Source organism: uncultured Ruegeria sp., from assembly GCF_947489545.1.
GTDB lineage: Bacteria > Pseudomonadota > Alphaproteobacteria > Rhodobacterales > Rhodobacteraceae > Ruegeria.
Genome location: NZ_CANLDZ010000017.1, coordinates 1 through 57,671 on the forward strand (window position 1 = coordinate 1; position 57,671 = coordinate 57,671).

Below are 57,671 nucleotides of genomic sequence, written 5' to 3' on the forward strand. Positions count from 1 at the left end.
CTCTCACGATCTGCCCGGAAGACAACACGTCCCTCGCCTCCACCAGACACGTCTCGCAAGACAAACGTAATTGAGGGTTCGGTCATGGAGAGCCGCTTAACAACATCTGAAATCGCTTGTGCCTCTGCGCGATCAGTGCGCATGAACTTCAGGCGTGCCGGGGTTGCGAAGAACAGGTCACGGAGTTCCACAACTGTACCAGTGCGTAGGGCCGCAGGCTTTACAGCTTCCATGTTTCCGCCAGAAATGTGAATTGAGGCTGCTTCTCCATCTGCCACACGACTTGTGATTGTCAGACGCCCCACAGCTCCAAGAGAAGGCAGAGCCTCTCCACGAAATCCAAAGGGTTAATGTTCAGTAAGTCGGATCCGTCAATCTTGGACGTTGCATGACGAGCCAGGGCTAACGGCAGATCCTCGGCAGGTATCCCGTACCCATCGTCAGTGACACGGATCAGTGTTTTGCCGCCGTCAGCAATATCGATTGTAACCCGGGTCGCCATTGCATCAATCGCGTTCTCGACCAGTTCCTTCACAGCCGACGCAGGGCGCTCGACCACTTCGCCGGCAGCAATGCGGTTAATCGCTGCATCATCGAGTTGGTGGATACGCGGAGCAATTTTGGATTCTACACTTTCACTGATCATCTCGAAGGTTCCTGCAAAATCTCAAATCATGAAGTCCCAAACCTGGAACGTCGCGAAACAAAGTAGAACAAAAGAAGAACTATGACAATCGGCTGTCCAATAAAGGGGTGGATTCCGGCAGGAGTTTGGATCCTAGCGTAAGAAAATCCAGAAGCGGCGCACCAACTGAACTCTGCGAGCAATTACGAAAGGCAATCACGCAGCGTTCTCAAGAGCTGGCTTGTGCCTGGCAAGTTCTTGAGTGAAGCCCCTTATTTCGGGGCGGGCAGTATGGTAGAGATATCGAAGCGCAACCACTTGACGCTCAAAGTCGGCATCCTCAATGGTCAGTGAGGTAAATTCCTTGCTTCTTGGGATTGCCGTCTCAGGCAGGATCACAAACCCCCTCTCCAACCGCACCAACTCCAAAATCCACTCAACCCTGTTGGAACGATGGGTGAAACTCATTGTATTTCCGCGATCTGCGCAGAAACTAAACAAAACTTCACGCATATCACTCTCAACTCTGGCCAGCGCCTCGCTGCCCACCAACACGTGCAAGTTCACGCTTTCCCTTTGACTCAGCGGGTGTGTGGCGGAGACAACAACTCGGTAAGTTTCACGATATAGTGGCTCCGCCCGATAAAGATCAGATGCAGCGTCGGCACTTGTTATAGCTATATCAAAACGGCCTTCCCGAAGGCCGTCTAGAAGCGCATTTTGTTTGTCGACAATGATCTCGAAATCAATTTCCGGTGCACGCGCCTGATGCCGCGTTACCGCGTCTGCTATTCTGACCAGCCCGATACCTTCACTAACTCCAACATTGATGGGAATGCCTTCGTGATGAACGTAACGTTTGGCATCTACCATCGCTTTTTGAGTTTGCTGCAACACCTCCTTTAAGTACGGGAGAATGACTGCGCCTAGTGGCGTCAAACTATTTCCGGCACGATCGCGCAGAAACAGTCTACCACCCAACCTGTCCTCCAGCTTCCTGATGGATGTCGTGAGTGAAGGTTGAGAAACATTCATAGCTTGCGCTGCGTGAGTGAAGTTTCGATATTCAACAACTGCCAAAAAATATCGAATTTGATGCATTTCCATGAATTCTGTGCGACCTCTCCTTGGCGATGCCAGTGAATCATTCGCACAAGAGATAGCTACATTTCCGATAGTTATTGGCTATACTTTCATAGAGTATCAATATCGGACTTCGAGCCCGACATAGCGAGTGACGTGATGTGGACGCGGCCTGCCATCAGAAAAGTTGGCCGAGATCGCGCGCCCTGAACCGGGCAAATTCTTGAAAATGCTGTAGCCTGAATTCGTTCCTGCTGTATTGGGTACGTCAATCACCATGGCATTAGCGTTCGAACCTGAAGGCCCTGTAATCGTTTTTCGCCCATCTGAGCCAATAACTACATGGAGTAGTATCCTGTCCAGCTAAGTTGTTAGCTTGCAGAGTCTCACCGGTGCACCCGGTTCGGCCAAAACCGCGAATAGGGTCACCCCTTCCAGCGCCGCCCCTACCACGTGATTAATCTTCGCTGCCTCCGCCAGAGTTCCATTTGTCGTGATGTCGTACACAACGAGTTGGTTGTAGGGCTGGTCTTCGGGCGCTGAGCGCACCAGAACCGAAAGTCGGTCTTCAGATAGGGCCAGCGGCCCTCCCCCTACGATCTCGTAAGGTGAATGTCCCGGAACCATCAGGAGGGTCCGACCGTCAGCTGCAGCGAAACCACCGCCGGCGGAGACCGCGACGGTCGAACCTTCCGCAGTAAGGTTCCCAGCCGGCATTCTATTGAGCGTGGACAGTATGGAAGCATGCTGGATCGCTGTTCCCGCTCGCGGCATCAGCATCCAGATGTTCAGGGTATCCGCACTGGCAGCAATAGTGAACAAGGATGCGCTGCCCGAAAGCTCTGCACCGAACCCGCGCATGTCCGACGGTCCGTCAATGAGACCAAGGGGTTCACCCTCTCTTGACCACATTTCGATGGCGCCGCGGGCTACGTGATGCAACCGAAGCATTCTACCATCAAGCTCGGGCGCTTCGAAGATACCAAAGGAGACGCCGTCAGCGTTAATGAAGACTGAATGACCGAAAGCTTTTTCTTTGTCTGACTGAGCATGCCAAAGCAACGCGCCGCTCGAGACATCAAAGACATAAACTGCGCCGGTATGAAAAAACCCTGCTGGCTGCTCGACACCTGCACCCTGGCCGCCGATACGAACAGCACCAATTGCAACAATGTCGCCATCAAGCGCCACAGAACGACCGAAACCAGGCCCACCGGCAAACACGTCGCCGCGTGGAAGATGCAGTTCAATAGCCTCTGAAAGATCGACCGAGACAATGAAGGCGCGTCCTATATCAGGAAATCCTACAGCCAGATGCCCTTTGTCCACGACGATCTCGGCTGTCTGGACTTTGGAAGCATTGAACGGGAAAGGAAAATTCCAGCAGTCTGCTGATGCGTCAGTAGCGAAGAAGGCGAAGGCCACAGCAACAATTCTGCACAAGTCGCATCCCTCTCTCACCTTATTGGCGATTTTTTAGCGATCACTTCGAAGGTCAATCACTTCGTTCATTGCATGATACTAGAACCAGGTTGCTGTATTCGGAAATACTCCAATCCTATAATTACATATACATCAGCTATGATTGGACCTGCGCCTGGTAGGCTTCCGTTTTGTCAACGCGGCCTATGCTTAACGGCAAATTTCATTTGGATAAACTAAAGAAGTTCTCCAATTGTTCCGCATGACCTCCTGGCCCAACCGAATCCCCTTCGACCTTCACAAACAACTTGAGTCCCACCGTGACGACGACTGGCAAGCAGCTGTGCCTGCCTGGTCGAATATCCACGGGCTGAAGATCAAACTACAATGATGGCGTCGCCTGGAACGTCGGATCGCAGAGCTGCACGAGCGTCGCTATACAGCCAAGTCACAGGATCACTGGGCGGAAATCAAAGAGTGGTTAAAGCGCCATGACCTGCCTGCCCCAAACAGGTTACCTAGCTGGCCCGAACCGGACGCAGTCACGCACCACAAGGCGCAGAAATTACTCTGAACAACATTACGGACATTCAAAGGCTACAATTAATAAGGGATATTTATCTGGCCTTAGGATACAGAATACCGACAACAACGGTTGTGTGCAAAAAGGTCAATAAATGCGCAAATTATTTGTACGCACATGAATTTTCAGTAACCTCTCAAATATCTGTGGCTCTATTGCCGAGTATTGAGAACAGACCGATACACCGAGATTAAGAGGTGAGTTCTGCGAATTGACGAAGCGGACAGATTCCAGGCAAGAACAGACCCTTGCAGGTCATACGCGACGTACTAAACAGTCTTAAGTTCGTCCCGCCTACCCTACCCTGCTTTCAGAGGCCTCAACAGCGCCATAGGTTCCATAGCTCCCTGCTCAATTTTGCTCATTAGCGATGTCAGATACGCTCGATGGCTTTGGATGTTTTCGACACGTTGTAAGATGTAACCTAAGACCATGAAGCGTACCGCTGGGCCATGTGATGATTTCATTGCATACCAAGTTTCACCAAGCAGCATATGGTCTGCAAGTTGGTCCATCAGCCGATCACAATGTACTTGGTCTCGCGCAAACCGTAGTTCCGAACATAGTCGCGGGAATGCATGCTCCATTTGATCTTGGGTCACCTGAAATTGAGAAAGATCTTCTTTCTTACTATTCTGAATCAGTGAATGTTCTTTGTGCCCCTCAATATCGTTGTTGCCAGCCCTCAAATTGATGGGCTGGCGGGTTTCTGATGGGTAGTTGTCCACCGAGACAATTGCATTGATCTCGTCCAGCAGCCCCTGAAGAACGTCCTGTTGCGGTCGACGGCGTAGAATGCGGCGTGCCCGATCCAGTAGATCGTAAACATCATCTGTGATGATGTCATGAATTTTTGCCAGAGCCAGTGTGCATTGATCCCGTAGAACCTGAAGAGTCTCTTGTGCGCGGCGATACTCACCAGCAAGGGCTGTGAACTCTGCATGACGCCTTGCCAGTGGCAGAAGCGACAGGCCGCTAACCAGTGTGACTTCCCCTGCCCCATCGCGCCTGACCCAGCGTTTTCCATTTGCAGCCGTGAAGCGTTGGATCACACCAATGCCAACTAATTTTGTGATATGACGCTCAACCGTTTGAATACTGACGTGAGCCCGCTCTGCTATTGCGGCATTGCTGGCATAAACGATGTGGTGGTCCTCTGCCAATTCACTGATCCGCTCAGCTGACATGAATGAAATCATGGCCCTCAGGATAGAGATGCTGGTTGCCCTCAGTCCAAGCGGTTCACGTGCCTCCTCGATAGCGCGGAGCTGCATCCATTTGGGCGCACCGCTCCTTTGCCCGGTCGGTAACCTGGCTGCTCCTGTTGGAGCGCAATTTGTTACTGTCCTCATGATTTTTATCAGCAGATACAAAAAACCCGTTCGCCCAAGGGCGTTTTTTCTTGTGAAGTGATTCGTGGGCTGCTAAAAATTAGGTGCTAAGACTAATTCCACAGAGATGTGGTTCAGCCCTCGGAGCCTCAGGTTTCGAGGGTTTTCTTTTCCGCTATCTCCTTTCTGCTCGTTGCTCTATTGGCACTTCACAATTGTGAAGTCAGTTTTTCCCGGGACTCTCGGCACGGAACCTTTCAAGGGAATCTCCCATTATGCTTTCAAGGTTCGTGTCTAGCCATTCGGCAAAACCCTTTGTGGTTTTTGTTTCGGTTACGATCAGCTTCAGACCACCTGGTCTCTTTTGAACCGTTGCCACACCATTAAGTTGACGAGTTGCCCGCTGGGGCCGACCTTTAGGTCCTCTCTTGATCTCTGCAAGGAGGGCATCGAGACGATCATCGGACGAACACGTTGGATCCATACTCTCCAGCAGTCTAGTGGCCTCATCTACATTCACTGTCTGCGCTTCTAGTGCAGATGCCAGCGCTTCCCACTTAGGGCGGCCGCTTCCTGGCGCTGCACCAATCATGTCACCGAGGCTATTCGGTACAAGTCGTGTGATCCTCATTAGGTTTGACAGATTGGTCGCTGACATGTTCATCATGCGAGCTACCTCTTGTTTTTCGATCCCGGTGGAATGGACTATGGTTGCAAACCTGGCCTTCTCATAAGCTGATAAGTTCTTGCGGGAGGCGTTTTCGAGAGCTTGGGTCACTAGCGCTTGATTATCGAAATCTTCATCTGTTTGGCCGTCGACCTTAGTTTCGATGTTTGCTTTGATCTTAAGTTCTCTGTCAGCGCCCTCAAAGTCAGATCTTGGGTTGCTTCGTATATGACGAACGGCAGCTAGTCTGCGACGCCCAAAGATGACCTCATACCGCCCGTTCACTTTGATTGAATTTCTAACGAGGATAGGAACTTTTTGGCCGTGGGTCAGAATGCTATCGACCAACTGATCTAAAGATCCGTCTTGGTGGTCAATGTCCTCATCAGCCGAAGCGCGTTCCGAAGACTTCACAATTGTGAATAGCTCAAGGCGGTCAGCAAAAGCTGAGTCGTCAATTAGATCAGGATCGATCTCACGAACAGCGTTGTAAGTCTTTTCGATGAGTTGGATCCCAGGTGTAGCTTTGGATCGTTTTGCGGGTTTCTTTACTTCATCGCGTGCGAGATCCTCTGCCTGAGGGCGTACAACACCCATTAAACTTTCTCCGGGGTTTCGTCTCCGTCTGGAAGTCATTGCTCACGCCCCCATGAAGCTGTGATCATTTTTTCCACTTCACAACCGACTGCGTCCATGCTGGCCTTTGCCCGATCGTATGTGGAACGTGTGATATCACTACGGTTTAATTCATAGATGCTTTGTTGAAGCATCACTGCGTCCGCAATTGCCGTGGATTTGAGGCTGGTTGCCAACATTACTCGCTCCTGAAACAGAGCGCGCAGGAATGACACAATCGTCTGGGACGGATTGTCGGTTGGTTCATCCCTCGTTATGAGAAGCTTAAAATCGTCGTAACTCAGTTTGGCGCCAATGTCTTGAATGACTTCCATATAGCTGCTGGCCATTTGGAGAAATTGAGCTGTACTTGCTACGTCCAACATGCTCGGAGTAAGTGGCACGACGACGGAGGTCGCTGCGGCCATACCTGACATTGTGATGAAGCCCAAAGAAGGTGGGCTATCGATAATCACAACGTCATAGTCATCCTCAACACTCATGATGGCATCGTGAAGCCGCATAAAGAAAGGGGCGTCGAGACTATTCTGTTTCGCGGCCTCCGTTTCAAATTCCGAAAGCATGAGGCCACCAGGCGCTATCGCGAGATTGGGAAAATAGGTCTGCCTTACAACTTCCGCCATTGGGATTGGGTTGTCATAGGTTATCGCATCAAAGACCGTCTCAATATCCTGGTCGAGCTCGGTTTGTAGACCACACATTGACGTAAGCGATGCCTGAGGATCGAGGTCAATGGCAAGCACACGGTAACCCTTGAGTGCCAGGTAATGTGCCAGATGAATGCAAGTGGTACTTTTACTTGAGCCACCCTTAAAGTTCATTATCTGAATTCGTTGTAGATGTTCAGCACCCCGCCGACACGGCACATACCTACCATTCTTTTTAGCGTGGGTGTCCAAGTCGCGCCGTAGCTGAATGATTTCGTCACCGGAATAATAGCGGCGTCCACCTCGTATTTCTGACGCTTCTAACACTTTTCCTTCCGCTGTGGCCTTTCTTAGGTACTGATGGCTAATGTCGAGGAGATCGCAAACTTCAGTCGCTGGAAAGAGTCTGAGTTGCTTGTTAGAGTCTGGTGCATAGGCGGCAAGGAGGTGCTCCTTGATTGCCATGTTCAAACGAGTGCTTATCTCAGCAGCAATATCTACAGGTGAGTCTGAAGCAATAGGGTTTGTTGGTATCATAGTAGCCTCAAATTTGCTCGTTTGGCATTTTATGCTCTACTAGAAGAAAGACCTTATGGAGCGATTCATGTCAACAACTTTTCATATGTTGGGATTATGGCCACAAGCCACACTACATGTTGAATCCTCGGACTTCACAATTGTGAAGTGCCTGTGAAGGCCAAATCGGGCACCGGGTGGCCCCAATTACCAGGCCTCAATACTTGAACTCGGATAATAAAAGACGAGCATGCGTTCATCATTAGTTGAGTTGTGAACCGTGCCTTCAAGGCCGGTTTAAATACAAACTTTATCTAAAAACGGGAGGTGGCATACAGCCATGCCTTGAAGGCGGGATAGGGGGTAAGTAAATGAGTTTGACGCCAGACGGCGGCTTATTGTCTTCTATTTTTTAGAGTGAACTTGATGCTCAGAAGTCGCTGGTAAAAACACGGACCCGGCCTTGTTCATCTGTAAGGCCTGCATCGTACTTGTCAGATGCTTTCTGCTCAATTGCTGGTATGCCTTGGTCGTCAATTGCTTCTTGTGATGTGACCACCACGACCCTTTTGGTACCGGAATACGCCTCAAGCAAATGTTGAAATTCCGGGGTTGCTCCAGATTTTCCAGTAAAAACTAGCGGCATTGATTTCTCCTATTTGTCGATTTCAGACTTAAGTCGCTTCTCGCGATTTCCTGTAAATCTGCTAGGCATGTGCTGTAGGCATGGTGTGAATCTGTGAGGTACTTTGCCCAATCCATGCTTTCGCCGGGACCTGGGCTTGCCGCTTTAAGTTCTTTGTCAAGTCTTTGCATTCTGACCAAGAACCCCTCAGACAGTTTCAGGGAACCTAAGGTCCTTGCTTCCGCGATTTCATCGTGGGCATTTTTTGCCAGCTCTTCGAGTTCGGTTTGCAAGTCTTTTGATATCATTTTACCGGTTTTCTCGGCGTGCAAAACTTCATCAACGTTCCGAAAGGCATGATATGTGGCTCTGATGACTGCCTCGTACGCCTCTGCTTGGCGTTCCCACCATTTTTCGGTGACAAATTTTCTCAAAGCAAACCGAATTGATAACCAAACACCCAGACAAATTGACAAAACCGACGTGGCCAGGTCAGCTAAGAAGCCGTCTAAACCATTAATCCAAATCAGAACTTCAGGAATCTCGGTCAAACAAAATTAATCCTTATTGTGAACCTTCAGGAAGACCATTGCCCCATGTCTCATACCAAAGTGCTTCTTCTCGAAGTTGGTCGATGGTGTGCTGAGGAATGCCAAAGCCTTCCGACTTCAATCGCTCCAGATTGTCTGCGCACTCACTTGGAGTAGAATGTTTGAATTTCGCTCCAGCGTCCTTATGGGCAATGGGGATCTTTGGGTTTTCTTTTTCCCATGCCTCGCAGGCAGTACGGGCCTCAATTGACTTTTCCAAAGCTTTTCTCGGATCTCCGCGATGTTTTTTGATGGTATTAAGATCATCCAATGGCCGCCCTTCAGGGTGCCGCTTAGTGGCGACACGAGTAGTCCATCCGCGCTTCAAATCGCCATTTACATAGACATCGCAATAGCCGTTGTTGTCTGACCATCTGCAATAAGCCATCTGTTTCCCCTTACTGTGCGTCTCTACCGAAAAGCGACAGCTGCTCCTAAACATTCAAAACCAATATACATCTCTCGCACCCGCACCGGTATTACAACACCAGACCGCATCGCTCTGGCTCATCGACTTTATTGGAATCTTCTCTTGGCAAGGGCGATGAGGCTGGCGTTAATCCGTAGATCACCAATGGCGTAGCGCCTGGTCATTGCTCTGAGAACACCGCCAGGGTTCTTGATCGGCGTCTGGGGATGCGCTCTGTTTCGATCGATGATGATCAGGCACATCGTTGTTGTCTCGACGCCCATTTGCAGCACGGCTTCGTGGTACGCATCATGGTTGATCTCCAACGGTACCAGCCTGTCGATCGCCGCGTTGATGAAGTCCTGGGAGCTTGGTTTCATTCGGTCACCTTGAGAAACCATAACGCTGGTTTGCATTTCATCCGTACAAAGTTCCAAAAGCCGATCCGGTGTCAGCCAGTCCAGGTTTTCGGACTTGCGCGCATCGGAATCCGCTTTATGATTGCTTTCTAAGCAATTTTTACCGCCGTTAGGCGGTGTTGTAATTTGAGTGTCTGCCTGCTTGCAGGCAGGCGATGTATTAACGAGATCGTTACAGGATACATATAGATCATGAGTTATATCTTGTATTAATGGTAGGACACCAGAGTCCGGGTGGAAGGACTCATCTTGCTTCTCTTCAACGAACAGTTCGATCTAATCCACCAGGGCCATGACATCTTCCAGATGATGCTTCAACTCAGCGGAATCGACAGATGCGGGGAACCTGCGCGGCCAGTCCAGAAACATCTGGGCGAAGTCTTCAACTCTTGAGCTGCTGGGCCATCTTTGCTGTGCAGACATGATTGCGTTCTTGACGCGCTTGTGGCCGGCACTGATTTTCAGTTTGAGTTCGCGGGCGCCAAAATCGGGACATTATAGCGCTAGGTCAGGTATGGGCGGCTGCCTGCGCCTCTTGGCAGACATGCCTGGTGGGACAACGGCTGATATCCCGATGAAGCGGGGCAAGCCGGTCAAATCATGGGTGAGGGCGGGCCAACAGTCTCATTCCCAGGCAGCTACCACTGACTGGATCGCACTTAAGTCCGGGATTCCATCAATGGACTGCAGATATCGCTGTGCATCGCCGATCGCCGAGCATCGTTGTCTGAAACTTGCACCGCGCGAAATATGCCTCGAGTTTTGTGTCGTGGCGCTTGATCGTTTGGGGGGACGTTACGATCCAGTAGAGGACATGGACCAAAGCCTGAGTGTGCCGCTTCTCGATCCTTAGGATATTGGCGAAATCTTCGCTCACCGAGCCGTCCATCCGCATCACCTGTTCGGCGTCGAAACCTTGTGCTTGCGCGTGTTTCAGGTAGTGCTCTTTCTGTTCATGAAACAAGCCCCAGGCCTTGTCATGTTCGCCTGCTTTCACAGCTGCTTTTGCGGCATGTTTCGCGTCCGCGGCTTTGCCCAGATAGTCGGACTTGCCGAGTTGATCCGACCAATCGAGCGACGGTTGCGCCTGTGATTGCTCGGAGGGTTTGGTTGGCGCCGGCGCGAGTGGCGTTTCGCGCTTTCCAGAGATCTTAGAAAATAGATTGCGTTTCATAGGCCGGCAGCTTTCGTCAGGTTTACACGGAAGCGATCTCGTCGTCGCTGATACCGGCGCGTCATTTGAGGGGAGGCGTGCCCCAACTGCTTTTGAACATGCCGCTCATCGACCTCGGCGTAGGACGCAAGTCCTGTGCGCAATGAGTGACCGGAGAAGAGCTTGAGCCGCTCGGCATCAGGCAATTCGGGCCGGATGCCAGCCTCCAGCATCGTCTTCTTGATCAGGCGGGCAACATGTTTGTCGGAAAGACGACTTGCCTGAACACCGGAGTTGTCCCGCAGCACCCGGCGGAAGATCGGTCCGTGGTCGATCCTGGCAAAGTGCAGCCACTGCTCAAGCGCGTGGACGGGGCAGGACTGATCGGATGAGCCACGGGCAACCTCGGCCTCCTTCCAGCCGGTCTTGGTCTTCTGAATGATGATCGCACCGCCATCTTCGAGTTCCACCCAGCCTTTGCCGTCCTCTGTGTCGTCGCGATTGACATCGAGCCCGACGATTTCCGACCGCCTGAGACCTGCAGCATAACCTAGAAGCAGAATGGAACGATCCCTCATGTCCCGAAGTCCAAAGGAGAGCAGGGCAACCATTTCCAGCAACTCCTCCGGAGAGATCGGTTCTTTTTGTTCCGGTGGCCGACCGTGTTTGCGACGGATGCCTGCCAAAACCGTTGCGATATGGCGATCCTTGCGATCGAGGCTTTGCCCGCGTTGCCGGTAGTTCCAGGAGAGGCCCGACAGGCGGCGCTCAATCGTCGAGACGGAGAGGGCAGGGGAGCCGTTCTGCGGCGCCGCCATCTCTGTGATGTAAAGCCCAATCAGCTGAGGATCCGGTGTAAGCTGATCCGCGCCACGACGCCGGCACCAGCTGGAATAGTGGGCCCAGTCCTGTTTGTAAGCCGCATTGGTGTTCTCGGCCGTCGCTTGTTCGGCATAGTCGCGCGCCGTCTCGACCAAGCGCTCCAGCGAGCTCGAGGAAACCACAGAGTCCGGAACAGTGGTGGTGCTCCCGGAGGAACGATCTCTCTCATCAAGCGGAGCAGGATTTGTCGGAGCAGGGGCCTCTGAGCTCGAAATCTCGACCGCTTTGCGTTGTTTTGTTACCATTTCCAGAGAGTAATTCTTAACGTCCGATAATGCAACATTATTGGACATAGAAAAGAACCGCAGGGTGGGGCGGTTTATACAGTATATTGTAGCGGAAAGCGCCGCCGTGGGATAGTCTTGTAGCATGACATATGCCGCTGACAGCTTCGACACGCTACCCCGAACGCCCTCCTGGGTCACCTCCGCGCGGCCGGAAACCCCTGAAGATGTGGCGTTTTTGTCAGGCGCGGCGCTAAGCCATCTGCATCTTGTGTTGAGCCGGAATGACGTCCCCCAGACCTTGCTTCGGGCGCGGCTGGCACTGCGCGCGGCAGAGGCCTGCGTGACGCACCAGGGACGACCGGAACGGACCTCAGAGCTGCGCGATGTCGTGGCGTTCCTGCAGCCCGGCGATAACTCGGGTCCTGCCGGGGAGGTTTATATGTCCTGGTTGCGCGCAGTCGAGCGTCCAGTCATCTTGAAGGCGCTGCCGCGGGCTTTACCGAGGATAGACGCGGACCAGATCGCAACGTGGCTCGACGGGTGCGACCCGCGCGGCGCAGGGCAGGGGACGCCGGTCCCACGCGCCGCGACCGTGTTGCAAGCCGTGACTGAGGAGCGTCCGCGGGACCACACCGCGTCACTGCTGCTCGCGGATGCGGCATTGGCACATGCGCTCGGGTTGAGCCATGTCCTGCCGCTCCTCGCGCTCGGTCTCAAGCGGGCCGATCTGCGGAAGTCCGATACGGGCCTACGACTGGCCTGCCATCGGGCGATCTCGGCGGCCGCGGCCGAAGTAGTGCGTGAGGCAGCAAACCTGTCTCGCCGAGCGGCGCGCCTGAAAGAGGTTGCCCCCAATCTCCGGGCGAAGGGCGCTGACGAGGCAGTGGCGTTGTTCCTGAAACGGGAAGCGGTTGCCCCGACGTCTTTGACGTCGCTGCGATCAGATCGCGCCGCGCGACGGTTCTGTGACCGTCTGGTGGACCTTGGCGCTGTGCGCGAGTTGACCGGGCGCGACACCTTCCGGCTCTACGGGATCTGATCGATGGCCAAGGACCATGCCGACATCGATCTGGACCGCGAGCTAGAGGACCTTCCGACCGACCTGCGCTGGCGGGAATGGATACGCCGTATCGAGGCGGTGCTCTTTGCCAGCGCCTCGCCGGTGCCGCGCGAAGGTCTCGCCCGCGTGGTGGGGCAGGGGGTCTCGGTCGATCTGTTGATCGATGGCCTGATGGCTGATCTTGAAGGACGGTCCTTCGAAGTCGCGTCGGTCGTCGGCGGGTGGATGCTGCGCACGCGGTCGGCCTATGCCCCGGCCATCAAAGCTGCGGCGGATGTGGACGACCAATACCTTGATTTGCGCGAATTCGATGTCGCGGTGCTGGCGGCCATCGCCTACCATCAGCCGATCACCCGGGACGGACTCAAGGATATCTTCGGCAAGGAGATCAGCCGCGATTTGATTGGGCGGCTGCATGCCCGCGGCCTGATCGGCACGGGCCCACGATCCCCGCGGCGCGGGGCGCCCTATACTTATGTGACGACGGAACAGTTCCTCGTTGCCTTCGATCTGGAGACGCTCCAGGACTTGCCGGACCGGGAGCAGTTGGAGGATGCGGGGGTTGCAGGTGAAGGACCACAAGTCGTTTTCGGCTAGTCTGTTGCCGGTGTTGTTGGGTGCAAAGGCTCTGTGCGAGCACTGTTTTCCTCATATGCTTTCGAGTCTTTCCGGTTTCCGTTGCCGTTGCCTGACGCAAATTCGATCGTTCTGCTTATCGTTTCATTCGCCGTGCAACGATTCATGCGGCGTGACAGAAATAGTCGCAATTTCAATGCGATAATCGTTTCGGCCATTTCACCAAGTCGGCTTTTGCTTCCTGACCCAAGAATCGTTTCAAAATCTGTGAAACGAAAACTTGCGTCGAGGAAAAATGTAAGTGTATCAATATTCTAATCGTTTCAAACTTACGGAATATCGTTTCATGGCCTTGTCGGATCAAGACGTTCTCGAATTTGTCGGCGAGAACCCGGGTGCCGGACGCGATGCCATCCGGAAGGGCGTTGCAAGGGATGTGAGCGAAACCACTGTATGGCGCCTCTTGAAGCGCATGGTGGAAGAAGGTCGCCTCGAAGTATCTGGCAAGGGCAGGGCGACGGGATACAGGATCGCCGGGGGTGCGGTCGTGCGGGCGCATTTGTCGACGCCGTACAACAGGCGAGCGCCGGTGTCCTATCGACCGGAGTTTCTCGACGCATACGTCCCGGAAAAGACCTGGTACCTGTCTGCGCCAGACCGCGAAAGGCTGTTGGAGGCCGGCCGCCCGCAGGGAGGCGCAATTCCAGCCGGAACATACGCACGTCGGATCCTTGAACAGCTTCTGGTCGATCTCAGTTGGGCGTCGTCCAGGATGGAGGGGAACACCTACGACATTCTGCAGACTGAGCGACTGATCAGGTTTGGCGAAGAAGTTGCGGGAAAGGATCGAAAAGAAGCCCTGATGATCCTCAACCATAAGGAAGCCATCCAGTATGTCGTCGACAATCTCGATGAGATCGGGCTTCGGCGTCCGGATATGTTCGCGATCCATGCGCTGCTCTCAGACGGTCTTTTGGCGGACCCGGCGATGTCGGGCCGGTTGCGTGCGATGCCGGTCGGGGTCTCGCACTCGAGCTATCGACCGCTCGACGATGCGGTCACGATCGCAGAGGAGTTCGACATCCTGCTGCACAAGGCTGCGCAGATCACCGATCCGTTCGAGCAGTCCTTCTTCCTCCTGGTGCACATCCCGTATCTCCAGGCTTTTGCCGACGTCAACAAGCGGACTTCACGCGTGGCCTCGAACATCCCACTTCTGAAATCGGATCTTGCGCCGATGTCGTTCACGACGATGGAGGACAGCGATTACATCGACGGGCTCATCGGGATCTATGAACTGAACAACGTCGCGTTGCTGCGCGATGTCTACATAGACGCGTATCTGGCTTCTGCGGAAAAGTACCGAGTTCTCCGCGCTGAGGTAGAGAGCCCGGAAAAAGCGGCTTTGGCCTATCGGGACTTTGTTCGCGCAGCCGTCCGGCGTTGCGTTCTCGAGTTCAAGGAGTTCCGAAACGATGCTGTTGATGAGATGGCTTTGGCTGCTGGCGTGCCCGAGGCTGATCGAGCGGACGTTGTCACTTATGTCCGTGAGCAGATCGCAGGGCTCCATGAAGGCAACGTAATCCGCTATCGGCTGAAACCAGATGATCTGGAAGGAGTGAACCTACGCTAGATCGTCGATCAAGCCGGACCGAGGAACTTCAACGCATCAATAGCGCATTCAATCATTGCGATAGTCGTTGCAATGATGGGCATCCAAAATAGTGTAGTGCGGAGAGGGTTCTGTTAATGTCTTCAATATTCAAGTTTTTCCGAATTACATTCTTTCTTGTCCTGTATTCCTTTTTGTGCGTGGTCGTGGTGACCACAATGCTTCAGGATTGGCCGGACGGCGGCCAGATGCTGTTTGCGTTCGGTGTTCCTGTCATTCTCGTGTGGTGGCAGGAAAAACGGAGATCGCGGAAAGTCGCTGCGCAAGCGCAAGCCAAGGGAAGTTCCGAACGTCGAACATCCCGATCTGAGCCGAAAGCGCGACCAAGTGCCTACGACAAACGTGTCGAGCGTGAGCGGGCACGAACTCGCGAAGCCAATGTTTCCAAAGCATCGGCTGCGACTCAAGCCTATTCCCCACCGAAGCAGGACTACGCCGAGATCGTTCGCGCTGGAAAGTCTGCTGCGCCCGCTCTTGCGGCAGCCGCTGAAAGAAAAAAATCTGGACGAGTTGCATCGAGCAGGTCGTCCCGAACAAAGAAGAGTGGATGGGTCCCGTCTACCGAAACTGCCAGCGTGGCCGGCCGCAACATCGGCGGGATGGTCTATGTCGGTACGCCTCCCTTGCTGAACTCCTACGGGTATCGCGACAAATGCCGAGCCTATATCGATCCGTCCCTTTCGGTCGCACGATCAGGCACGGACAAGGCTGGCGATGGCATGCCGTATTGGCCTGGATACTCGAATATTTCACCTCAGTGCCGGGCGACCTACCTCGACTGGTTGGCCAGCGGGCGAAACGATGCCTCCTATAACCCCGGCTACATGTTCCTGTATTTCTATGGGTTGGAGCGTCGCTTCTTCGTCGATCAGTCAAATGAAGATGCCAAGGATATCGTCCAAGAAGTTCGGCGGCTCCAGTCGCTTTACTCTGACAACCACTCCGTCAGGCGCTATTTGGGTGAGTTCCTCGACATTGCGATGCTTGCTGAAACCGACCTCGACGCCATTGAGCCTATTTTCGAGAAGCAGGGCTGGGAACTTCCGTTCTCACTCAAATACGCAATCGGAGCTCGGATCGACAAAGGTGAGCACCTGACAGCGGACTGGTTGCTGAGTTGGTTCATTTGCCATCCCGAAAGCAATTTGAGAACCCCCGCGTCGCGGTGTCGCGACGAATTCATCGCTCTTTTCCGCATGCGATTTGATCAGCGCTTTCCGGACGCCCTTAAAGTTACAAAGCCTAGGAAAAAGCTTACGGCGTCCTATCGCGCCGCTTCTAGTGAGTTTGAGGGATCGGCCAATCCAACAGTGGATGGAAAACCGGTGCCGGATATTTCTGGCTTGCGCAAACCGGTCGAGATTGCCCAGGAACTGGCTGATGAAGTGATGATCGATCTCGACAAGCTTAGTCGTTACTTGGGCCGAAATCCTGACGGTCGCGGAAGCGTTGAAGCCCATGCATTGCTGCCCTCGGAACTTTGGGAGGCCTTCCCATCTGAGAAAATGGAACGCTTGAAATCCTGGGCTGCCGATATCGTAGATCGGGGCGGATTGGTGCCGCTTAAGGAGGTTATCGGATACCTCGAGGGAGAAACGAACGAGAAGATCGGAAAACGGCAGATGACAGGAGTGGCCGACGCGCTCGCGCGCCTCGGTTTCGGTCTGGCGCCCGACCCTCGGTTTGCGCTCCGGTCGCCCAAAGCGGAGGAACCCGTTGTGTTGTTTAACCTAGGCGAACCCATCGAAAGACTGGAGGAAGTTTCCGACAGCTATCGAAGAGCCTTGATCGAATTGGCACTTGGGTCGTTCGTCGCCCATGCGGATGGTCGCATCGCGGAGCCTGAACGCAGGGCGCTGGAAGATCAAGTTTCTGCCGCGGCCCTTAGCGATCAAGAACGCCGCAGGTTGCATGCAAACCTTGAATGGTTCCGGGCCGTGCCACCGGACATGACGCTTCTGCGGCGCAAACTGAAGGAGGTGGGCCAAGACAGTCAGGCCGCTATTCGGGCAGCGCTTGTTGGTGCAGCACATGCCGATGGCATTATTCACTCCGATGAAGTCGCGAGCATCGAGAAAATTTACAAGGCTTTGGGTCTTGATCCTGCGCTGGCCTACTCGGATTTGCATGCTGGCGAAGTTTCGGATGGTCCTCGCACTGTTCGTGCATCGCAACCGGGTCGCCCGGGCGAAGCGATACCCGAACTTGAAAAAGCCAGCGGACCCAAGCTCGACGCGTCGCGGATCGCAGCAATCCGTTCAGACACCGAGCGCGTGTCATCTGTCCTGGGCCAGATCTTCGATATCGAAGAGGACGAAAACGTTGCCTCCGGGCCTGCCAACCAAAGTCATTTGGCAGGGCTGGACCCGAAACACGGCGCCCTTGTCCTCGAACTGGTAACTCGGGAGCATTGGTCTGAAACCGAGTTCGAGACGATCTGCGCTTCGCACGGCTTGATGGCGTCTGGGGCTTTGGAAGTCGTGAATGAATGGGCTTTTGAGATCTACGATGAAGCGCTTCTCGACGAGTATGATGGATATGACGTGTCTCCGGAGATTGCGGAGGCGGTAAAAGAAAAAATGAGTGCGGGGGACAGGGATGTCGAAGTTGAAACCACGTGAACGCGATGCAATCGTACAGGCGCTCCGGGCTGGGGTCGTGCCCAAGCTCGGTTTGCGCCATATTCAGGTTGGCCGCGTCCGAGAGATTGAAGAGCTCGTCAAAGACATGGACCGGATATCCGATGGCGGATCGGCGATCCGGTTCATCATCGGGGAATACGGATCGGGCAAGACGTTCTTCATGAACCTGATCCGCCTCGTGGCTCTGGAGAAAGGCCTGGTCGTGATGTTCGCGGATCTGGCGCCGGATCGGCGCATTCACGCGACCGGCGGACAAGCTCGAGGGCTTTATGCCGAAATGGCCCGCAACCTCTCGACGCGAACAAAGCCCGATGGTGGGGCATTGGCCAGCGTGGTGGAGCGGTTTGTCAGCCAGGCTCACCGAGACGCTGAAGAACGGGATTTGCCAACAGGGTCTGTCATCCGTGAACGCCTTGGCCACTTCGAAGAACTTACCGGGGGGTTTGAGTTCGCTGAAGTCATCCGTCGATATTGGGAAGGCCATGAGACCGGCGACGACCAGTTGAAATCCGCGGCCCTGAGGTGGCTGCGCGGTGAATTCGCGACACGCACCGACGCGCGCAAGGCGCTTGGAGTGCGAACGATCATCGATGATGCCAGTGTCTATGACCATCTGAAGCTGATGTCGGCATTCGTGTGTGAAGCCGGTTACAAAGGTTTGCTCGTCGGCCTCGACGAGATGGTGAACCTCTACAAGCTGACCTCGTCGCAGGCTCGCAATGCAAACTACGAACAGATCCTCCGGATCCTGAATGATGTGCTGCAAGGCAGTGCCGAGAACCTCGGATTTCTCATGGGCGGGACTCCGGAGTTTCTGATGAACACCCGTCGAGGGCTCTACAGTTATGAAGCCCTCCAATCGCGTTTGGCCGAAAACACTTTCGCGCGAGACGGATTGGTCGACCTTTCAGGACCAGTTGTCCGGCTGGCCAGCCTGACCCCTGAAGACCTCTTCGTTCTTCTGGCCAATGTCCGGCGGATCATGCAGGACGGCGCCGGTGCTCTGCCGGACAATGCGCTTGAGGCCTTCATGGCGCATTGCTCGGACCGGATCGGTGAAGCTTACTTCCGCACCCCGCGCAATACGGTGACCGCATTTGTGAACTTGCTTTCCGTGCTTGAGCAAAACCCCGGTGTCGAATGGAGCAATCTGATCGAAAAGATCGAGGTCTCCGAGGACCTCGGCGAAGACATGACCGAAGTAGACGAGTCGACTGGCGCCCAAGACCCCGGTGACGATGATCTGATCAGCTTCAAGCTCTGACGCCGATGAGCAATGCGTTCGACAAACTGGCGAGGCCTGTGCAGAAATGGATACGCCAGCAAGGATGGCGCGAACTTCGGGACATCCAGGCGCGTTCCATCCGGACAATCTGCGAGACCAATGCCGATTTGATCGTTGCGGCCTCCACGGCGGGCGGAAAGACCGAGGCGGCGTTCCTGCCGTTGATTTCACAGGTGCTTGACGCGCCGTGCGACGGCATCGGCTTCGACCTGCTCTACATCGGTCCGCTGAAAGCCTTGATCACGGATCAGGCCATGCGGCTGGAGGGCATCTGCCAGGAAGCAGAGCTTCCGGTTGTTCCCTGGCACGGGGATGTCTCGCAATCTATCAAGACGCGCGCGTTGAAATCTCCAAAAGGGATCCTGCTGATAACCCCAGAGTCCCTAGAGGCACTTTTCATTCGTCGTGGTTTAGAAATCGCTCGCCTGTTTGGGGCCACGCGGGCGGTAGTAATCGACGAATTGCACACGGTTTTAGATAGCGAACGCGGTGTCCAGCTTCGTTCACTGCTCACACGGCTTGAGCTCGCTATAAAGCGCCCGATCCGACGTGTAGGTCTGTCAGCTACTCTGGGCGACATGGACCTCGCCAAGGCTTATCTTCGTCCTGATGCCGCAAACGCTGTCGAGCTGATTGAAGCAGATGGCGGCGAAGCTGAACTCAAGCTCCAGCTTCGCGGCTACCTCTCAGGCGGTGAAGATGAAAACAGCCCATCAGCAACGGACGCCATCGCAGCCCATCTGTTCAAACACCTTCGAGGCAGCGACAATCTGGTCTTCGCCGGAGCGCGCCAACGGGTCGAGATTTACGCAGATCGGTTGCGGGAGCTTTGCGAACGCGAAGGCCTGCCGCAGGAGTTTTATCCCCATCACGCGAGCCTCTCCCGCGAACACCGTGACTTCGTGGAGCGCCGTCTAAAGGACGCCGCAAAACCGACAACTGCCGTATGTACGTCGACACTAGAGCTTGGTATCGACATCGGCGACGTAACCTGCGTGGCACAAATCGGCGCGCCGTTCAGCGTCGCAGCGCTGCGGCAGCGGCTCGGGCGTTCAGGCCGGCGTGAAGCGCAACCGGCCATTCTCAGGCAGTATGTTGTCGAAGCCAAGTTGACGCCTGAGAGCAGTTTCGTGGATCGCCTTCGCCTCGGCCTGATCAGGTCCATCGCGATGATAGACCTGCTGCTGGAAGGCTGGTGCGAACCGCCAAAACCGCAGGCGCTACATCTTTCGACACTCATCCATCAGATACTGTCGGTCATTGCGCAGCGCGGCGGTGCGTCTGCAAGCGTAGTCTACAACGTGCTGTGCCGCGAAGGCCCCTTTAGGAAAGTCACAACCGATGTCTTCGCCGATGTGTTGCGGGCGGTCGGTCATCCTGAATCCGGTTTGATCGAACAGTCCGGTAGCGGGCTGTTACTCTTGGGCCCGAAGGGCGAGAAACTGGTCGAGCACTACAGCTTCTACGCGGTTTTCCAGACGCCTGAGGAATTCCGTTTGGTTGCAGACGGGCGGGAGCTCGGCACTCTGCCGATCGACAATGTCCTTGCCCCGGGGCTGCTGCTTATCTTCTCCGGGCGGCGTTGGGTTGTTCAAGAAATCCATGACAGCGAAAAGGTGATTGTAGTCAAACCAGCGAAAGCCGGTGTGCCACCTGTCTTTGGCGGTGATCCGGGTGATATTCATGACAAAGTAATTGATCGAATGTTCGCGGTACTCGAGGGTAGTGCCCTGCCGGCTTACATGGACCCGGCTTCTCTGAAGATGTTGGAAGAAGCGCGCACACATTATGACCAACTCGGGTTCCGGACCGAGAACATCCACGCTCTTGGCGAGCACGCATCGATTGTCGCAACGAGGGTTGGGACAGTGAAGACGTCAACTCTCATGCTCGCACTCAGGAGCGTAGGGTTCTCGGTTGAGCAGCATGACGGGTTTCTGATGGTGGAGGCCGGTGACGAAACACCCTATCTTCGAGCGGTGCTGGCAGAAATGGCATCTGGCGAACCTCTTGACCTGTTCGGCGATGCCGGAAACCTAGCGACGGAAAAGTTTCACATTTATCTTTCGATGTCACTTATACAATTGGATGCCGTTTCTTCAAAACTAGCACCTGATCATCTGCCTAGCATGATCGATCGGATTGCTAAGCCATAAGGGCGTATTTTGTTGAAAAACTCTTCCTTGATCGACGCATGAACTGCTGATTCAATTCTTCCAATGGGCGTGAGGATTGGCGATGATGGGACCGAGGCAGGAAGCGCAATCGTCGCTGTTCTATGAGTTCTCATTGGAGAACCACATTCCCCAAGATCACTTGCTTCGGTCGATTGATCGCTTTGTTGATTTGAGCAGCATTCGAGCGCATCTCGCGGATTTTTACAGCCACACCGGTCGTCCATCGGTCGATCCTGAACTGCTGATCCGGATGCTGCTGGTCGGCTATTGCTTCGGCATCCGATCCGAACGGCGGCTTTGTGAAGAGGTGCATTTGAACCTGGCCTATCGCTGGTTCTGTCGTCTCGATCTGACTGACCGCGTGCCTGATCATTCGACGTTCTCCAAAAATCGGCATGGCCGGTTCCGTGAGAGCGAGCTGCTGCGTCATCTGTTCGAGACGACTGTTGCGCGTTGCATCGCGGAAGGTTTGGTTAGCGGTCAGCGCCTGGCAATTGATGCCAGCCTGATCGAGGCGGATGCCAACAAGCAGAATTCGACACCCAAAGAAGAATGGTGCGCCTCTGACATCGACCCGACCAATGCCCCTCGCGCCGTTCGCGAGTATCTCGACACGCTGGATGAGGCGGCTTTCGGGGCTGCGAGCGAGGTCCAGCCTAAGTTCACCTCCCATTCCGATCCGGCGAGCCAATGGACGGCCGCCAGAAAAGGCCCCGCATTCTTTAGCTATTCTGACAATTATCTGATCGACACGGATCATGGCGTCATCGTCGATGTGGAAGCCACACGGTCCATCCGACAAGCTGAGGTCGGATCAACTAAGACCATGCTGGATCGGGTAGAGGACAAGTTCGATCTGCATCCCGAACGCCTGATCGCGGACACCGCCTATGGCACCGGACCGCTTCTGGGCTGGTTGGTCGATCGCAAGATCGCACCGCACATCCCGGTCTTCCACTGCCCGGCAGGCGATTGCAAAGCAATCTGCCGAGAGGGGACAAGTCCGGTCGCAACGATGGAACATGGACCCGCGCCGACTTCGAATGGGACGCCGAAAACGATCTATATGTCTGTCCCGAAGGTCACGCCCTGAAGCAGTTCCGCCGTAACTACTCAGACCCGAACAGGGGGCCGACTGGCAAGGGCACGGCGCGCTATCGCGCCTTGAAAGAAGTCTGTCAGATCTGCCCATCCAAAGCCAAATGCTGTCCGAACGCCGATGCGCGGAAGATCACCCGTGAGGAGCACGAAGACGCTCGTCAGGTCGCACGCGACATCGCCAAGACCACGCAATACGACATCTCGATGAAACTCAGAAAGAAGGTCGAGATGCTCTTCGCTCATCTCAAACGCATTCTTGGTCTTGGCCGCCTCCGATTACGCGGACCATGCGGTGCAAATGACGAATTCCTCCTCGCCGCCACCGCCCAGAACCTCCGCAAGCTGGCAAAGATCTTTCCCGCACCGCAGCAAACGCGCAAAGCCTGACCCGAAAGGCGCTCGCGTCGCATTCACACGCCCACTTTCTGCGCCAGCAACACGTTGTTTTTCCACAGAATCGGCGGGAAGCGGAAGTTCGCTGCGTATGCAAAATTGTGCCAACTATGTTTCATAGCGGACGCTCGGGCGCGGTCTGTGAGCCCAAGCTTCCAAGTACACTTTTTGACTCTAGGAGTCTTAAATCATGTGGTTGGGCACCTTATTAACTGGGTTGCAACAAGTCCCCTCTGCATCAGTGCCGAACTTCCACACTTAACTTTCTAAATTGTCTCAGTTTCGATGAACGCCCTCGTCCCACCTAGATCAGAGAAAGCCCTGGTACGGCAGCTGAGTACGATAATTTGCTGATCTTTCGCCGCATGCGACAGCATGTTGAACATCATTGAAATCCGCTCGTCATCTGTGTGTACGAGTGCGTCATCAAGGATCAAGGGCACGAGTCTGCCCTGTTTTGCGAACAGCTTTGCAAAAGCCAAGCGAGTCAGGATCGCGATTTGCTCATAAGCACCGCCGGACAGCACGTTAACGTCGTCCTCGACACCGTCACGGATGATCTTACCAACAAGCATCTTTTCAGGATCAAGTTCAAAATCTGCCCCGGCATGTAACTGCGCCAACAGTGGGCCCAGTTCGTTGCGGATCGGTTCGAAGTACGTTTCTTGAGCATCGTTGCGCGCTTCATCAAGATGCGCGATGAGCATGTTTAAGGCCTTCGCTTGTAGCTCATATCGTTTTGTGCGCTCTGAAGCCTTTGCAAGTTGGTCGGTTACTTCTGCGAGCTTCTCTTCGACGGCGCCTTCAGACTGCGTTTCAATAGCTCCGTCCACGCGTGCAAGTTCGCGCTCTAGTTTGTTGATTTCATCGCGGTCTGCTTTCTCAGCGCTAAGCAAGCGCTCATGGGTTGACCGCGCCATGTCAAGATCAGGTGCGTTTGCCTTTAGGTCCACGAGCGTCTGCGCCGCCTTCTCTTCCTTCTCAATCTCTTCGTCACGGGATGTTTGAAGTGCAGCAAGGGCGGCATCTTCACCCTGAGGCTTTGTCAGCAACATCTTTTCTTCCAAGAGATGGTTCAGCACACCGGTGGCTTCGGCAACATCATTTGCAGCCTGCAGGGCGGCTGTCTGAAGCGGTTGAATGCTGGACCTGAGATCCTCTAGATCATCATCGAGGACGGATATCTGCTCTTCGATCTGCACAGCAGAAAGGTCGATAGTCTCAGAACTAGCAGGGCCCGGGGGTTGATCAGCTGGCGAATGGCCAAGCTCATTGCAAAGCGCCTGCCACTCCCCATCCAGAGCCTCGACGCCATCAGGCGCTAACCCTCTGATTTCTGCTAAGGCGACAGCCCTGTCGTTCCCCGCGCCTTGACGCGCATTAAGCGCGCTGCGGGCTTCTTGCACTGATTGAACACCAAACGCCTGAAGGGCTGCTGCCTGATCTGCTTCTAACGCGTCTGGATCTTCGATACCCGCACCTGCCCCAGCCGCTGGAGAGAGATTAACGGCTCCATACCCCGAGAGTTTCAGTGTGAGGGGACGGTCAATCAGCGCTTCTTTTTCAGGTTCGAGCGCCACTCCGTCGCATTCGGCAGTTCCTGCTGCCGACGGTTGGACTGAGAATTTTGCAAATTGTGCGTGCCGTTGCTCATGCGCCACGCTGATACGCCGCCCAAGGTCAACAACGTGATCAAGGTCAATTTGCGTTATTTCGGCGCGCTCCAAAATCACTTCCGCATCTCGGAGCTTTGTCTGAGGTACCGAAAGCTGGCTGATGAGATCAGCGAGCACGCGCATCCTCTCCCATTTTTGGAGGGATTTCTCGGCCGCTCGCGCAGCGCTCAAAGATTGGACCAGATCGCGTCGTTCCGTTTCTTTTTGCGCGATCACTGCCTTTGCGTCCGCCAAGGCAGTATCTGATTTAAGTAGTACCGCTCGAAGATCGGACGTTTGTGCCTCTCTTAGCGTGATTTCATCAACGAGCTGCTGACGGCGTTCCCGTGTGTCTGTGATGTCTTTGATTTGACGGATCAGCTGGTTCTTTTCTGCTTCAATCAATTGGAGCGCCTTGTCGGCGTCCGTCACATTGCGATCGTGCTGCTGTGCCATTTGATAGGCTTCTTCGGCCAAAGTGAGTTCTTGAATCCGCGCTTCCTGTTTTTGCGGATCATGCAGAGCGCGCAGACGCAACTTAGCCTGTCGTTTTGTTGCTAGGGCCTCCGAAAGAACTTTTACATCTGCCTCAAGCCGCTCCTTATGCTGGAGCAGTTCATCGATGCTGTCCTCGATCGTTTTCCATGGGCTTCCAGCCTTTGCTTTAAGACTTTTCGTGGCTAAAGCATCTAGTTCCTTGCGGCATTGCTCGACAATTTTGTCCATGCGACGCCCGCCTGTCACCGCATCAATCTGACCTCTCACGCTGGACATCAAGTCGCGACGCGCCGCAACATTGCTGGCGTCCTTGTCTTTGCCAATCGGATCTACATGAGTTGACCCTTGCCTCACCCAAAGCAAACCAGCAGGTCCTTTGTTCACCTTGTTGATATTGTCTTCAATCCAGGCTTCAGCGTCACCTTGTTGTTTGATGACCTGCCCACTCCCGCAGTCGATAACTCTTGCTGACTTTTGAACCAGAAACGATTTCTCTACCCGGAATTCCTTCCCATCAATTTCTACAACAGCTGCCACGGACGCGGCACCGCCAGAATACGGCTGTAAGTTCCTAACCTCTTGCGAGGATGACCCATGCGGCACAAAGAACAATGCGTGCAGTGCATCAAAGAAGGTGGACTTTCCTGCTTCATTCTCTGCAGTGATGGTCGTCAAACCGTCGCCAAAAGGCCCTAGCTGCGCTTTCTGACCGCCGAAACGACGTACATTTGTCAACTCAAGCTGACGCAGCTTCATTGGGACGGCTCCTGTTGGGAAATATGGAACAGATGTGTCAAAGCAATTTGTGCGATCTGAACATCCTCAGCTGTCCGGCCCTGAAGATCCGTGGCTTCAAAAAGGCTGTCCGCGGCAGCCCGCAAAGCGCCACCAGTGGCAATCAAATCAAGATCATCGACGGCCTGCTCGATACCCAATCGGTCGAAGATGGCTTCGAAGTAATGAAAGTCGTCAGCGATCTGTTTGCAGGTTTCCCGAAGTTGGCTTTGTTCAAGCAGTCCAAGCCGCCCAGATGCCTCAAACCGAACCAACGTCTTATCCCGATCCGAAGCCGGGAGTGCCTCAGTCAATTGCGACACCGGATCCGTGCCCGCAAAGAAGTCTAGCGCTAGTAACCGCCAGTCAAATTGCCCAATCGGAACGGGTGTAACCTTCGGGACATCACCTTGCGCTGGTATCTCAACAAGTAGCGCACCCGCTAGGGCATGTCCTTTGAAGCTGTCCGCTTCAGGGCTACCCGAATACCAGGTCCGCGGCGTTATTGACTTTTGACCATGCCAATCGCCAAGGGCCAGATAGTCAAGGTTGGAAAGCTCTGCTCGATCCGGCCGAATGACCGCAACTGTTCCCTCTTCGCTGCCGAAGTCTAGAATGCCGCCGTGTGCCAATCCGATCCTGAAACGCTCTCCTGTCGATGCATCCTGCATCCAGTCCGTCAGGTCTACGCCGGGATTGCGCACTGTTGGGGGTGCCGGAAGGACGGCAACGTTGTCCCCGATTTCGATAATCTCCGGTGTTAAAGCAAGGATCACATTGTCTGGCCTGTCACGCTGAATCCGCTCCCAAAGATCAATAGCTGCAAGGCTGTCGTGGTTCCCAGGCAATAGGATCCATTGCAGATCAGAAAATTCGCCAATGATGTCTAGGGCACGGCGAACCACCTTGGAAGGCGGAGCTTCGGCGTCGAAGGTGTCTCCGGCAATCAAGATGAACTCAGCTTTGCCCGCCCTTGCGGCATCACCAAGACGTCTCAACGCGTCAAGGCGGGCCATTCGGAGCGCCGCCTGTGTATCGGCGTCGAACCGACCGAAAGGTTTTGCAAGGTGCAGGTCGGCAGTATGAAGAAATCGCACCAGAAAAACTCCAAAAAAATTTCCACCACCGTAGGCCTTCAAGGATATGCCTGCAATCAGGCAATTTCAGAAACGCCTACAAAGAAGCCCGTCAAAAAACTAATCAGCTGCTTCGCGGCATAATCAGCATGCTTTTGCTCTAATTCATCGCATTACCGTGCTAAATTCATGCTGGATGCATTGATCCGAGACACTCCATAATCTAGCCTTACAACTAGAGGTATTTCATGACGAATTTTTTCCACCGGATTTTCGGCGTTGCTGACAAGAACATCAACATCACTTCGGAAACAACTGAGAACCGGAAACCCGAACCCCTGATCCGGATATCTGGCGAACCGGACCGTAAATTTGAATTGTTGAAGACGGGAACATTTAGGTTCGTGGCCGTTGATGTAGAAACCGCCAACAGCAACAATCACAGCATCTGCCAAGTTGGCCTAGCCATGGTATCTGATACTGGCGAGATCCACACCGTAAGTTTCTTGGTCAATCCAGAGGAAGGGTTCGACGACTTCAATGTTCGGCTTCACGGAATAAATGACAACGCCGTTTGCCATGCGCCTATTTTTGAGGTGATGCTTCGATCATTGCGACCGTTTTTAGAGCGACACACGCTCATCCAGCACAGTGGTTTTGATAAGCGAGCCTTCGATGCAGCTTGTAAAACGAAAGGTATTCCGAGCCTGCGAACAAAATGGCTCGATAGCGTCATTATCGCCCGAACAGCTTGGCCAGAACTAAAGGGCAATGGAGGCCATGGATTGGCTAGCCTCAAAGCATTCTTGGACTTAGATTTTGATCACCACGACGCTGAAGAAGATGCCCGCGCCGCAGCTGAAGTTGTTCTTCTTGCAGAATCTCAATCTGGTGAAAAATTCCCAGAACTGGCAAAAACAGCAAAACAGAGAAATCAGAACTTTCCCGCCTCGGTGGCAGTTGAAGGAAACCAAAGCGGGCCGCTCTATGGGCACGTTGCTTGCTTTACTGGGCAGCTGTCTCTTAGCCGGACCGAGGCTGCAAAAATAGCTGCTGGCGCTGGCATTACTGTCAAAGCTGGCATGTCAAAGAAGGTCACTTTGACCGTCGTTGGAGAACAAGATTTGGCTACTCTCGTGGGGCACACCAAGAGCTCCAAACACCGTCGCGCCGAAGAACTTATCAACGAAGGCTATAAGATTCGCATTATCGGTGAACTGGAGTTTCTTGAACTAGTTGGCAAATTGCCTTCTTGAAGTAGCGAATTTCTAAGCAACGACCTTTCCTTGTGGTCCAAACACCATTGATCGGAGATCCGAATGCCCTACGTAAACTCATCCGCTATGTCCCGTATTGAATGGGACAGTGGAACCCTTTCGATCTGGTTTACGGGATCTGGAAGATACGACTATTACAATGTACCCAAAACGATCTACGAAAGGTTACTTGCTTCAAGGTCGAAAGGAACGTTTTTCAATGGTCATATTCGAGACCAATACGGGAGCTAACCAAAGTGCGCGATGATAGCGTAGAGTTCATCAAAATTGTGAGATTATCGTAGGCTGGAAAATATATGCCGGTCCCCATCATTTACATATTGGTACAAACATGAAGATAAAAAACATTGAAATTCGAAATTTCAGATCAATCAAGCACGAGAAACTAGACTGTACGCAGTTCAATTCGTTTGTTGGCCCGAACGGGTCAGGGAAATCGACGGTCTTGAATGCACTTAACGTATTTTTTGGAGAAATTAGCGCGTTTTCAGAAGAAGATTTTCACAACCGGGACACGAGCGCTCCCATCGTGATCAAAATCACGTTTCATCACCTAAGTGACGATGCGGCGGAAGAGTTTAGCCACTACGTGAGGGCGGGTCTTCTTGTTGTCCAATCGGAAGTCGCGGTCAATTCCGACGGGTCTTTCAAGAAATCCGTGCGCGGAGAGCGCCTTGTATTCTCTCCCTTCAAAGAATTTTTTGAAGCCAAGTCGGCGAAAGAACGCAGCGACATTTTTAAACGCCTGCAAGAAGAATACAAAGGAATAGGAGACGCCACCAATGACGACAATCGTCGCGCGGCCCTTGCAGACTACGAGGAGGCGCTCCCAGATACCGAAAAGCAGTTGGCTGTAAGTGGTGCCGAATTCTTCGGCGTCAGTAAAGGCGCACACAAATTCCAACGCCATATCAGTTGGGTTTATGTTCCTGCGGTCAAGGATGCCTCCAGTGAGTCCGAAGAAGCAAAAACATCTCATTTGGGCAAACTGATCCAGCATACCATCAGATCTGGGATGGACTATGATGCAGAGCTTGACCGGATCAGAACTGAAGCACTTAATTCCTACTTGGAGCTCTTGTCCAACCAACGGACCCATTTGACGGCACTGCAGGGCCGGTTAGCAGAAAGGTTGCAGGCAGCCGTCATGACTGACGCCGACTTAACTTTGGACTGGAAGAAAGATGAAAAGTCAGTCTCCGTCCAAGAACCTGTGGCACGAGTTCAACTCTCTGAACGAGGTTATCTCGACAATGTTGAAAAATTTGGTCACGGACTACAGCGTTCGTTCCTGCTAGTTATTCTTCAAGAACTGATGGCAGTTGACAGTACGGTTAGCCCGACGCTGCTGCTAGGGTGTGAAGAACCCGAATTGTATCAACACCCACCACAAGCGCGGCATCTCGCTGAAATCCTAATGGAGCTATCAAGAGGTGATGCTCAAGTCTTAATCACAACACACAGTCCCTACTTTGTGGAGGTCGAGCACTTTGATGGCATCAAAATGTTCCGTAATGTTTCCGGATCGGTTTCGGTGTCTAAGTCATCGTTTTCGAACATTCTAAGTGATTACAATAAAGCTTTCGACAAGGCATTGCACAACGAGGATCAGGCGCGAACAAAACTGGCCATCCAGACACAACCGAAATTCAACGAAATCTTCTTTGCAGAGAAAGTCGTTCTAGTCGAAGGAATATCGGATCTTGCTTGTCTCGAGGCATACCTTCGACTTTCGGGCAAAAAATCAGATTTCCAGAAATCTGGTGCTTCCATCGTTGTTTGTGAAGGCAAAAGCTCACTTGCACTTATGCTCCTAATTGCAAAGAGTTTCAGGATACCATGTCATGTAATTTTCGATTGCGACTCGGGTTACGAACAGAAATTTCAAGAAAATCCTGACAGATACCAAGGAGCCCGGAACGAACACATTCGTGACAACGACGCAATCCTAGAGCTTGCGGGACACGGTAAACTAGGAACGTTTCCTGATGAGCATGTGTTTAAGGATAATCTCACAGCTTGGCATGTCGATATAGAGTCCACGCTAGATCAGGAGTTTGGCTCTGATTGCGAAGCCTTCCACCAGGCTGGAAGGAACGCTGTAGGCAATTTGCGGGGTTCAAAAAAGCATCCACTTTATGTTGCGGCGTCAATGTCGTCTGCTTGGGAGGCTGGCAAAAAATTTCCTGTTCTAGCAAAGGTTGTAACGGCTTTGCTGGCATGATGAATTCGCCACTTGTAAGCAGTTGACCCATTCAACGATAAACGAGATGCTCTAGTCTCGCCGACTATCTGAATCGTACACCCGATATTTGCGCCATCGTATCCGCGATGTTTTTATGGGTGCTCCGCGCTGTCAAAAAAGTCATGAACTGCGCAACGCTCTATTAGAGGGCGGCAAATCGAGCGTTGGACATCGAAGGTCTGCTTTGCGGGCTGCGACCGCAGTATCAGAGTTGGGTGGTGAAAGTCCGGTTAGGGCCGGGGTAAGCCATGCGGATGTTGTTTAGTAGCATTCATGCTTTGTCGGAGCGAAAGACGACCGCAATCCGATCCAAGATCTGTGTGTTTGCGTTTCGCGACGCGCTTTCGGCTGCAGCTAATAATTCTTCCATTCGGGTGCGCACGTCCGACATCGTTTTCGATTGTTGCTGCTCAAAGAATCCGTAAATGGCATCGATCCCCAGATAATCTGGGATATCTCTTTCCTTTTCACTTCGTTGGCTGACGTCCTGTTTGGCTTCAATCCAATGGGGATCGAGCTCCTGGGCCCAGGCCTCCGCTAGCTTTTCAAGTGACGGGAGCGTCAGATGCCCGAACCGGTTGTAGCCTTGGTTCTTTGAAGGACCCGACGCGAGAAACCTATCCAAAGACTCCAAGAGTGAAACCGTGCGCTCGGGACGGATATCCCAGTGTGCAAGACCTTCCAATGTCGGCTGAAGACCCTCGATTACAGAACTCAACTCAGATTCTGTCGGTCGTTCCTGGTGTTTTTCGGCCTTAACCGTTTCGCCATAGGCCTCGCGCAGCAGCCGCGTGACTTCTGGCTGATCCCGGATGATTTCTTGTCGATCGCCTATCTCGCGGACGGCCAAAAGTCGGGGTGGCAAATAAGACGCCTCGACCAACGAGGGCGAGCGCCCACCAAGGGCAATGATGGTCATCGGTGTCTTGCCGGCGAGAAGACACAGCTCAGCGCCCCAAAGGCTTTGAGGTTCGATGCGCTCTATGGACAGACGGAGATCGTTTGGTAGCTTGCGCCGCATATCTTCAACCAGATCGTAGAGGTTGTTCCGGCGAAGCGGCCGCGGTTTCTTGTGCTGCTCCAGGATCAGGTCGGTCAGATCGCCGGCAGAAAACTCGAGATACTCGTCTGCGAGATCTGAAGCACCAACGCCAGAAAGCAGAGCGATGGACTCGATGCGATCACGGCCCTTTTTGTCGGAAGAAAGCACAAGCCCGGGCAGATCGAACGTGGTGTAAGTGATCTTGGAATGCGGGCTGTCGATGCGGTCGATCCGCCCCAGGCCCTGAAGCATGCTCTTAATGTCGGAGGTTACGCCGACGATGCCTAGGGCTCGTGCACGTTGGAGGTTGATGCCTTCCGCCATTTGAAAGGTCATGAACATGGCTCGGCGACTGTCGTCGGACGCCTTCTTTCCGTCGAGAGCCAGGTATTCTTGGGCTTCGGCACCATTTCTAGCGACGGTAATGCCTGTACCGGGACCCAATTTGTGATTGGCGGCCACGAGGATGACGTCCGGTTTGGGGCCCTTCCGGGAGGAGAGGAGGCGTGCGTAGACCTCCAGAACGCCAATCCGTTCAGATAGGAAAATCACTTGCCGATGCTGATTGAGCATCTCCGCCATATGTTCGGCGCGCTTCTCATCGATCGCATCAAGTTCCCGGCGCTGGAGCAATTCACCGATGCGGTCACAAATCGGCGTCGTCGTTCGTTTGTCGAGAGGGAGTTCGCCACTCCTCGGCGTGATAGTGATTGTTGCAGTCTTCCCGCGGCGGCTTTCGCGTTCTGAACGCCTAAGGCTCTCTCCTATCGACGTGCGACCGCGCGCATCTGCATCCGCGGCCCGCCTACGTTCCCAATCTTCCCGCGCGAAGGTGATTGATGACCTCAAGATCGCCAGAAAGTTCCGAATGTGAATCCGAGCCTTGTCATGAAAGCGAACTTCTGTTTGGCCTGCTCGTTTTGGGTCGGCAGATACAAGAGTTGTGCCTGTCGAGATGCTCTCAGCCAGTTTTCTGATTTCGTCCAGGATAGCCGATTGCGCGGACGTGAGTTCGGCATCGATCCTGATGCTTTCGATCTCAGGGTACGCATAGATCCCAGGTCCGCGTTTCTTGGACTCTCCGACGCAATGCCGCTGACGCCGGACCACGTAGGGCGCCAGTGCGTCGGCCATGTCGGCCTGGATTTCGCGCGGATCGAGCCGCTTGCCGGCGAGACGCGCTTCGGCTTCTTCAATTGGTTGCGCGAGGTCTGCTTCAGACAGGAACATGTCTTCCATGCCAGACTGCTGACGATCCTCGAAGTTCTGCTTAAGAGTGCGGAGTGCGTTCAACTCCTGTGCTCTCTCGCGTCCCCGCTTGAGGTTGTCGTTGATCCTGGCGGTGATTTCGGGGGGCACATAGATCGAGGCGCGTCGTTCATGGAAGGCGAGCAGTCCGTCCAAGCCCTGGTTTCCCATCAATGTCGCTGACAGGCACGACGTCCAGATCGCCGGGCTTTGCTCGAAGACCAGAGAACGTCTCGATGGGGCGAGATAGCGGGAGTTCAATCGATGACTCTCGTCCACGATCATAGAGGCAGAAGACCGGACGCCTCGGTTTATCTCATCAAGCTCTTCGGCCTCTTCGCCTTTGCTGCGTGAAAGATGGCTGTGCTTAATGAGATTGAGGTTTGCTGGCTTGCTCTTGTCCCAATTGCGAAAAACGCTCGCCGGAATGATGCCGAGCGCACCATTGCGTGTTTGGTCAGGACGTTCATTTCCATGTCTGAGAACGACGCTCGAGTGCATCGTCGGCAAGACAGTCGCCAAGTGCTTGCCGATGTCCGTCTTGCCTGCTCCTGTCGGTGCTTCGACAAATGCAAACCCGTGCTCGTAGGCTGTGCCTGCGGCCTCGTAGACGAGGTCAGTCTGGAACGGCAGCGGCGATCGCCCAGCGGCGCCGTCACCGCCAACACGCCACGGCGCATAGGACGTCATTTCGTGAACTGCTCGGGCGAGGGCTTCTTCCGCGCTTACAGGCCTCAGAAGTGCCCTAAGGATCTCGAGAGCTTGTTCAGTCCAGTCGGTACCAAGCGACCAGAAGTCTTCGGCAACTGCGCGACGCTTTGTGGCAAGATCAGGGAAAGCTTGAAGATCGTCGGCGTACTCGAGGTTGCGCCTAAGGCCGCCAACCGAGAAGTTGGCGCTGCCTGCGAGCGCGCCTGCGTCACTGATGAAGAGCTTCGCGTGAAGCATCGCGTGTGTATGACCGAACCGCTCCCGAGCCAAATCACTGTCGAAGATACGAAGCGAGATCGCTCCCGATGCGATCGCATCGTAAGCCAGGACAGCCCGTAATTCGTCAAGGGAGCGCAGCGATAGCCCTCGCGTTTCAAGGAAATAGTCACGGGCCTCTTCCGAGAGTCCGCGTCTGCTCCCCTCGAGCCGGTCTTGGTTCTCTGTATTCGTCCCGAATATGATCCGGATCGTATCAGGTGGGTCGGATACAACGCTTGGCCGAACCCGAAGTATGATCGACATCGCGGACAGAAAGTCCTGGTATCCAGTCACGACTAGAGCCTTTGATCCATTCAGAGTGCGATCTACGAGCTCTCGGACGGATCGTTCCCCATTAGTTGCCCAAACCAGTTCATGGTCGCTGGCGGTTTTGACCAAGGGCGCTGGTTCAACATCGACGCCGACAGCCTCTTGCTCGCGTTCCTTGGAACCACGAAACAAAAACCTTGAAATAAAACTGTCTGGTCGGTCTCGCGCCACTCTTGTCTCCTCTTGTGCAGTTTATCGCGAGCAGCAGGCAATCCAAGTCGTTGATTTGAATGAAAGCGATAGCACTTTCGCGGTCAATCGGCTCCGAATTGGGTGACAGACGACAATACATCGGCTCGCTCCAAAGCACTTCGCAGCGCGTGGTTTGAAACCCTCACATAGATTTCGGTGGTCTTGAGGTTCGCGTGTCCGAGGAGCGCTTGAACCATGCGGATGTCGATACCCTCCTCGATCAACAGCGTCGCCGCCGAGTGCCGGAACCGGTGCGGCGTCAGGTGGGGTTCGATGCCGAGGCGTTTCGACAGTGCCCGGAGCCGCTTGCGGAAGGTGGCTGCACGGAGCCGACGTCCCACCTTGTTGAGAAACAGTGGTGATGTCATGGACCCGTATTCGAAACGCTGCTGGCAGTGGCGTTGAAACTCCTCCTTGAGCTCCCGGTTCGGCACGAAGACGAACCGCTCTTTGCTGCCCTTGCCGTTTACGAGGATCTGACCTCCGTCCGGGGAGACGTCGCGGACCTTAAGGTTCGTCAGCTCGCTGATCCGAAGCCCGGTCACGATCAGAAGCTTGATGATCAGGAGCGTGACGCCATCTTGCGAGACCGGCGCCGAGTCTTCCGCGCCTGGCGTCGATCGTGCAGCGTTGGCGCATTCACCGGCGTGGAGAACCGCTCTGAGGATGTCTCGATCGATGGGGCGCGGCAGGCGCCGCGGGATCCTCACGGAGATGCAGACGTCCGCGAACGGGGAGGGCAGGGCGCTGTTCCGATCTTCGCGCCAGGCATAATACGACTTGAGGGTGACGAGCCGCCGCTCGATGGTCGCGGGCCGGGCGCCCAGCTCGTCGCGCAGATGGCGGTGGTAGGCGAGGATATCGTCTTTCGACAGCGGATCGGTGAGGTGGTGTGCCTTGGTGAAGCGCGCGAAGGTGCGAAGATCTTGGGCATAGGCACGGAGCGTATGGTGGCCGAGGCTGCGCTCATCGCGGCGCGAATTGACGAAGGCGGCGTGATCGAGATGGGACATGCTGAACTCCTTTGGGTGAGTTCAGCCAGTTCAGCACGGACGGGTCGCCCCACCGAAATCACCCGCTCCAGCGGTAACGATAATGGGCCCTACAATCTTCCCTGCCTTTGGGGCCGCACCCAATCATACCGACGCAGAAATGAGTTTCGTATCAACGTTGACCTATTGAGGGCAGCGATATCCCAGATTCGCAATCGGTCGATTTTTGTTCGCGACAACAATCGCCATCGTCGCAGGTGGTCAAATCCCGGCTACCGATCTAAAGTTACCGTTATCTCAGTCAGAGGAATTTGACGTGGCCAGCTCAATAATTGAAGAAGACCTGACTGTCGAAGGCAATGTCAGGTCAGACGGAGGTGGAGTTGACGTCAAAGGCCATGTGGTTGGTGATGTCAGCGCTGATGTGATTACCGTTCAGTTGGGCGGATCTGTTGATGGTGCGTTGTCGGCAAAGCAGATCACGATTGAAGGCAAGCACAAGGGCAGCCTAAAATGTGATGATCTGAAGCTAGCCTCGAGTTCAAACGTTCAGGCTGATGTCATTGCCCGGACGATGGAGACCGAGCGTGGTGCCAAGGTTGTGGGCAAGGCCAATATCACCGGTGCGCAGTAGAACTCACCCTTAGAATGGTCTGTGGCCACGGCACTCTTGTATCTTTGCGATCGCTGGGCATTTATACAAGCTTAGTGCGGCCCGAGACGCGCCGCGATGTACACCTCTCAGCAGGCCGATTACTCGAACGCCAACAGAATTTCATCACAGCGCGAGCGTCATTTTCGGTGGTTTGACAGGCCGAGCTCGTCCCGCATCCAGCTGAAATCATACTCTGCAACGGGGGACCCCGTCTGGCGGGCGCTGCGGTTCTCGATTGTCTTCAGCCAGTCAACCACCTCTTTCTTGTCCTTGCCGTGAAGGACGCGACCATCTAGCCTGATCAGCGATATGACCAAAGGCGTCCAGCTTCGTGATCGTCGCCAGATGTTCGCATTGTGGCTGAGAAGTATCCCTTGTCATGGGTAGCTGAATAGACGCTAACTGGGCGTCGTACTACTGAAATTCGAATATCTTTTTGTGGTGAAAAGGATGACCTCGGCTCGCTCCGAGAGGACGGGCCCCTCTTTGCAAGTTTTGCTTGGTGGCGGCGCCAGGACGTATGCCCGGTCGCAAGTCTGACAGGTGCAGGCCTCACTATAGCTGGTGTCTATTTAAGTATAGGATTGGAGTATTTCCCAACACTGCAACCTGGTTCTAGTGTCAGGTTAACACCGCTTGATTCGCCGCCTCTCACTGCAATTAACTGAGTACAACTTTTTGTTACCAATAGAAACTCATCTTTAAGCAGGCGTATTGCCTTGTGACTCTCCTAGTTAGAGGTGCAGAAAAGCCACGAGCGCCTATGCCAGAAAGATGCAAGCCTTCCCGGAAAGAACTAGTACTTATGAGCGAAATACTAAAGCCATTGATTGAATCATTGTTCAGAACTGGTGCGCTATTGGTATTTGCTGTCACCGTATTCTCTTTAAGTCTATTAACTGAAGCGAGCGCCAAAACTGTTTTGTGTACAGATTTTGAACTTTTGACAGCGGAGAACATGAAAAAGGTTGCCGAGCAGTATGGTGGTGTTGATGACGATGTCGAGTTTGTCGAGTGGACTGAAGAAAATGGATACCCAGTCGATACGAAAGTCATAGTTGTCGCGCTAACTAAACACGGGAAGTTAGGGGATTTACCTTGTGTGGATGCAGCTTCTGAAGTCTTTCCGAATGTACTGAAGTTGGTGCATGAGTTGGACAGTGTAGTTGGTGAGTATCAGGGAAATATTCCCGGGATTAAAATGGTTCCGGGTGTGGATAAATCAAAGAAGTTGCAAACAAGGACAAGGCGGGTACACGAACGAGGGTTATCGTTGGAGGCTACCGTGTCCATCGAGTCTGAACCTGATCGTAGTTTTTGGGTGATCGAAGATTTTTTTGAGCTCGGTGTTGGTTTTTGCAAAGAGCAACAAGAATGTGATTTAACACGAGGGCATAAGTAGATGGGCTCTCAATACAAAATTAAAATTGGCCATGGTGGTACCGTTACACTTTATGAGCAAAGTGTTGAGTACGATGGCTATATTTCAATAAAGGGCCCAGGTTTTGAATTTAGCGGACGCAATCAATACGATGGGAATGGCTGGTCATTTTCAGCTACCAATGGAACCAAGCTTCCGGACGATGTAGTTGTTGGAGCAAAAGGAGCGAAGTTGAATGTCGGAATATCTGAACAGGGCTCCGATTTAGTTTTTAGCGGTGCCACGGTTGACTTTGCTGATACAGTTGGCTTGAAGCCTTTGGATTTTGCACTAACGATCAATCAACATGGGCAGGCTACAAACTTGAATGTGGGGTTGTCTGGGTCGGTTAAGGGCCACAGTGCTTCTGCCGGTGTTTCGATTGCACCTCATAACCCTAGCGACGCTTCTCAAGTACGTTCGATAACTTACGATACAAATGGGAACGTTTATGTTTCTCAGTATCATATTTCGTCGAGAGCTGAACCGTATGCAATTGTAACAACATATGGTCCAACGGGCTCTGAAATCTCCAAAAACAAAGTGCTTATTTCTCCAGATTATGCGGCAAAGATCTCATCTGGCCTTATTGCTTTGGAGGAAAGTTCTTTCAATTTCAATGCGGATTATAGTGCAGTCCAGCGACAAGAAACCTTGGCAAACGACGTAAAGCAATGGGCGGGTTCACTTGGCTTCGCTCCCGGATTGATTGAGCAAATGCCCAACGACCCAATTGGGATACTCGGCTTCGTTGGAGATTTAACAGATGCACTAAACGAAGGTTCGACCCACCGCGACGACGGCTCGGTAGATTTCTGGAGCAACGGCACCGTGGTCGGTCGCACAAATGCCAAGAGCAACTATAGCGACGATTTTCTCGACAACTACGGCACTGTCGATGCCGACGGTTACGCCAGCGCGAGCATTGGTGGCCATGTCCGGGCTCTGGGCGACTGGCTAGGATTTGATGGGACATTTGGCCTGGATGGTAGGTTTAGTAAGCCAGGTGAGGGCAGACAGAATGATCCAAACAAGTACCTGAGTCATTCACCGGACGGAGAACCCTACGCCGAATCCAATCACATAAATACCGGTGGTACCAATGGAGGTAAAGATCCAGGCGGCAACTCTGGTGGTTCTTCCAGCGGTGGTAGCGGAGGCAATTCGGGCCGGAGTGGGCGTAACTCTGGAACGGGGTTGAGCGGCGAAGACCGTCCGATCATCCTCGACCTGGACGGGAACGGTGTTCAGATCACCGAATTGTCGAACTCGACGGTGTTTGTGGACAGCTCGGGTGATGGTTTGCAGAACCTGACGGCCTGGGCTGCGGCCGGCAATGGTGTGTTGTTCTATGACGCGGACGGGGATGGAACGATCTCCGAGACGCGAGAATATGTGTTCACCGAGTGGGATCCAACAGCCACCAGCGACATTGAAGCCTTGCGGTCTGTTTTTGACGCCAATGGGGACGGGGTGTTCGACGCCAATGACGAGGCCTGGAGTGATTTCAAGGTTCTGGTGACACAACCCGACGGCTCTTTGGTGGCGATGACCCTGGATGAACTGGGAATCACCTCGATTGATCTGACGGCGGATGCGACCAATATCGAACTGCCCGATGGCTCGGTTATCACCGGCACGACAACGTTCACTAAATCCGACGGATCGACCGGAACAGTCGCAGATACAATGCTTGTGTCGGATACGGCCAGTTACAGGATTGAAGAGAGCGAGAGCTTTGATACCAGCGGCACACGCACCCATGTGCAAACGGGCTATGCGGCGGATGGAACGATTGCCTTTGTGATCACCTCAGTGACCACAGCAAACGGGGCTTCGATCACCAACAGCTATGACAATAATGGCGATGGGGTCGTGGACCGCATGCAATTCATCGAGACGGTGACCAACCCGGATGGCAGTAAAAGCGAGACAGTCACCAACAAGGTGGGTTCCGATTTTACGACCGGCATTCTGGTCAGCGAGACAAAGACCACCACCAGCGCTGATGGCAACACGGTCACGATCGAGCGGGATTCAACGGGTGGTGGCTGGTTTGACCAGGTTGAAATGCGCACGACCCATGCCGATGACAGCATGACCATCGTGACCACGGATCGCGATCCGAATGGCGGGGTGATCCGCAGTTCGACCGAGACGGTGTCGGCCGACGGGCTGACACGTACGGATGCGATTGACGAGGATGGCGACGGGTTGGTGGACCTGACCATCACCCATAGCATCGTGATCAACGCAGATGGCAGCCGGTCAGAGACGATCGAGCACTTCAACCAGGATGGCTCACTGCGGAGTTCGGTCACAGAATCTGTATCCGTAGATGGCCGGACTAAGAGTATTGCGCGCGATCTGGATGGTGATGGAGATGTGGACGTTCAGGAAGAGCTGGACATTTTGGTCAATGCGGATGGGTCAACCAATTCAACCCTGACAGTGAAGAATGGCGACGGCAGTGTTCGCAGCACGACCACGCAAAACCAGTCCGAAGATGCGCTGACCAAGACCACGACGGTGGATCAGGATGGTGACGGGGATGCGGATCTGACCACGGTTGAGGCCACGGTGATCCACGCGGATGGCAGCCGCGAGACGGAAACAACGCTAACCAACACAGATGCGTCGGTGCGCGCCAAAACAAAGGTCACACTGGGCAGCGATCAGGTCAGTTCTGAGACCTGGGTCGACCACAATCAGGACGGCATCTTCCAGGCCACAGATCTGAGCCGGAGTGTCACGGTTGATAGTACAAGTGGTGAGCGGACCACCACCAGCTGGACCCGCAACGCGGATGGCTCGTTCAGCGCGCAATCCGTCTCGGTCTCCAGCGAAGATGGGCTTGTGGTGACCATTGATGTTGATGCGGATGGCGACGGCGATACAGATCTTTCAACCTCGGATGTGACGGTTGAGAATACAGATGGTAGCTCTACACGGACCCTCACGGAACGGGCGCAGGATGGTGCGCTCAAAGGCGAGCAGGTGGTGACCACCAGTGCCGATGGTCTGATGGTGAGCACTGTCTCTGACATCGATGGCGATGGTAACGCAGATGGCAAGTCGGTCTTGACGCAGGTCTCGAATGGGGATGGCAGCACGCTGCAGACCACAACCCGTCATGCGGGTGATGAGACCACATTGCTCGGAGAGACAACTGTCTCTCAAAGCGCGGATCGTCGCCTGACGATTACCACCAGCGATGCCAATGGGGATGGGGCGACGGATACAACCCTGCGCTCAGAGAAGCACGCCGATGGCAGCATGACCGAGCTGGAGACCCGGTTCAGCGCGGATGGCACCACGCTCTTCACACGGCAGACCGATGTGAGCGAAGATGATCTGACCGTTACGGTTGCCACCGATCTGGACGGCGATGGGGATACGGACGTCACGTCCGTTCAGGCCACGGTTCTGAATGCGGATGGGGGTCACACAACCACGAGCACGATACGCAATGACGATGATAGCCTGCGCAGCCAGATGGTCACCACGATCAGCGATGACGGGTTGGTGACCACCACAAGTGAGGACACGGATGGCGACGGTGTCTCCGAGCGCAGCGTGACCGCGACAACTGTGCTGAACGCGGATGGGTTGAGAACAACAACTGAGGATGTGCAGGCCAGCGATGACAGCCTGCTGTCCCGCTCGGAAACGCTGGTCAGCGATGACGGGCTGACGGTTGAGACCCGCGCAGACAATGACGGAGACCTCTCAGCGGATATTGTCACCACACGCGTGACCACCCTGAACGATGATGGCAGCACCACTGTCACGGCGGAGGTCAGGGATGTCACCGGGGCCAGCGATGAGTTGAGATCGCAGGGAGTGACCACCACCAGCGATGACGGCCGGGATGTCTTTGAGACGACAGATATCAACGGTGACGGCCAGGTAGATATGCGTGTTCATCGTGTTGTTGGGGATGATGGCCAGATCACGGTGACCGAGACGCGGTTGAGCAGTGATGGCTCGACGCAAAGTCAGATGGTGACCGAGACCAGTGACACCGGGCTTGAGAGCACAACTCGTTACGATGCTAATGGGGATGGATTATTTGAGCGGAGCGAGAGCGGCGATACCGTGCTCAACGCGGACGGCAGTACGACGCGGACTGTTGAGGAAAGCACTCAGGTCGGAACTGTCTATAAAAAGTCCGTGACAGGGACCTCGCGGGACGGCTGGATAAGCGTCACCCGCGAGGACTGGGACAATGATGGTGATGATGACCTGACGACCTCGCGGGTTTATGATCTGGCTGCCAATGGCGTTGAGACAACAATAGTTACCCGAACGGCTGCGAATGGCACCACACTCAGTACCGACACCACGGTGGTCAGCGCGGACAAACATACGAGCACCAGATCGATTGATGCCGATGGCAATGGCGTCAACGATCAGATCGTAACGTCCAGCGTTGCTGGCGACGGATCGAGGAGCAGCCAAACCCAATCATTCGACAGTGTCGGCAACCTGATCGCAACCCGTGCATCCTCCGTCAGCAGCGATGGACTAACTACTACAACCCGCATGGATTGGGATGGCGACGGGACGGATGAGTTGGTTACCACAGCAACAACGACGCTGGCCGCGGATGGCAGTCAGAGCACAACAACCAACTATGCCGATGGTAGTGACGTTCTAATGACCGGCATCGTGGCCACTTCCAGTGATGACGGCCTGCAAACCAGCTGGAGCGTGGATTTTGATGGGGACGGGATCACTGAGTTTGTCACCACCGGCGCCACGACTTTCGAAGCCGATGGCGATGTTGTCACGGCTATGTCCACAACCAATGGAGCAGGCGCCGCTCTAGGAAGGGTTACCACAACTACGTCCGGGAATGGGCTCAGTACGACTGCTGCCCTGGATTTGAATGGCGACGGCACGACCGATCTGACCAGCAGCCTGGTAACCGACGGCAATCGCGCGAGCACGCAGAACCATGAATGGTTTGGCTCAAATGGTGCGCGTGTACACAATGTGCAGACAGTCACCAGCGCGGATGGTCGCACCAAATCCACCAGTACAGACCTGAATGGTGACGGTGCCACGGATCGCGTCGTGACAACCCAAATTCAATCCGACCACTCAGTCACAACATCGCTTCTGGATTTGAATGACCTGGGATATGCCGGATCGGCGGTCTACGGCCATATGTCCGCGAATGGGCATGTAGACTCTTATAGTTTTGATGTGAATGGCGACGGGGTGATCGATTTTGTCCGTTCTGTCAACGTCTCTTATGATGCGGACGGAAACCGGATTACTGAACGATACGAATCTCATGGCGGCCGCACCAGCTATGGTGAACAGCGCGAACTTTCCAAGGACGGGCTTACAGAAACCTACACGCAGGACTGGAACCTGGACGGGCATAGCGATCTGACGCAAGTCTCGCAGATCGTGTTCAACACTGATGGCAGCGAGTCGAGCAGTTCGGTTGCCTGGCATGCAAATGGGGAAAGAAAGTCCGGTGAATTCAATTATATCACCGCTGATGGGCGTGCCGAATACACTCGTAAGGACTATGATGGCGACGGCGTTGGCGACCGAACCGTTACGTTTATCCGTAACGCGGATGGCAGTACTAAAAAACTTGCTACCAGCTATGACGCCAACGGCTCACAGCGGGCATTCGAAGAATCCACAACGAGTATGGATGGCCTCATAACAACCACGGAGATTGGGACTGCGATCCAGACAACGATACGCTCTGCTGCGGATGCGGATTCCTATGTTTTTACACATTCCGAGGGTACTTTTGTGTCCGCTGCCGTAACACAATCCGGCTATGCGAGTTCCTGGTGGGCAAGCCGCGAAAGTTATCTGGAGGATGTCAATGGTGACGGCTTTCAGGACTTGATTGTCATCGGAGGTGACGATGCTGTGTCGTATATTGACACAACGCTGGGGCAAGCCGACGGATCTTTTGGAGCAACAATTCGTACGGATGCCGGTTATGCAGGCAGTTGGTGGAGCGCTAAGGACAAACATGTCGGCGATGTGAACGGAGATGGGTTGGCCGATCTCGTGATGTTTGCTGGCGAAGACAGTATCCAGGAGGTTCACACATTCCTCGGTCAGGCAACCGGGGGGTTTGCTGGCGTTTCCATCACCCATGCGGGTTTTGGCGGCAGTTGGTGGTCATCGCGCGAAAAGCATCTGGGGGATGTGAACGGCGATGGTTATTCCGATCTGGTGATGTTCACGGGCGACGACACTCTGTCCCAAGTGAGTGTGTGGCTGGGTCAGAGTGATGGACGGTTTGGCGCGGCTCAAAACATCGATGCCGGTTATGGAGGCAATTGGTGGTCATCGCGGGAGAAGTTCCTGGGCGATGTGAACGGCGATGGGCTGGCCGACCTCGTCATGCTCACCGGCGCGGATCATGTCTCGCAAATCCATGTGTGGATGGGAGCGGCAGAGGGCGGCTTTGGTGGCGTTGCTCTGACAGAGAGTGCTTATGCAGGAAACTGGTGGTCTACCAAATCCAAGCACCTGGGAGACGTGAACGGGGATGGGCTTGCGGATCTGATCTTCATCACTGGCGATGACAATCAGCCGGAAACCCAGGTGCTGATCGGACAGTCTGATGGGACGTTTGGTTCCGTCGCGGTCACGGCGTCAGATTATGGCGGATCCTTTTGGGCAAGTCGTACGCAGTTTCTGGGCGATGTGAATGGAGATGGGTTGGCTGACCTGACGATGCTGAATGGTGTAGATGGTACTCCTCTGATCAGTACCTATCTCGCAGATAAAATCACAGTCTCGCATCTGGTTGATGCCGCTGGGATCGAGACCTGGACGATGACGCAAACATCGAACGCACCGACACCTTTGGTTTATTCTGCACGCCTTGATGCACAATCAAAGGCGCGCGTCCTGGAAGAAGCCGCCCGTCTATACGACACATTGCTGGATCGCGCTCTTGAAACCGATGAGCAGGAGCGATTGGTCAAGTTCATCACCAATTCCGAGCTTGACCTTGAAGCGCTGGCAAATGAAATCATGCAGAGTTTGGAGTTCGCCAAGCGGTATCCTGACCAGACAAACTTTGAGTTCCTGAACCAACTCTATATGAACACATTTGGTCGTGGGGCGACGATGAGAGAGCTCATCGAGGATTTGAGCGCGCTGACAAATGAGACAAAAACCCGTGCCGTAATAGCCACCGAGAGATCGGAATCTGCCGAGCATATTGTCGTGGGCAACACCGGTCAATCAACTATCAATTACGATCTGGAACTGAATGCTGCGCAGGTTGAGCGCCCACTGGATCTTGTGTATCTCAGATCACTTGTCGAGAAGATGTTCGACGTGGCCTATGATCGGATTGCCTCTTCCGCCCTGATCGAGCAGATGGCATTGCAGCTCAGAAACGGCGAGATGACCAAGGAGGAGCTTGCTGCTTCACTGATATCGGCGGACAGCAAGACGGGATCTACTTTAGCCGGACTGTCCAGCAATGCGGACTTTACTGCCCGTGCATTCTTGAATGGCCTGGGTCGCAGTCCAACAGAAGCAGAGGCCCATATCTGGACATACGCTTTGGACAACGGCTGGATAACCAGGGCAGAATTGGTTGTCGCGCTTGCTACGAGCACGGACCATGAAGTGAGCGGGATCGTACATGGCACAGCACTGTATGCGCCTGTTGTGATGACAGGTTCTTCGGACGATGATGTCATGCAGGGCGGCCATGCAAATGATGTTTTGGATGGGGATGACGGAACCGACTATTTGTTTGGTCTGGATGGCACAGATACCTTGCGCGGCGGCATCGGCAATGATGTCCTTGACGGTGGTGCAGGTGGTGATGAACTGGATGGCGGGACCGGTTGGGATACAGCGTCTTATGGTGCTTCTCAGGCAGGTATCACCATTGATCTCAGTAATGGCTCTGCCAGCGGCGGTGATGCCGCCGGCGATACGCTCGTCAGCATCGAAAGCGTGCGAGGTTCCAAATACGATGATGTCATTCTGGGCAGCGACATCAGCAACGGACTCTACGCTGGTGCTGGCAATGACTACGTCGAAGGGCGTCAGGGTGACGACTTTATCTTTCTTGGATCAGGCGATGATAAGGCGCTTGGTCAGGAGGGAGATGACACGATACGCGGCGACGAAGGCAATGACACGCTCCATGGTGGAGCTGGCAATGATACACTTTTTGGCGGCTACGGGACCGACATTATCGGTGGAGATGCGGGTGATGATGAACTAACGGGGGGCTTTGAAGCTGACGACTTTTTCTTCAACGCCCAGATCGCCTCAGGTGACGATGTCATTATGGATTTTGAAGATGGCATCGATCGTCTCGTGTTCAAACACGCTAACTTTAGCGACCTGTCGATCTCAACCTATGGGGTGGGCACCAGGATCACTTGGGCCAATGGCTCGGTGACCCTGAAAGACGTACTGCAATCCGATATCACTGAGGATGACTTCGCGTTTATTTGATCGTCTCGTTTACGGCGGTAAAACCCGGTCATATTAGGAGAGTACCGTCTCGTTAGGCCGTGTTGACAAATGCAAAGTCTGGCAGGCGCAGATCCCCATAGCTGGTGTCTACTTAAGTATAGGGTTAGAGTATTTCCCAACACTGCACCCTGGTTCTAGTGTCAGGTGAACATTACTTGATTCGCCGCCTCTCACTACAATTAACTGAGTACAGCTTTTTGTTACCACTGAAACTCATTTTTAAGCAGGCGTATTGCCTTGTGACTCTCCTAGGGTCAGGACTCATAGCCAATAGATGACGGTAGCCGCCAGTGCGATGGCTGAGAGGAAGACCTTTGGGCACCTGTCGTATCGGGTTGCCACTCGCCGCCAATCTTTCAGCCTTCCAAACATGATCTCGATCCGATTGCGACGTTTGTAGCGACGCTTGTCGTACTTCACCGCTTTCTTCCGCTGCTTCCGGCTTGGGATGCACGCGCGTATCCCTTTGTCTTTCAACGCTTCCCGGAACCAATCAGCGTCATATCCGCGATCCCCAAGCAGCCATTCGACATCTGGCAGGCTGCTCAACAATGCCCGTGCGCCGATGTAATCACTGACCTGCCCAGCCGTCACAAACAGGTTGAGTGGGCGTCCCTTGCTGTCGCAGATAGCGTGCAGCTTTGTGTTCATGCCGCCCTTGGTCCGACCGATCAGGCGTCCACGCCCCCTTTTTTGACGCCCAAACTGGTCGCTGTGCGGTGCGCCTTCAGGTAGGTCGCATCTATCATCGCGGTCTTATCTTCGCCGTGCTCAGCGGCCAATCCGGCCATCATCCGGGCGAAGATGCCCTTGTCGCTCCAACGTTTCCAGCGGTTGTAGAGCGTCTTGTGCGGGCCGTATTCCTTCGGCGCATCGCGCCAGCGCAAACCATTGCGATTAATGAAGACTATCCCGCTCAACACACGCCGGTCATCGACGCGAGGTTTGCCGTGAGACTTTGGGAAGAAGGGCTCAAGACGCGCCATCTGGGCGTCGGTCAGCCAAAACAGATCAGACATGTTCACCGCTCGTTTTTCGTACCGTGAATCACGCAACCCCGCGGAAATCAATGGGTCCTGACCCTAGTTGCCTTCGACGCTCCCGCAGTTTTGAAACCTGCTCAATTAGATCGGCATTTTGCGATTTTGTTTTTCCCGCTTCACTTGCAAAACTCTCAACGTCTACGAAAGATCCTTTGCCTTGCTTGGGGGTAAGTCTCTCGACACATTCCGCGAAAAAACGTCCCTCAGGTTCTTCTTTGTTTGTGTAGACCACGCTAAAGCCGAAACCTTCATAGAAACTGTGTCGCCTTTTACGTTTTTCTTCAGAAGGTGTATCGCTTCCAGACAATCTACCCTCTCGAATGGATGTCTTGGGGTGGTTCACCAAGAGCCATTTGATTGCCTGACCCATCAAGACCGTTCCCAAGCCCATCCCTTGGGGCAGCATTGCGATATTGCCAATCGGCCCAAACCGAGCCTCATTATTCTGCAGGTCGACCGTTACGCAAATCACGTTTGTTGTTATTGACATCGTACCATATTCGGATTCCCAAAAACGCCGATGAAAGTGACCGAGGTTTTGAACTTCTATCCGAAAATGCTCGTGCCTGTTCGTTAAGATTTTCTTCCGGCGAATGAAAAACAAATAGACGAGGTCTTCAGACGGTCGCAGTTCAAGAAACTCTTCACGAAATACTTCAGCGGCTTTCTCAAGTTCCAGTTCAGTGTATAGACCTATCCGCGCCATCAACCAGCACTCCAGTTTCGCGAGTTATTGCAGGAAAAATACGCTTGCTCGACACTCCCAAGGCGCGATGGCGGAGTCAGTTGGCCACAAAGCGTTTCAGTGCTGGTCAACGCTCGGAGTGGCCCTTAATTGTAACCCGCCAAGACCACCCATTTCTGTATTCAAGAGCTGAAGGCCGTTCATACTCTTGCCTATCCTGCAAAACTGCATGGGCAAGATGAAAATTAGCTGCCTGTTAAGCTTCTACCACCGCTGCGGCAATCAATGACAACAAGCCATTCATTGGCCGCTTCCGAATAACGGCTTCCCTCTTTGAGTTCAGTGCCATCGGCGCAATCAAATTTACGAACAGCAGCAGATGCAGCCAAACCGGCACCTTCGAAATCATTTGCCAAAGATCGGTTGTCAGTCGCACCAACGATAACAAAATAATTGGGAGCGAACAGTTCAATATAGCCTTGGGTACTGTATGTTTGACCGTTCGCAGCTTGGATGGAACTGTTGGTCAGTTCAGCATGCGGTTGGCTGTTGGATTTTTGTTCATAGGGTGATGTCGAAATACAAGCTGATAAAGCAAAAATTGGTAGAAAAAGCAAAATCTTACCCATTAGATAATCTCCCTCAAAAGTTGATCTGGCTCAGGTCTTTGATGAAGCGCTCTCCAGCCAACATGGCATAGAACCTGATCGAGGCATTTGTACACCCCCCTGGGCAAGGGGGGATGAGTGAGTGGCAGGTGGGTAGAAAGAAACATTCATCCAACGCGCCGGTGTTCAAATCATAGGACTAGGTTGCTGTATTGGAAAATATTCCAATTCTATTTTTAAATAGACGCCAGCTATCGAGAGGTCCGGCCCCGTTAGACGTTCATTTTGTCAACAAGGTCTAGATTTTCCTTGGTTTCTGAGACGGTTCTTTTTGTGCCGATGCCTCCCGGGTTTCGTACCCAGAGTCATCAAAGAGATCGGGGGTTAGGCACAGAAATATTATGATGACGTCGACATCGTGGAAAACCCGGCGACGGATTTGTTGGGGTAATTCAGCTGCGATGTCCCGTGCGGGATATCCAGTCGGCCCCACCGTAAGTTATGGCGATTACCAGAACCTCGCGCGCGTCCTCATCAATCGTGAAGGCGATCACTGCGCGACGAGTTGCAGGAATGGCGCGAAGTCCCGGCAAAATGTGATCGCGCTTTGTGCCTCAATGGGGCAGCGTGTGCAGACTCCGGGCGACTTCAGCCAATTTGCGACGCGCGGTTTGCGGGCCGGCATAGTCCTGGATCAGCTCTGATATGACCAACAGATCATCTGCTACCGACGGGTGGTAGCGCAGCGTGTATGTCATGCCTTACGGTCCAGCCGACGCAGCGCCGGGCCGAAGGTGGCATCATGTTCGACATATGCATCACGCGGGGACTCGGAGCGGCGGCGGATTTCGTCGGCCATGGCGTCCAATGCAACCTTGCGTGCCTCATCGTCCTTGATCATCCGTTCGACGGCGGCGGCAACAGCAGCCGACGCATAGACCCCCTCGCCGACCTTTTCCTTGAGGAAGCGGTGGTGGCGGTCGGTAAAGCTGAGCGTGGTTTTAATAGTCATACTTGGTCATACCTGACGGTCAAGTCAACCCCATCGGGGTCGATTCCAGCTCAGTGCAGAAAAGCACTCTAAGGGATTTTAATGATTAAAATCAATGACTAGAGATAATCGATACTCGTAACTTTGCCAAGATATTCGTAAAAACTATCTATATTTTCAATGGCTTATTTTCTTAACGTACAATTTAGCACTAGGTGTTTGATCCCAAGGTTTGATGGTCCGCTCCGTTCTGTCACTCCGGTTGCGAAAATTCTGCAAGATACTTCGAAACGGGGACGTCGTGGCGGCATAGCCAGTCCCGCAGCACCACCCAGTGGTCTTGTGGTGTCGCATCCGCTCACCGCTCATGCAGTTCTGACATGTTAACGTGCAACCCACGATACCACTGGATTTTGAGCTTCAGGTCGTGGCCTTTGGACCAGCGACGAAAAGCCATCTGCCAGTTGTCCGTCCGGGCGGCTTCAAGTGCGATATGCAGGTCATGAGGGATGGTCTCGGGCCAGTTGGTCATATCGGATGTTCCGGTCCTGCTCTTGTTTTGAGCGCTGCATATAACTCTGGGAAAAAGCAATGCAAGACCGGCATTCCCATGTCGGAAGAAACCCGCTGTTGCCCCCGTGGCAGGCGTCGGTCAAGTAAAGAAAGAGAGAGCTTTCGGTCGGGTGTTCCAAACTTAACCAGGAAAGAAAGACCCAATGGGCTGGTTTGAAATCAATGCTCGCATGGAGAAAATGGCGCGCGAACGGAAAGAGCAACTGAAGGCTGAACGAACAACGATGCTGGGCGTTCTACGCGAGGCTGGTGTAACGCGGATTGAGGCTTAGCTCGTGCAGCAAGTCGTGAGCGGCGTAAACCGGACATTAGTAGTACCAGTGACCTAAGGCAGATGAGCGGACAGAGCGTTAATTCGCCGCTCCCGAGCCAATGGCCGCTTTCGTGTGCATGAACGTCAAAACGGTTGTACTTGTCCCTGTCAGAAACGTATGGGTTTTGGCTCGGTGCGCTCTCACCAAACTGCCCGCATAAGTGCAGCTAATGGCTCCCCTGGCCGCTTGAGTAGTTCAAGAACACTCTCAAACGGAGAAGCTAAGATGCAAATTTACCTGGTCACGGAAATACTGAACCCGAATGAACCGGATTTGATTGGCCCTAACGAGACAGAGGATTACGTTGTCAAATCCGATGGCATTGAGGTTGCTCGGTTCAAAGCCCCCGGTAAATGGGCGCATTTCACAGTGAGCTTCGTCACTCGTACTCCAACGTTCTGAGTAAGAGAGGCTGATGCGTTGTGCTGGATTGTTTCCAGAAAAGTATGTTTGTTGCCGCTCTTTGCCGAGAGGGAAGTCCACTCAATTGAGTTTCTTGCTCCTTTTGACAGTTTGCCAAGGCAACACAGCAATAGATCTGTGGACGCGAGGTTGTTAGCTGAATTAACCTGGACTTCCAAGTTGTTTCAATTCGGGTCTTGGGAGCTTTTTCAACAATCCGAGCGCGAGGGCTCGACACTCTTCACCTCGCCAAGCATCGGGAAATAGATAGGCGGGAAGAGCGGGGGCTCGCAGCGCAATGCGGCGCCAGTTGTGCACAACCAAAACGCGCAATACAATGCTGGCATGTGGGTTTAGTGGACCGATTTCGCTGAGAGTCGATTGAAGTTCCTTGAGCCTATCTGCGGTACTGCTGGTCTGAGCCACGAACTCCGACTTGCAGAGTCTCTCAAACATCCAGGCGGGGAGAGCGTCAGAGTGCAAAATCTGCTTGGTGAACGCCTCAGGATTATCAGGCTTAGTTGTGCAAAGTGTGACGGTCGGAGAAATCGAATATCCATCTGCTATTTCAGCAAAGGACGTTTTAGGCCGATGGATAACAATCCAGGACTCTTCTGGGCTATCGGGAACATCGTAAATTCTAGGGATTGCCGCCAGGGTCTCTTTGCGACCCATCTCTGTCAGCGAATAAAGGCTGCTGCGTCCTTGTCGGTCGCTGTGCAGCCATCCTTCTTTACGCAGCCGATGTAATGCGACTCGGATGGCTTCCGGCCGAATGCCAATGTCAGTAAGGACATGATTGACATGTTGACTGTTGATCGCTGCTTCAGTGCCTTGCGCAAAATCGCCAAAGAGCGAAACGACAAGCGACCAGACGCGTGGCGGCCGATCGCTAGAAAAAATTTGTATAAGTGCTGAGAGATCCGCATCGGTCATGCATTTTTCATAGCGGCCGATGCGGAGAGTGCCAAGGTTAATTGGAATAGGCATTCATCGTCAAAAGTTCGTATTCGGCGACCAGATCGTCAGCTTGATCAGTCACGGTTACGTGCCAACGAACCTCTCCATAGTCATCAGTGCGCGGCGTCTTCTTTTTAACACTCAGCCGGACCTTGATGCTGTCGCCTGGCTCGACCGGTTTCATAAAGCGCAGGTTATCCAATCCGGTATTGGCCAACACGGGGCCTTCGTTTGGCTCAACAAAGAGACCAGCGGCAAAACTCAGCAGCAGGTATCCATGTGCCACGCGGCCTGGGAAGAAGGGATTCCGTTCGGCGGCCTCATGATCCATGTGGGCATAGAACGTGTCGCCCGTGAAGTTCGCGAAGGTCTCGACGTCATCCAACGAGATCTCACGCGGATCTGTATAGATGGTTTCGCCGATCTCAAGCTCATGGAAAGTGCGGGTGAAAGGATGTGCCGGGGCCGTCTTTTCAGTGCCGCCCGGCACCCATTTGTCACCGATCGCCGCGATAATGTCGGGGCTTCCCTGGACTGCGGTGCGCTGCATGTAATGCATTACGCCTCGGACGCCGCCCAATTCTTCGCCGCCGCCCGCACGGCCTGGTCCGCCGTGCACCATATGGGGCAAGGGAGAGCCATGCCCGGTCGCTCCTTTCATGCTGTCGCGGTTGTTGAAATACAGACGCCCGTGAAATGCGCCCGCGCCAACTGCGACATCTCGCGCAACTTGAGGATCATGTGTTATGACTGACGCCACAAGAGAGCCTTCGCTGCGGTTTACGGTCTGGATCGCATGCTCGAGATCGCGGTACCCCATGACCGTGGAGACGGGTCCAAAAGCTTCCGTATCGTGAATGCGTGTAGCGCTGTCCGGATCTGCACAGTGGAACAACATCGGTGGTAAGAACGCACCCGCATCGCCGTCGGCGCCGTTCACGTCAAAATTGTCGGGATCGCCAAAGACGCGTTCGGCCTCAGTGCCAATGATGGCAGCTTTTCCCAAAACGTCGCGCTTTTGTGCATTTGATACGAGCGCACCCATATGTGTGCCGTCGACCTGAGGGTCGCCAATGACGGTCTTGGCCAATCGTGCCTTGAGTGCATCAATTACGGCAGGGACTTGCTCTTGCGGCGCGAGGATACGGCGAATGGCGGTGCATTTCTGACCCGCTTTTGTTGTCATCTCTCGCGACACTTCTTTGATGAAGAGCTCAAATTCCGGCGTATCGGGGGCGGCGTCAGGGCCTAGGATTGATGCGTTCAGGCTGTCCTGTTCTGCGACAAAGCGAATGGAATTTTTCAGGATGTGCGGCGCGGATCGCAGTTTGAAGGCCGTGTCGGCAGATCCTGTGAAGCTGACAACATCCTGACAAGTCAATTGATCAAGTGTATCGCCCAGCCCGCCCGAGACGAGCTGCAGCGCTCCGTCCGGTAGATGGCCACTATCAACCATCAATTTCACGGCCAATTCGGTCACATAGCAGGTCGCCGTTGCCGGTTTTACGATAGCAGGAACCCCAGCAAGCAGGGTCGGGGCGAGCTTTTCGAGCATACCCCAGACTGGGAAATTGAACGCGTTGATGTGAACTGCGACACCTTGCAGCGGTGTGCAGATATGTTGCCCCAGGAAATTGCCCGCTTTGGAAAGCTGCTCAATCTGACCATCAAGATAAACTTGCGCATCGGGCAATTCTCGGCGGCCTTTGGAAGCGAAAACAAACATTGTGCCAATCCCGCCGTCGACATCGATCATATGATCGGACTGCGTCGCACCGGTCGAGAAGCTGAGGTCGTAGAGTGCCTGCTTGTGTTCATTGAGGTGGAGCGCCAGAGCTTTGATCATCCGGGCGCGATCATGAAACGTCAAAGCACGAAGCGCTGGACCGCCGGTGTTGCGTGCATGGTCCAAGAGAGCACTTGTATCGAGCGCCGAATTGCCGGCGCGGCCCATGAGCTGACCGGTTATTGCACTCTCAATATCGCGTGCGCCGTCGCCGGGGGGAATCCAGCGGCCGCCGACAAAACTGTTCACATCTAGAAGACCCATGGTTCTATCCTTTCGGGAATCAATGTTTGTCTTATATATTGACCAACCGGTCGGTCTATGCAACCTTGTTTAGAAGCAGATAGAGAGATTCCGCCCATGTCCGACACTATTCTTGTGCAATCACACGCCACTTGGACCGAGATCACATTGAACAGGCCTGACCGTCTGAACAGCTTCAATGATGAGATGCATATCGCGTTGTTGTCTGCTCTGAAGCAAGTACGCGATGAGGGGGGTCGTGCTGTGCTCTTGACGGGTGCAGGGCGTGGGTTCTGCGCCGGTCAGGACTTGGGAGACAGGGACCCATCCAAGATGGACGGCCCTCCGGATCTCAGTAAGACGGTTCGCGACTTCTATGCACCGCTTGTTCGATTGATCCGGTCATTGGAGTTTCCGGTAATCTGCGCCGTTAACGGTGTTGCCGCCGGGGCAGGCGCCAATCTTTCGTTGACCTGTGACATCGTATTGGCGGCAGAAAGCGCTAAATTCATCCAGTCTTTTGCCAAAGTTGGGTTGATACCTGACACAGGTGGAAGCTGGCATTTACCACGGCTGTTGGGAGAAGCGCGAGCCAAGGGCCTTGCTTTCACCGCTCAACCGCTAAGTGCCAAGCAAGCAGAAGATTGGGGGTTGATTTGGAAATCCTACCCGGATGATGACTTGCTGCCAGCGGCGCGCAAACTGGCGGGGGATTTGGCGGCTGGGCCCACTTTGGGTTTGGGCCTGACAAAACAAGCGATCCAAGCATCCGCCTCCGACAACCTGTCCGACCATCTCGAAATGGAAGCAGATATGATGAAGCGCTGTGGCGAAAGTGGGGACTACGCCGAAGGAGTTTCGGCCTTTCTCGAGAAGCGCCCACCGAACTTTCAGGGTCGTTGAGATGACGCCAAAGGAGAGGGCAGCCGCTGCAGCCAAGGCAATGTGGACTGACGATGGGGCGTCCAAATGGCTTGGGATGACTTTGATCGAAGTCGATGAGGGCTATGCTGTGATGCAGCTGACGGTCAAACAGCATCATTGCAACGGTCATGGCATGTGCCATGGCGGCATCACGTTTTCTCTGGCCGACAGTTGCTTTGCGTTCGCGTGTAACAGTCGCAACCAGGCAACCGTCGCGCAGCACAATACGATCTCCTACACTGCCCCGGGAAGGATGGGCGACACCCTTCGGGCCGAAGCGCGCGAGGTCAGCTTGGCGGGGCGCAGCGGTATCTACGACGTACGCGTCAGCAACCAACACAATCAAACCATTGCCGAGTTCCGCGGGTTGTCGCGGGTGATTTCCGGCACGCTTTTCGACGAGGAAGACTGATGAAAGACCTGAGCCCAAAACCCGGCGAACTTGAGCAAATTGAGACTGCCAGCCGTGACGAGATTGCTGCTCTTCAACGAGACCGAATGAAGTGGTCCCTCTCCCATGCCTATAACAACGTAAAGATGTACAAGGATCGGTTTGATGCTGCAGGTGTGCATCCAGACGATCTGAACACGCTCGCTGACCTCGCGAAGTTTCCATTCACCTACAAGAATGATTTGCGCGACAATTATCCGTTTGGTTTGCGCGCGGTTCCCAAAGATCAGATCGTGCGATTGCATGCGTCCTCCGGCACAACAGGAAAGCCGACAGTCGTCGTTTACACCAAGAACGACATCGATGTTTGGGCAGATACGCTTGCGCGGTCGCTTCGCGCGGCGGGCCTGAGGAAAGGCGACGTGGTGCACAACGCCTATGGATATGGTTTGTTCACCGGCGGTTTGGGGGCCCACTATGGAATTGAACGTCTCGGCGCAACGGTTGTGCCGATGGGCGGTGGTCAAACTGAAAAGCAGGTCAACCTGATCACGGACTTTCAAGCCGACGGTATCATGGTGACACCGTCCTATATGCTCAACATTCTCGAGCAATATCGTAAGCAGGGACTTGATCCACACGCATCTTCCCTCAAAGTGGGCATCTTTGGCGCTGAGCCTTGGACAAATGCCATGCGCCAGGAAATTGAAGACGCCTTTGATATGCATGCGGTTGATATTTACGGGTTGTCCGAAATCATGGGGCCGGGTGTGGCCAACGAGTGTGTCGAGACAAAGGACGGACTGCACATTTGGGAAGACCACTACTACCCCGAAATCATCGATCCCGACACCGGTGAGGTGCTTGAGGACGGGCAAGAGGGCGAACTCGTGTTCACAACGCTAACCAAAGAAGGGATGCCGATGATCCGCTACCGGACACGGGATCTGACGCGACTTCTACCGGGAACGGCACGCAGCCTACGCCGGATGGAGAAGATCACTGGGCGTTCGGATGACATGATCATCCTGAGGGGTGTAAACGTATTCCCCACGCAGATCGAAGAGCAGGTGATGGCCACCGGTGGCCTTGCGCCATACTTCCAGATCGAGTTGCACAAAGCCGGTCGCATGGATGCCATGCGCGTCATGGTGGAAGCCAACCCGGATGTGGCCGATGACACGAACCGCTCCCACGCGCAGCGGGCATTGGCAAAGCGGATCAAGGATATGGTAGGCGTCAGCTGCGAAGTTTTGGTGAAAGAGCCAGGCGGTGTTGCACGAAGCCAGGGCAAGGCTGTACGTGTCGTCGACAATCGGTCGAAAGGGTAGAATTTGGCGCGTACAATCGCAAAGGACTATGACGAGAAACGAGTCCGCATTCTCAAAACTGCAGCCAGTCTGTTTGCGCGCGAGGGGTTCGCGCGGGCGTCGATGAACCAACTCGCCAAAGAATGTGGAATCTCAAAGGCGAATGTCTACCATTATTACGACGGTAAGGATGCCTTGCTGTTCGACATTCTCGCCACCTATCTCTCGGAGCTGCGCGATCGCGTTTGTGACTTGCCCCTTGAGGGGAAAAGCGCGGCCGAAAAGTTGCGTATGATCGTTTGCGAGACCCTGCTGGCCTATGAGGGCATGGACAACGAACACAAGATTCAGACAGAGGGAATTCCGCTTCTCCCGCCCGACCAACAAGAAGTGCTGCGAGGATATCAGCGGGATATGGTCAACCTGCTGGCCGATGTACTTGAGGAACTGGCTCCTGGTGTGTTTGCCGGTGACAAACGCAAGCTCAGAGCTGCAACAATGTCCGTATTTGGAATGCTAAACTGGTTTTATATGTGGAACAGTGCGGCCAATGACGCCGCACGCGAAGATTATGCTGATCTTGTTGCCAAGCTAACACTGAATGGCATCAAAGGGCTCTAGCCTTCGTAGACCTCAGCCAAAGACGCCCTCATAAAGTCGATCACCTTGTCCGGCATTGCGAATTTGGTTTGCCAACTTCCTGGCCATCTTGCGCCCAAATTCTCGATCCGGTGTTCGAAGTGCGTGGAAGCAAAGCCCGGCAAGCGCGGCATGCAGTTGCGCTGAGAGTTCTCCGGCCGTTTGATTGGACGTCAGCTCACCGCTATCGATCGCCGCTTGGAACTTAGCTTCGAACAGGCGGTCATTAGTCTCCAGCAGCTCTGCAAGGCGCGATTGAATTTCCGCGTGATCGGCACCAATCTCAAGCGTTTTCTTGACCAAAAAGCAGGCGGGAAGGGGAACCTCTTCATTTGAAATCGGGTGAGCTCGCTCAATAAGGTTTGCAAGCCCGTCTAGAATGCCATAGGCGTCGGCTTCTGCGTGATCGCGGGCCTTGGAGACCCATTCGACATACCGATCCATGGCGCGGCAATAGAGTTTGGCTTTGTTGCCGAATGCAGCATAGATCGAGCCCGGATGCATGCCCAATTCCCGCTCCAGGTCTTTGAGAGAAGTAGCGGCATATCCCTTTCTCCAAAAAGCTCGAGCGCTCTGTCGAGCGCCGAATCCTTTGATGAAAGTTGACCCTGCGCTTACCGAGGCGTTGCGCACAAACGCACCGTTGGGAAATGCCAAACTTGAAGTGCTACGGACATTTACGCTGCAGATGGTCCGGGGCAGGTGTCCGAGACGGATATTGAGGTGTTCCTTGCTGCGGGCTATGGCACAAAACAAGTTCTGGAAGTGATCCTAGGCACCTCACAAAAAGTGCTGAGCAACTATACCAATCACGAAGTAGATGCGCCGTTTGTCAAATTCGCGTGGGCGAAGGACACAGTGGCTGAAATCGCTGCCTAAGAAACCTCGCGGCCCCCGCGGCATGAGCTGCGGGGGTATATCAGAGACAGGGCATATCAAACTTTCACTCAGTCTGGCGGAACTTTGCTCTAGACTTGGTATCAACTCAGCAAGTGATTTTCCGCCGCCAATGGCGCTGGCGCCAGCCTATTCAGGGCCTCGGCTGCGGAGATTTCGATAGTTCGGCACATGGCGTCCAATGGCAAACCATTCTGCGCGTAGCGAAATAGTTATTCCAATTCGTTCGTAACCGCCTGAAGCCCAAAAAAACATATGCCACAACCGCAACAAAAACCGGGGTGAACCAATTGTCAGACTCGATCAGCGCGA

44 protein-coding genes and 2 pseudogenes (1 of these 46 running past the window's edge) are annotated in these 57,671 nt (G+C 53.9%); 20 read left to right on the plus strand and 26 right to left on the minus strand.

Annotated elements, in window-relative coordinates:
• The 12 genes and pseudogenes from mutL to Q1B13_RS19590 form a co-directional block, all read right to left on the minus strand.
• A pseudogene (mutL, locus tag Q1B13_RS19535) lies at positions 1-646 on the minus strand (DNA mismatch repair endonuclease MutL); the annotation flags it as partial.
• 195 nt (positions 647-841) lie between these two features.
• The gene (locus tag Q1B13_RS19540; RefSeq protein ID WP_299083180.1) at positions 842-1,732 is read right to left on the minus strand and encodes a LysR family transcriptional regulator; all 891 of its coding nucleotides are present in this window, start codon (positions 1,730-1,732) and stop codon (positions 842-844) included.
• Between the two features lie 339 nt (positions 1,733-2,071).
• Positions 2,072-3,151 (minus strand): hypothetical protein, encoded by a 1,080-nt coding sequence (locus tag Q1B13_RS19545; RefSeq protein WP_299083182.1) that lies wholly within the window; start codon positions 3,149-3,151, stop codon positions 2,072-2,074.
• A gap of 861 nt (positions 3,152-4,012) precedes the next feature.
• Positions 4,013-5,065 (minus strand): helix-turn-helix domain-containing protein, encoded by a 1,053-nt coding sequence (locus Q1B13_RS19550; RefSeq protein WP_299083435.1) that lies wholly within the window; start codon positions 5,063-5,065, stop codon positions 4,013-4,015.
• A 202-nt stretch (positions 5,066-5,267) separates the two neighbouring features.
• Positions 5,268-6,308, minus strand: a complete 1,041-nt coding sequence (locus Q1B13_RS19555) for a ParB N-terminal domain-containing protein (RefSeq protein WP_299083184.1) — start codon at positions 6,306-6,308, stop codon at positions 5,268-5,270.
• A 35-nt stretch (positions 6,309-6,343) separates the two neighbouring features.
• Positions 6,344-7,531 carry a plasmid partitioning protein RepA gene (gene repA, locus Q1B13_RS19560; protein ID WP_299083185.1) on the minus strand — a complete coding sequence of 396 codons (1,188 nt, stop codon included), beginning with the start codon at positions 7,529-7,531 and terminating at the stop codon, positions 6,344-6,346.
• Between the two features lie 409 nt (positions 7,532-7,940).
• Positions 7,941-8,156, minus strand: coding sequence for a hypothetical protein (locus tag Q1B13_RS19565; protein WP_299083187.1), 216 nt, complete (start codon positions 8,154-8,156; stop codon positions 7,941-7,943).
• Positions 8,147-8,686 (minus strand): hypothetical protein, encoded by a 540-nt coding sequence (locus Q1B13_RS19570; RefSeq protein WP_299083190.1) that lies wholly within the window; start codon positions 8,684-8,686, stop codon positions 8,147-8,149. The genes Q1B13_RS19565 and Q1B13_RS19570 overlap by 10 nt, the downstream gene beginning before the upstream one ends.
• Positions 8,687-8,699: 13 nt before the next feature.
• On the minus strand, positions 8,700-9,113 hold the full coding sequence (locus Q1B13_RS19575; protein ID WP_299083192.1) for a hypothetical protein: 414 nt from the start codon (positions 9,111-9,113) through the stop codon (positions 8,700-8,702).
• A gap of 128 nt (positions 9,114-9,241) precedes the next feature.
• Positions 9,242-9,514, minus strand: a complete 273-nt coding sequence (repC, locus tag Q1B13_RS19580; protein WP_299083194.1) for a replication initiation protein RepC — start codon at positions 9,512-9,514, stop codon at positions 9,242-9,244.
• Positions 9,515-10,229: 715 nt separating this feature from the next.
• On the minus strand, positions 10,230-10,727 hold the full coding sequence (locus Q1B13_RS19585) for a hypothetical protein (RefSeq protein ID WP_299083197.1): 498 nt from the start codon (positions 10,725-10,727) through the stop codon (positions 10,230-10,232).
• A complete protein-coding gene (locus tag Q1B13_RS19590; protein ID WP_299083199.1) occupies positions 10,724-11,881 on the minus strand; it encodes a tyrosine-type recombinase/integrase in 1,158 nt (385 codons plus the stop codon). Before Q1B13_RS19590 ends, Q1B13_RS19585 begins: the two co-directional genes overlap by 4 nt.
• A gap of 76 nt (positions 11,882-11,957) precedes the next feature.
• Between Q1B13_RS19590 and Q1B13_RS19595 the strand changes: the two genes are divergently transcribed.
• From Q1B13_RS19595 to Q1B13_RS19625, 7 genes and pseudogenes are all read left to right on the plus strand, one after another.
• The gene (locus Q1B13_RS19595) at positions 11,958-12,854 is read left to right on the plus strand and encodes a DUF1403 family protein (protein WP_299083202.1); all 897 of its coding nucleotides are present in this window, start codon (positions 11,958-11,960) and stop codon (positions 12,852-12,854) included.
• A 3-nt stretch (positions 12,855-12,857) separates the two neighbouring features.
• On the plus strand, positions 12,858-13,472 hold the full coding sequence (locus Q1B13_RS19600) for an SMC-Scp complex subunit ScpB (RefSeq protein ID WP_299083204.1): 615 nt from the start codon (positions 12,858-12,860) through the stop codon (positions 13,470-13,472).
• A gap of 280 nt (positions 13,473-13,752) precedes the next feature.
• Positions 13,753-15,084 carry a Fic family protein gene (locus Q1B13_RS19605; RefSeq protein WP_299083206.1) on the plus strand — a complete coding sequence of 444 codons (1,332 nt, stop codon included), beginning with the start codon at positions 13,753-13,755 and terminating at the stop codon, positions 15,082-15,084.
• A gap of 116 nt (positions 15,085-15,200) precedes the next feature.
• Positions 15,201-17,744 carry a TerB N-terminal domain-containing protein gene (locus tag Q1B13_RS19610; RefSeq protein WP_299083208.1) on the plus strand — a complete coding sequence of 848 codons (2,544 nt, stop codon included), beginning with the start codon at positions 15,201-15,203 and terminating at the stop codon, positions 17,742-17,744.
• Positions 17,722-19,029, plus strand: coding sequence for an ATP-binding protein (locus Q1B13_RS19615; protein WP_299083210.1), 1,308 nt, complete (start codon positions 17,722-17,724; stop codon positions 19,027-19,029). The genes Q1B13_RS19610 and Q1B13_RS19615 overlap by 23 nt, the downstream gene beginning before the upstream one ends.
• 5 nt (positions 19,030-19,034) lie before the next feature.
• Positions 19,035-21,206 (plus strand): DEAD/DEAH box helicase, encoded by a 2,172-nt coding sequence (locus Q1B13_RS19620; protein WP_299800282.1) that lies wholly within the window; start codon positions 19,035-19,037, stop codon positions 21,204-21,206.
• 82 nt (positions 21,207-21,288) lie between these two features.
• A pseudogene (locus Q1B13_RS19625) lies at positions 21,289-22,715 on the plus strand (IS1182 family transposase).
• 272 nt (positions 22,716-22,987) lie between these two features.
• Here Q1B13_RS19625 and Q1B13_RS19630 read toward each other — a convergent pair.
• On the minus strand, positions 22,988-25,630 hold the full coding sequence (locus tag Q1B13_RS19630) for an AAA family ATPase (RefSeq protein WP_299083215.1): 2,643 nt from the start codon (positions 25,628-25,630) through the stop codon (positions 22,988-22,990).
• Positions 25,627-26,745, minus strand: coding sequence for a DNA repair exonuclease (locus Q1B13_RS19635; RefSeq protein WP_299083217.1), 1,119 nt, complete (start codon positions 26,743-26,745; stop codon positions 25,627-25,629). Before Q1B13_RS19635 ends, Q1B13_RS19630 begins: the two co-directional genes overlap by 4 nt.
• 227 nt (positions 26,746-26,972) lie before the next feature.
• Here Q1B13_RS19635 and Q1B13_RS19640 point away from each other — a divergent pair, with 227 nt between their 5' ends.
• The 3 genes from Q1B13_RS19640 (at position 26,973) to Q1B13_RS19645 (ending at position 30,225) form a co-directional block, all read left to right on the plus strand.
• Entirely contained in the window at positions 26,973-27,980 is a 1,008-nt protein-coding gene (locus Q1B13_RS19640; RefSeq protein ID WP_299083219.1) for an exonuclease domain-containing protein, read from the plus strand.
• A gap of 87 nt (positions 27,981-28,067) precedes the next feature.
• Entirely contained in the window at positions 28,068-28,232 is a 165-nt protein-coding gene (locus Q1B13_RS27050; RefSeq protein WP_366871119.1) for a KTSC domain-containing protein, read from the plus strand.
• A 100-nt stretch (positions 28,233-28,332) separates the two neighbouring features.
• Positions 28,333-30,225: an ATP-dependent endonuclease gene (locus Q1B13_RS19645; protein ID WP_299083221.1), complete on the plus strand. Its 1,893-nt coding sequence runs from the start codon at positions 28,333-28,335 to the stop codon at positions 30,223-30,225.
• Between the two features lie 292 nt (positions 30,226-30,517).
• On the opposite strand, the gene Q1B13_RS19650 is transcribed toward Q1B13_RS19645, so the two are convergent.
• Complete coding sequence (locus Q1B13_RS19650; protein ID WP_299083223.1) at positions 30,518-34,006, minus strand: phospholipase D family protein; 3,489 nt, start codon at positions 34,004-34,006, stop codon at positions 30,518-30,520.
• Positions 34,007-34,089: 83 nt separating this feature from the next.
• Positions 34,090-35,040 carry a tyrosine-type recombinase/integrase gene (locus tag Q1B13_RS19655; RefSeq protein ID WP_299083225.1) on the minus strand — a complete coding sequence of 317 codons (951 nt, stop codon included), beginning with the start codon at positions 35,038-35,040 and terminating at the stop codon, positions 34,090-34,092.
• 295 nt (positions 35,041-35,335) lie between these two features.
• On the opposite strand from Q1B13_RS19655, the gene Q1B13_RS19660 reads away from it, so the two are divergent.
• The 3 genes from Q1B13_RS19660 to Q1B13_RS19670 all read left to right on the plus strand — a co-directional run bounded on the left by Q1B13_RS19660 (position 35,336) and on the right by Q1B13_RS19670 (position 45,572).
• Positions 35,336-35,653, plus strand: coding sequence for a polymer-forming cytoskeletal protein (locus Q1B13_RS19660; protein ID WP_299083227.1), 318 nt, complete (start codon positions 35,336-35,338; stop codon positions 35,651-35,653).
• A gap of 826 nt (positions 35,654-36,479) precedes the next feature.
• Complete coding sequence (locus tag Q1B13_RS19665) at positions 36,480-37,076, plus strand: hypothetical protein (RefSeq protein WP_299083230.1); 597 nt, start codon at positions 36,480-36,482, stop codon at positions 37,074-37,076.
• A gap of 735 nt (positions 37,077-37,811) precedes the next feature.
• A complete protein-coding gene (locus Q1B13_RS19670; protein WP_299083231.1) occupies positions 37,812-45,572 on the plus strand; it encodes an FG-GAP-like repeat-containing protein in 7,761 nt (2,586 codons plus the stop codon).
• Positions 45,573-45,854: 282 nt separating this feature from the next.
• On the opposite strand, the gene Q1B13_RS19675 is transcribed toward Q1B13_RS19670, so the two are convergent.
• From Q1B13_RS19675 to Q1B13_RS19700, 6 genes are all read right to left on the minus strand, one after another.
• A protein-coding gene (locus tag Q1B13_RS19675; RefSeq protein WP_299083234.1) for an IS5 family transposase occupies positions 45,855-46,612 on the minus strand; the annotation gives its coding sequence in 2 pieces (ribosomal slippage) (positions 45,855-46,276 and positions 46,276-46,612; 759 coding nt in all).
• A gap of 28 nt (positions 46,613-46,640) precedes the next feature.
• Positions 46,641-47,342: a hypothetical protein gene (locus tag Q1B13_RS19680; RefSeq protein WP_299083236.1), complete on the minus strand. Its 702-nt coding sequence runs from the start codon at positions 47,340-47,342 to the stop codon at positions 46,641-46,643.
• Positions 47,343-47,566: 224 nt separating this feature from the next.
• Complete coding sequence (locus Q1B13_RS19685; protein WP_299083239.1) at positions 47,567-47,950, minus strand: hypothetical protein; 384 nt, start codon at positions 47,948-47,950, stop codon at positions 47,567-47,569.
• A gap of 593 nt (positions 47,951-48,543) precedes the next feature.
• Complete coding sequence (locus Q1B13_RS19690) at positions 48,544-48,687, minus strand: hypothetical protein (RefSeq protein ID WP_299083243.1); 144 nt, start codon at positions 48,685-48,687, stop codon at positions 48,544-48,546.
• Positions 48,684-48,941, minus strand: coding sequence for a hypothetical protein (locus Q1B13_RS19695; protein WP_299083245.1), 258 nt, complete (start codon positions 48,939-48,941; stop codon positions 48,684-48,686). Before Q1B13_RS19695 ends, Q1B13_RS19690 begins: the two co-directional genes overlap by 4 nt.
• A 337-nt stretch (positions 48,942-49,278) precedes the next feature.
• A complete protein-coding gene (locus tag Q1B13_RS19700) occupies positions 49,279-49,452 on the minus strand; it encodes a hypothetical protein (RefSeq protein WP_299083247.1) in 174 nt (57 codons plus the stop codon).
• 184 nt (positions 49,453-49,636) lie between these two features.
• Between Q1B13_RS19700 and Q1B13_RS19705 the strand changes: the two genes are divergently transcribed.
• Together Q1B13_RS19705 and Q1B13_RS19710 are read left to right on the plus strand one after the other, a co-directional pair.
• Positions 49,637-49,765, plus strand: coding sequence for a hypothetical protein (locus tag Q1B13_RS19705; protein ID WP_299083248.1), 129 nt, complete (start codon positions 49,637-49,639; stop codon positions 49,763-49,765).
• A gap of 267 nt (positions 49,766-50,032) precedes the next feature.
• Positions 50,033-50,209 carry a hypothetical protein gene (locus Q1B13_RS19710; protein WP_299083250.1) on the plus strand — a complete coding sequence of 59 codons (177 nt, stop codon included), beginning with the start codon at positions 50,033-50,035 and terminating at the stop codon, positions 50,207-50,209.
• Between the two features lie 162 nt (positions 50,210-50,371).
• Here the strand turns inward: Q1B13_RS19710 and Q1B13_RS19715 are convergent, their stop codons facing one another.
• Positions 50,372-51,145 carry a PaaX family transcriptional regulator C-terminal domain-containing protein gene (locus Q1B13_RS19715; RefSeq protein ID WP_299083252.1) on the minus strand — a complete coding sequence of 258 codons (774 nt, stop codon included), beginning with the start codon at positions 51,143-51,145 and terminating at the stop codon, positions 50,372-50,374.
• Positions 51,146-51,182: 37 nt separating this feature from the next.
• Positions 51,183-53,219 carry a phenylacetic acid degradation bifunctional protein PaaZ gene (gene paaZ / locus Q1B13_RS19720; protein ID WP_299083254.1) on the minus strand — a complete coding sequence of 679 codons (2,037 nt, stop codon included), beginning with the start codon at positions 53,217-53,219 and terminating at the stop codon, positions 51,183-51,185.
• 96 nt (positions 53,220-53,315) lie between these two features.
• On the opposite strand from paaZ, the gene paaG reads away from it, so the two are divergent.
• The 4 genes from paaG to Q1B13_RS19740 are packed head-to-tail and all read left to right on the plus strand — an operon-like array spanning position 53,316 to position 56,444.
• Positions 53,316-54,101 (plus strand): 2-(1,2-epoxy-1,2-dihydrophenyl)acetyl-CoA isomerase PaaG, encoded by a 786-nt coding sequence (gene paaG / locus Q1B13_RS19725; RefSeq protein ID WP_299083256.1) that lies wholly within the window; start codon positions 53,316-53,318, stop codon positions 54,099-54,101.
• Between the two features lies 1 nt (position 54,102).
• The gene (paaI, locus tag Q1B13_RS19730) at positions 54,103-54,534 is read left to right on the plus strand and encodes a hydroxyphenylacetyl-CoA thioesterase PaaI (RefSeq protein ID WP_299083258.1); all 432 of its coding nucleotides are present in this window, start codon (positions 54,103-54,105) and stop codon (positions 54,532-54,534) included.
• Positions 54,534-55,844 (plus strand): phenylacetate--CoA ligase PaaK, encoded by a 1,311-nt coding sequence (gene paaK, locus Q1B13_RS19735; protein WP_299083260.1) that lies wholly within the window; start codon positions 54,534-54,536, stop codon positions 55,842-55,844. The genes paaI and paaK overlap by 1 nt, the downstream gene beginning before the upstream one ends.
• Before the next feature lie 3 nt (positions 55,845-55,847).
• Positions 55,848-56,444 carry a TetR/AcrR family transcriptional regulator gene (locus tag Q1B13_RS19740; RefSeq protein ID WP_299083263.1) on the plus strand — a complete coding sequence of 199 codons (597 nt, stop codon included), beginning with the start codon at positions 55,848-55,850 and terminating at the stop codon, positions 56,442-56,444.
• 12 nt (positions 56,445-56,456) lie between these two features.
• On the opposite strand, the gene Q1B13_RS19745 is transcribed toward Q1B13_RS19740, so the two are convergent.
• The gene (locus Q1B13_RS19745; protein WP_299083438.1) at positions 56,457-57,059 is read right to left on the minus strand and encodes a TetR/AcrR family transcriptional regulator; all 603 of its coding nucleotides are present in this window, start codon (positions 57,057-57,059) and stop codon (positions 56,457-56,459) included.
• Between the two features lie 105 nt (positions 57,060-57,164).
• On the opposite strand from Q1B13_RS19745, the gene Q1B13_RS19750 reads away from it, so the two are divergent.
• The gene (locus Q1B13_RS19750; RefSeq protein ID WP_299083265.1) at positions 57,165-57,341 is read left to right on the plus strand and encodes a hypothetical protein; all 177 of its coding nucleotides are present in this window, start codon (positions 57,165-57,167) and stop codon (positions 57,339-57,341) included.
• Positions 57,342-57,492: 151 nt separating this feature from the next.
• Here the strand turns inward: Q1B13_RS19750 and Q1B13_RS19755 are convergent, their stop codons facing one another.
• Positions 57,493-57,671, minus strand: partial view of a bestrophin family ion channel gene (locus Q1B13_RS19755; RefSeq protein WP_299083267.1) — the 3' end only. 331 nt of this gene lie beyond the right edge of the window; the window shows 179 of its 510 coding nt (coding positions 332-510); its start codon lies beyond the right edge, outside the window — the gene reads right to left on this strand; its stop codon occupies positions 57,493-57,495.

Bases quoted from the DNA above. Each gene is read 5' to 3' on its own strand.
- paaZ (WP_299083254.1), bottom strand. From the start codon at position 53,219: ATGGGTCTTCTAGATGTGAACAGTTTTGTCGGCGGCCGCTGGATTCCC.
- Q1B13_RS19640 (WP_299083219.1), top strand. From the start codon at position 26,973: ATGACGAATTTTTTCCACCGGATTTTCGGCGTTGCTGACAAGAACATC.
- repC (WP_299083194.1), bottom strand. From the start codon at position 9,514: ATGAAACCAAGCTCCCAGGACTTCATCAACGCGGCGATCGACAGGCTG.
- Q1B13_RS19645 (WP_299083221.1), top strand. From the start codon at position 28,333: ATGAAGATAAAAAACATTGAAATTCGAAATTTCAGATCAATCAAGCAC.
- Q1B13_RS19665 (WP_299083230.1), top strand. From the start codon at position 36,480: ATGAGCGAAATACTAAAGCCATTGATTGAATCATTGTTCAGAACTGGT.
- Q1B13_RS19550 (WP_299083435.1), bottom strand. From the start codon at position 5,065: ATGAGGACAGTAACAAATTGCGCTCCAACAGGAGCAGCCAGGTTACCG.
- Q1B13_RS19690 (WP_299083243.1), bottom strand. From the start codon at position 48,687: ATGACATACACGCTGCGCTACCACCCGTCGGTAGCAGATGATCTGTTG.
- paaI (WP_299083258.1), top strand. From the start codon at position 54,103: ATGACGCCAAAGGAGAGGGCAGCCGCTGCAGCCAAGGCAATGTGGACT.
- Q1B13_RS19685 (WP_299083239.1), bottom strand. From the start codon at position 47,950: ATGGGTAAGATTTTGCTTTTTCTACCAATTTTTGCTTTATCAGCTTGT.
- Q1B13_RS19595 (WP_299083202.1), top strand. From the start codon at position 11,958: ATGACATATGCCGCTGACAGCTTCGACACGCTACCCCGAACGCCCTCC.
- Q1B13_RS19585 (WP_299083197.1), bottom strand. From the start codon at position 10,727: ATGAAACGCAATCTATTTTCTAAGATCTCTGGAAAGCGCGAAACGCCA.
- Q1B13_RS19610 (WP_299083208.1), top strand. From the start codon at position 15,201: ATGTCTTCAATATTCAAGTTTTTCCGAATTACATTCTTTCTTGTCCTG.
- Q1B13_RS27050 (WP_366871119.1), top strand. From the start codon at position 28,068: ATGTCCCGTATTGAATGGGACAGTGGAACCCTTTCGATCTGGTTTACG.
- Q1B13_RS19590 (WP_299083199.1), bottom strand. From the start codon at position 11,881: ATGTCCAATAATGTTGCATTATCGGACGTTAAGAATTACTCTCTGGAA.
- paaK (WP_299083260.1), top strand. From the start codon at position 54,534: ATGAAAGACCTGAGCCCAAAACCCGGCGAACTTGAGCAAATTGAGACT.
- Q1B13_RS19670 (WP_299083231.1), top strand. From the start codon at position 37,812: ATGCCCAACGACCCAATTGGGATACTCGGCTTCGTTGGAGATTTAACA.
- Q1B13_RS19655 (WP_299083225.1), bottom strand. From the start codon at position 35,040: ATGTCCCATCTCGATCACGCCGCCTTCGTCAATTCGCGCCGCGATGAG.
- Q1B13_RS19565 (WP_299083187.1), bottom strand. From the start codon at position 8,156: ATGCCGCTAGTTTTTACTGGAAAATCTGGAGCAACCCCGGAATTTCAA.
- Q1B13_RS19575 (WP_299083192.1), bottom strand. From the start codon at position 9,113: ATGGCTTATTGCAGATGGTCAGACAACAACGGCTATTGCGATGTCTAT.
- Q1B13_RS19705 (WP_299083248.1), top strand. From the start codon at position 49,637: ATGGGCTGGTTTGAAATCAATGCTCGCATGGAGAAAATGGCGCGCGAA.
- Q1B13_RS19710 (WP_299083250.1), top strand. From the start codon at position 50,033: ATGCAAATTTACCTGGTCACGGAAATACTGAACCCGAATGAACCGGAT.
- Q1B13_RS19555 (WP_299083184.1), bottom strand. From the start codon at position 6,308: ATGGGTGTTGTACGCCCTCAGGCAGAGGATCTCGCACGCGATGAAGTA.
- Q1B13_RS19600 (WP_299083204.1), top strand. From the start codon at position 12,858: ATGGCCAAGGACCATGCCGACATCGATCTGGACCGCGAGCTAGAGGAC.
- paaG (WP_299083256.1), top strand. From the start codon at position 53,316: ATGTCCGACACTATTCTTGTGCAATCACACGCCACTTGGACCGAGATC.
- Q1B13_RS19615 (WP_299083210.1), top strand. From the start codon at position 17,722: ATGTCGAAGTTGAAACCACGTGAACGCGATGCAATCGTACAGGCGCTC.
- Q1B13_RS19540 (WP_299083180.1), bottom strand. From the start codon at position 1,732: ATGGAAATGCATCAAATTCGATATTTTTTGGCAGTTGTTGAATATCGA.
- repA (WP_299083185.1), bottom strand. From the start codon at position 7,531: ATGATACCAACAAACCCTATTGCTTCAGACTCACCTGTAGATATTGCT.
- Q1B13_RS19700 (WP_299083247.1), bottom strand. From the start codon at position 49,452: ATGACCAACTGGCCCGAGACCATCCCTCATGACCTGCATATCGCACTT.
- Q1B13_RS19680 (WP_299083236.1), bottom strand. From the start codon at position 47,342: ATGGCGCGGATAGGTCTATACACTGAACTGGAACTTGAGAAAGCCGCT.
- Q1B13_RS19715 (WP_299083252.1), bottom strand. From the start codon at position 51,145: ATGACCGATGCGGATCTCTCAGCACTTATACAAATTTTTTCTAGCGAT.
- Q1B13_RS19620 (WP_299800282.1), top strand. From the start codon at position 19,035: ATGAGCAATGCGTTCGACAAACTGGCGAGGCCTGTGCAGAAATGGATA.
- Q1B13_RS19695 (WP_299083245.1), bottom strand. From the start codon at position 48,941: ATGACTATTAAAACCACGCTCAGCTTTACCGACCGCCACCACCGCTTC.
- Q1B13_RS19630 (WP_299083215.1), bottom strand. From the start codon at position 25,630: ATGAAGCTGCGTCAGCTTGAGTTGACAAATGTACGTCGTTTCGGCGGT.